The sequence below is a fragment of the Deinococcus arcticus genome (assembly GCF_003028415.1).
Classification (GTDB): domain Bacteria; phylum Deinococcota; class Deinococci; order Deinococcales; family Deinococcaceae; genus Deinococcus; species Deinococcus arcticus.
The window spans coordinates 1-56,990 of the sequence record NZ_PYSV01000013.1 but is presented as its reverse complement, the minus strand read 5'-3'; the positions used below and the strand labels follow the sequence as shown (position 1 = coordinate 56,990).

The 56,990-nt window shown below is 69.0% G+C and carries 51 protein-coding genes (1 of these 51 running past the window's edge); 26 read left to right on the top strand and 25 right to left on the bottom strand.

Translation table 11 applies throughout. The annotated features are described in order from the left end of the window. Positions 1-1,636, top strand: partial view of a tetratricopeptide repeat protein gene (locus C8263_RS13350; RefSeq protein ID WP_107138630.1) — the 3' portion only. Its footprint begins 806 nt before the window's first position; the window shows 1,636 of its 2,442 coding nt (coding positions 807-2,442); the start codon falls outside the window, past its left edge; its stop codon occupies positions 1,634-1,636. Positions 1,637-1,944: 308 nt separating this feature from the next. Here C8263_RS13350 and C8263_RS13345 read toward each other — a convergent pair whose 3' ends face one another. From C8263_RS13345 to rpmE, 8 genes are all read right to left on the bottom strand, one after another. Next, on the bottom strand, positions 1,945-2,682 hold the full coding sequence (locus C8263_RS13345; protein ID WP_107138629.1) for a heme exporter protein CcmB: 738 nt from the start codon (positions 2,680-2,682) through the stop codon (positions 1,945-1,947). Further along, positions 2,679-3,368: a heme ABC exporter ATP-binding protein CcmA gene (ccmA, locus tag C8263_RS13340; protein WP_107138628.1), complete on the bottom strand. Its 690-nt coding sequence runs from the start codon at positions 3,366-3,368 to the stop codon at positions 2,679-2,681. The genes C8263_RS13345 and ccmA overlap by 4 nt, the downstream gene beginning before the upstream one ends. Further along, positions 3,353-4,027 (bottom strand): cytochrome c biogenesis CcdA family protein, encoded by a 675-nt coding sequence (locus C8263_RS13335; RefSeq protein ID WP_107138627.1) that lies wholly within the window; start codon positions 4,025-4,027, stop codon positions 3,353-3,355. The genes ccmA and C8263_RS13335 overlap by 16 nt, the downstream gene beginning before the upstream one ends. Positions 4,028-4,090: 63 nt before the next feature. Beyond that, positions 4,091-4,474 carry a penicillin-binding protein gene (locus C8263_RS13330; protein WP_107138703.1) on the bottom strand — a complete coding sequence of 128 codons (384 nt, stop codon included), beginning with the start codon at positions 4,472-4,474 and terminating at the stop codon, positions 4,091-4,093. A 283-nt stretch (positions 4,475-4,757) separates the two neighbouring features. Beyond that, positions 4,758-7,118, bottom strand: coding sequence for a transglycosylase domain-containing protein (locus C8263_RS13325; protein ID WP_107138626.1), 2,361 nt, complete (start codon positions 7,116-7,118; stop codon positions 4,758-4,760). 25 nt (positions 7,119-7,143) lie between these two features. Beyond that, a complete protein-coding gene (locus C8263_RS13320) occupies positions 7,144-7,530 on the bottom strand; it encodes a response regulator (RefSeq protein ID WP_107138625.1) in 387 nt (128 codons plus the stop codon). A 145-nt stretch (positions 7,531-7,675) separates the two neighbouring features. Further along, positions 7,676-8,290, bottom strand: coding sequence for a thymidine kinase (locus C8263_RS13315; RefSeq protein ID WP_107138624.1), 615 nt, complete (start codon positions 8,288-8,290; stop codon positions 7,676-7,678). A 173-nt stretch (positions 8,291-8,463) separates the two neighbouring features. Continuing rightward, positions 8,464-8,682: a 50S ribosomal protein L31 gene (gene rpmE, locus C8263_RS13310; RefSeq protein ID WP_107138623.1), complete on the bottom strand. Its 219-nt coding sequence runs from the start codon at positions 8,680-8,682 to the stop codon at positions 8,464-8,466. 212 nt (positions 8,683-8,894) lie between these two features. Here rpmE and C8263_RS13305 point away from each other — a divergent pair, with 212 nt between their 5' ends. The 7 genes from C8263_RS13305 to C8263_RS13275 all read left to right on the top strand — a co-directional run bounded on the left by C8263_RS13305 (position 8,895) and on the right by C8263_RS13275 (position 16,031). Further along, positions 8,895-9,842 carry an iron-siderophore ABC transporter substrate-binding protein gene (locus C8263_RS13305; RefSeq protein ID WP_107138622.1) on the top strand — a complete coding sequence of 316 codons (948 nt, stop codon included), beginning with the start codon at positions 8,895-8,897 and terminating at the stop codon, positions 9,840-9,842. Beyond that, positions 9,839-10,762, top strand: coding sequence for an ABC transporter substrate-binding protein (locus C8263_RS13300; RefSeq protein WP_107138621.1), 924 nt, complete (start codon positions 9,839-9,841; stop codon positions 10,760-10,762). Before C8263_RS13305 ends, C8263_RS13300 begins: the two co-directional genes overlap by 4 nt. Further along, complete coding sequence (locus C8263_RS13295) at positions 10,763-11,671, top strand: sucrase ferredoxin (protein WP_107138620.1); 909 nt, start codon at positions 10,763-10,765, stop codon at positions 11,669-11,671. Beyond that, positions 11,665-12,684, top strand: a complete 1,020-nt coding sequence (locus C8263_RS13290; RefSeq protein ID WP_233218814.1) for a FecCD family ABC transporter permease — start codon at positions 11,665-11,667, stop codon at positions 12,682-12,684. Before C8263_RS13295 ends, C8263_RS13290 begins: the two co-directional genes overlap by 7 nt. 293 nt (positions 12,685-12,977) lie before the next feature. Beyond that, the gene (locus tag C8263_RS13285) at positions 12,978-13,904 is read left to right on the top strand and encodes an ABC transporter substrate-binding protein (RefSeq protein WP_199188400.1); all 927 of its coding nucleotides are present in this window, start codon (positions 12,978-12,980) and stop codon (positions 13,902-13,904) included. Further along, a complete protein-coding gene (locus C8263_RS13280; RefSeq protein ID WP_107138619.1) occupies positions 13,901-14,929 on the top strand; it encodes a FecCD family ABC transporter permease in 1,029 nt (342 codons plus the stop codon). Before C8263_RS13285 ends, C8263_RS13280 begins: the two co-directional genes overlap by 4 nt. Before the next feature lie 310 nt (positions 14,930-15,239). Beyond that, complete coding sequence (locus C8263_RS13275) at positions 15,240-16,031, top strand: ABC transporter ATP-binding protein (RefSeq protein WP_107138618.1); 792 nt, start codon at positions 15,240-15,242, stop codon at positions 16,029-16,031. A gap of 47 nt (positions 16,032-16,078) precedes the next feature. On the opposite strand, the gene C8263_RS13270 is transcribed toward C8263_RS13275, so the two are convergent. Then, the gene (locus C8263_RS13270; RefSeq protein WP_107138617.1) at positions 16,079-17,092 is read right to left on the bottom strand and encodes an ADP-ribosylglycohydrolase family protein; all 1,014 of its coding nucleotides are present in this window, start codon (positions 17,090-17,092) and stop codon (positions 16,079-16,081) included. Positions 17,093-17,232: 140 nt separating this feature from the next. Here C8263_RS13270 and C8263_RS13265 point away from each other — a divergent pair, with 140 nt between their 5' ends. After that, complete coding sequence (locus C8263_RS13265) at positions 17,233-17,754, top strand: DUF4388 domain-containing protein (protein ID WP_107138616.1); 522 nt, start codon at positions 17,233-17,235, stop codon at positions 17,752-17,754. 208 nt (positions 17,755-17,962) lie between these two features. Continuing rightward, positions 17,963-18,694, top strand: a complete 732-nt coding sequence (locus C8263_RS13260) for a hypothetical protein (protein ID WP_233218812.1) — start codon at positions 17,963-17,965, stop codon at positions 18,692-18,694. Between the two features lie 58 nt (positions 18,695-18,752). Here the strand turns inward: C8263_RS13260 and C8263_RS13255 are convergent, their stop codons facing one another. Then, positions 18,753-19,319, bottom strand: a complete 567-nt coding sequence (locus C8263_RS13255) for a hypothetical protein (RefSeq protein WP_107138615.1) — start codon at positions 19,317-19,319, stop codon at positions 18,753-18,755. A gap of 372 nt (positions 19,320-19,691) precedes the next feature. Between C8263_RS13255 and C8263_RS13250 the strand changes: the two genes are divergently transcribed. The 3 genes from C8263_RS13250 to C8263_RS13240 are packed head-to-tail and all read left to right on the top strand — an operon-like array spanning position 19,692 to position 24,288. Beyond that, complete coding sequence (locus C8263_RS13250) at positions 19,692-20,207, top strand: NUDIX hydrolase (protein WP_107138614.1); 516 nt, start codon at positions 19,692-19,694, stop codon at positions 20,205-20,207. Positions 20,208-20,249: 42 nt separating this feature from the next. Next, positions 20,250-23,036: a valine--tRNA ligase gene (locus C8263_RS13245; RefSeq protein ID WP_107138613.1), complete on the top strand. Its 2,787-nt coding sequence runs from the start codon at positions 20,250-20,252 to the stop codon at positions 23,034-23,036. Between the two features lie 49 nt (positions 23,037-23,085). Continuing rightward, positions 23,086-24,288 (top strand): sugar ABC transporter substrate-binding protein, encoded by a 1,203-nt coding sequence (locus C8263_RS13240; protein WP_146160686.1) that lies wholly within the window; start codon positions 23,086-23,088, stop codon positions 24,286-24,288. A 9-nt stretch (positions 24,289-24,297) separates the two neighbouring features. On the opposite strand, the gene C8263_RS13235 is transcribed toward C8263_RS13240, so the two are convergent. Next, positions 24,298-24,999 (bottom strand): hypothetical protein, encoded by a 702-nt coding sequence (locus tag C8263_RS13235; RefSeq protein WP_107138611.1) that lies wholly within the window; start codon positions 24,997-24,999, stop codon positions 24,298-24,300. Between the two features lie 72 nt (positions 25,000-25,071). On the opposite strand from C8263_RS13235, the gene C8263_RS13230 reads away from it, so the two are divergent. The 6 genes from C8263_RS13230 (at position 25,072) to C8263_RS13205 (ending at position 33,744) form a co-directional block, all read left to right on the top strand. Beyond that, positions 25,072-25,572, top strand: a complete 501-nt coding sequence (locus C8263_RS13230) for a P-loop nucleotide/nucleoside kinase family protein (protein ID WP_107138610.1) — start codon at positions 25,072-25,074, stop codon at positions 25,570-25,572. After that, positions 25,569-26,279 (top strand): Nif3-like dinuclear metal center hexameric protein, encoded by a 711-nt coding sequence (locus tag C8263_RS13225; protein ID WP_107138609.1) that lies wholly within the window; start codon positions 25,569-25,571, stop codon positions 26,277-26,279. The genes C8263_RS13230 and C8263_RS13225 overlap by 4 nt, the downstream gene beginning before the upstream one ends. A gap of 38 nt (positions 26,280-26,317) precedes the next feature. Next, complete coding sequence (locus C8263_RS13220) at positions 26,318-30,226, top strand: hypothetical protein (RefSeq protein ID WP_146160685.1); 3,909 nt, start codon at positions 26,318-26,320, stop codon at positions 30,224-30,226. 119 nt (positions 30,227-30,345) lie between these two features. Then, positions 30,346-31,077, top strand: coding sequence for an immunity 49 family protein (locus C8263_RS13215; protein WP_146160684.1), 732 nt, complete (start codon positions 30,346-30,348; stop codon positions 31,075-31,077). A 169-nt stretch (positions 31,078-31,246) separates the two neighbouring features. After that, complete coding sequence (locus C8263_RS13210) at positions 31,247-33,388, top strand: heavy metal translocating P-type ATPase (RefSeq protein ID WP_107138606.1); 2,142 nt, start codon at positions 31,247-31,249, stop codon at positions 33,386-33,388. Continuing rightward, the gene (locus tag C8263_RS13205; protein WP_107138605.1) at positions 33,385-33,744 is read left to right on the top strand and encodes an ArsR/SmtB family transcription factor; all 360 of its coding nucleotides are present in this window, start codon (positions 33,385-33,387) and stop codon (positions 33,742-33,744) included. The genes C8263_RS13210 and C8263_RS13205 overlap by 4 nt, the downstream gene beginning before the upstream one ends. 385 nt (positions 33,745-34,129) lie before the next feature. On the opposite strand, the gene C8263_RS13200 is transcribed toward C8263_RS13205, so the two are convergent. From C8263_RS13200 to C8263_RS13180, 5 genes are all read right to left on the bottom strand, one after another. Further along, the gene (locus C8263_RS13200) at positions 34,130-35,266 is read right to left on the bottom strand and encodes a cysteine desulfurase family protein (protein WP_107138604.1); all 1,137 of its coding nucleotides are present in this window, start codon (positions 35,264-35,266) and stop codon (positions 34,130-34,132) included. 25 nt (positions 35,267-35,291) lie between these two features. Next, positions 35,292-36,920: a PASTA domain-containing protein gene (locus tag C8263_RS13195; RefSeq protein ID WP_107138603.1), complete on the bottom strand. Its 1,629-nt coding sequence runs from the start codon at positions 36,918-36,920 to the stop codon at positions 35,292-35,294. A 79-nt stretch (positions 36,921-36,999) separates the two neighbouring features. Next, entirely contained in the window at positions 37,000-37,296 is a 297-nt protein-coding gene (locus C8263_RS13190; protein WP_107138602.1) for an AzlD domain-containing protein, read from the bottom strand. Continuing rightward, on the bottom strand, positions 37,293-37,994 hold the full coding sequence (locus C8263_RS13185) for an AzlC family ABC transporter permease (protein WP_107138601.1): 702 nt from the start codon (positions 37,992-37,994) through the stop codon (positions 37,293-37,295). Before C8263_RS13185 ends, C8263_RS13190 begins: the two co-directional genes overlap by 4 nt. A 190-nt stretch (positions 37,995-38,184) precedes the next feature. Next, positions 38,185-39,048, bottom strand: coding sequence for an MDR/zinc-dependent alcohol dehydrogenase-like family protein (locus tag C8263_RS13180; protein WP_107138600.1), 864 nt, complete (start codon positions 39,046-39,048; stop codon positions 38,185-38,187). 76 nt (positions 39,049-39,124) lie between these two features. Here C8263_RS13180 and C8263_RS13175 point away from each other — a divergent pair, with 76 nt between their 5' ends. Continuing rightward, the gene (locus C8263_RS13175) at positions 39,125-39,916 is read left to right on the top strand and encodes a MerR family transcriptional regulator (RefSeq protein WP_233218811.1); all 792 of its coding nucleotides are present in this window, start codon (positions 39,125-39,127) and stop codon (positions 39,914-39,916) included. 58 nt (positions 39,917-39,974) lie between these two features. Here C8263_RS13175 and C8263_RS13170 read toward each other — a convergent pair whose 3' ends face one another. Both C8263_RS13170 and C8263_RS13165 read right to left on the bottom strand, forming a co-directional pair. After that, complete coding sequence (locus C8263_RS13170; RefSeq protein ID WP_158263804.1) at positions 39,975-40,931, bottom strand: helix-turn-helix transcriptional regulator; 957 nt, start codon at positions 40,929-40,931, stop codon at positions 39,975-39,977. 67 nt (positions 40,932-40,998) lie between these two features. Then, on the bottom strand, positions 40,999-41,706 hold the full coding sequence (locus tag C8263_RS13165) for an AfsR/SARP family transcriptional regulator (protein ID WP_146160683.1): 708 nt from the start codon (positions 41,704-41,706) through the stop codon (positions 40,999-41,001). A gap of 1,430 nt (positions 41,707-43,136) precedes the next feature. Here C8263_RS13165 and C8263_RS13160 point away from each other — a divergent pair. Beyond that, complete coding sequence (locus tag C8263_RS13160) at positions 43,137-43,589, top strand: TlpA family protein disulfide reductase (RefSeq protein WP_107138596.1); 453 nt, start codon at positions 43,137-43,139, stop codon at positions 43,587-43,589. Here the strand turns inward: C8263_RS13160 and C8263_RS13155 are convergent. Further along, positions 43,586-44,752, bottom strand: coding sequence for a permease prefix domain 1-containing protein (locus C8263_RS13155; RefSeq protein WP_107138595.1), 1,167 nt, complete (start codon positions 44,750-44,752; stop codon positions 43,586-43,588). The genes C8263_RS13160 and C8263_RS13155 overlap by 4 nt on opposite strands. Beyond that, positions 44,749-45,078 (bottom strand): PadR family transcriptional regulator, encoded by a 330-nt coding sequence (locus C8263_RS13150; RefSeq protein ID WP_107138594.1) that lies wholly within the window; start codon positions 45,076-45,078, stop codon positions 44,749-44,751. Before C8263_RS13150 ends, C8263_RS13155 begins: the two co-directional genes overlap by 4 nt. A 288-nt stretch (positions 45,079-45,366) precedes the next feature. Between C8263_RS13150 and C8263_RS13145 the strand changes: the two genes are divergently transcribed. After that, a complete protein-coding gene (locus tag C8263_RS13145) occupies positions 45,367-46,053 on the top strand; it encodes a hypothetical protein (protein WP_146160681.1) in 687 nt (228 codons plus the stop codon). 176 nt (positions 46,054-46,229) lie between these two features. Here C8263_RS13145 and C8263_RS13140 read toward each other — a convergent pair whose 3' ends face one another. The 3 genes from C8263_RS13140 to C8263_RS13125 all read right to left on the bottom strand — a co-directional run bounded on the left by C8263_RS13140 (position 46,230) and on the right by C8263_RS13125 (position 49,745). Beyond that, positions 46,230-46,703: a hypothetical protein gene (locus C8263_RS13140; RefSeq protein ID WP_146160680.1), complete on the bottom strand. Its 474-nt coding sequence runs from the start codon at positions 46,701-46,703 to the stop codon at positions 46,230-46,232. 133 nt (positions 46,704-46,836) lie between these two features. Further along, a complete protein-coding gene (locus tag C8263_RS13135; protein ID WP_107138591.1) occupies positions 46,837-47,976 on the bottom strand; it encodes an NAD(P)/FAD-dependent oxidoreductase in 1,140 nt (379 codons plus the stop codon). Positions 47,977-48,938: 962 nt separating this feature from the next. Further along, entirely contained in the window at positions 48,939-49,745 is an 807-nt protein-coding gene (locus C8263_RS13125) for a hypothetical protein (protein ID WP_146160679.1), read from the bottom strand. Between the two features lie 82 nt (positions 49,746-49,827). Between C8263_RS13125 and C8263_RS13120 the strand changes: the two genes are divergently transcribed. From C8263_RS13120 to C8263_RS13110, 3 genes are all read left to right on the top strand, one after another. Next, positions 49,828-52,956: a DEAD/DEAH box helicase gene (locus C8263_RS13120; RefSeq protein ID WP_107138588.1), complete on the top strand. Its 3,129-nt coding sequence runs from the start codon at positions 49,828-49,830 to the stop codon at positions 52,954-52,956. 75 nt (positions 52,957-53,031) lie between these two features. Continuing rightward, complete coding sequence (locus C8263_RS13115) at positions 53,032-53,838, top strand: class I SAM-dependent methyltransferase (protein WP_107138699.1); 807 nt, start codon at positions 53,032-53,034, stop codon at positions 53,836-53,838. Between the two features lie 186 nt (positions 53,839-54,024). Then, positions 54,025-55,074 (top strand): hypothetical protein, encoded by a 1,050-nt coding sequence (locus C8263_RS13110; RefSeq protein WP_107138587.1) that lies wholly within the window; start codon positions 54,025-54,027, stop codon positions 55,072-55,074. Positions 55,075-55,081: 7 nt separating this feature from the next. Here C8263_RS13110 and C8263_RS13105 read toward each other — a convergent pair whose 3' ends face one another. Together C8263_RS13105 and trhO are read right to left on the bottom strand one after the other, a co-directional pair. Then, positions 55,082-55,675, bottom strand: coding sequence for a DUF305 domain-containing protein (locus C8263_RS13105; protein WP_107138586.1), 594 nt, complete (start codon positions 55,673-55,675; stop codon positions 55,082-55,084). Further along, positions 55,672-56,565: an oxygen-dependent tRNA uridine(34) hydroxylase TrhO gene (gene trhO / locus C8263_RS13100; protein WP_107138698.1), complete on the bottom strand. Its 894-nt coding sequence runs from the start codon at positions 56,563-56,565 to the stop codon at positions 55,672-55,674. Before trhO ends, C8263_RS13105 begins: the two co-directional genes overlap by 4 nt. A gap of 74 nt (positions 56,566-56,639) precedes the next feature. On the opposite strand from trhO, the gene C8263_RS13095 reads away from it, so the two are divergent. Then, complete coding sequence (locus C8263_RS13095; RefSeq protein ID WP_146160678.1) at positions 56,640-56,888, top strand: hypothetical protein; 249 nt, start codon at positions 56,640-56,642, stop codon at positions 56,886-56,888. The last annotated feature ends 102 nt before the right edge of the window (positions 56,889-56,990 follow it).

Genomic DNA, 56,990 nt, shown 5'->3' with positions numbered 1-56,990 from the left:
CTCCCAGGCCCTGTATGTGGCGGGGCTGCTGGCCCGAGCGGCGCACGATCTGGGCGGCGCTCACACCCTGTATACCCGCGCCCTGGAAGGTCTGCCGGGCAGCGCCGCCGGGCTGGCCCACAATGCCCGGGGCGTGGTGCGCGCCATGACCGGCGACGTGCCCGGCGCCCTGGAGGACTTTGCCCAGGCCGCCACGTGGCCGGGCCTGACGGCCGGGGAAGCGAACCACAACCGGGGCACCCTGCTGGTGCAGCAGGGCCGCCACGCCGAGGCCGAGCGCAGCCTGAACGCGGCAGTGGCGGCCTTCCGTGCAGCGGGCGACCCGGGGCGGGAAGCCCGCAGCCTGGAAACGCTGGGCACGCTGCAGTTTGGGCGTGGGCTGCTGCGGGAAGCCCTGGGGCCCTACCGCGCCGCCCTGATCCTGCTGCGAGAGACCCACCCGGCCGAGGCCGCCCTGGCCCTGCTGAATCTGGCCGAGTGTCACCTGCTGCTGGGCGAACTGGGCGAGGCCCAGGCGCGGCTGCATGAGGCGGCCGCACAGGCCCACCTGCCCGGGGTGCGGGGCTGGACGGCTCGCCTGCAGGCTCTGGTGGCGCTGCAGGGCGGTGACCCCACCGGGGCCCTGGAGGTGCTGGGGCGCATTGAAACCCCGGACCGCAGCCTGCAGGCCGAGGTGGCGCTGCTGCAGGCGCGGGCGCAGCGCGAGCAGGGGCAACCCGAGGCCGCGCGCGCCGCGCTGACCCGGGCCCGTCCCCTGGGGCTGCGCGCCGATCTGGAAGCCGCGCTGCTGGGTGAGGCCGACCTGGACCGCGTGATTGAAGACGCCCGCGCCGAGGAAGCCCGGCTGGAACTGGCCAGCGCCCTGCTGGAACGCGGCGGGCCCGACGATCTGCGCGCGGCCCTGGCGCTGATTCAGGAACACGGGTATCTGCCGCTGCTCAGGACGCGCGCCGCCGCGCCCCTGGCGGCCCTGGCGGGCGACGAGGCCACCCGCGCCCTGTTTCCACTGCACCTGCAGGCGCTGGGGCCACTGCGCCTGACCCACGCCGGGCGCCAGCTGGGCCTGGGCGACTTTCCCACCCGCAAAAGCGCGGCGCTGCTGGTGGCCCTGGCCCTGGCCGAGCACCCGCAACCACGCGAGGTGCTGGCCGAGCGCTTCTGGCCCGGCGCCAAGAACCCGCTGGCCAGCCTGCAAACGGCCGTGTATCACCTGCGCAGCGTCTTTTCGGTGCCCATGATTGCCAGCGAGCGCGGGCTGCTGTCGCTGCTGTTTCCGGTGCGCAGCGATCTGGGCGAGCTGCGCGGCGCCGTGAGTGCCGGGGACCACCGCCGCCTGACCGATCTGCTGCGGCCCCTGACCGCCTCCCTGAACGTGCTGAGTGACCTGCCCACCGAACTCACCGAGGAACGCACCCAGGCCGAGCGCGTGCTGCACGACGCCCTGCGCCTGCACGCCGAGGCCCAGCCCGAGGGCGACGTGCGCCGCCGCGACGCCCTGCGCGCGCTGGTGGCCGCCGATCCCTTCGACACCGCCAGCCGCGAGGACCTGATCGCGTGGCACGAGCGCCGGGGCGAGGCTGCCCAGGCCGACCAGGAGCGCGAGGCCCTGCGCGGGGTGCTGGCCGCGCTGGAATAGGGGGGATGAGGGGGAGAGGGCAGAGAGGCGAAGTGCCGTCCAGTGCCGGAAGAGCCAGAGAAGAACAGGATGTTCCTCTTCTGCAGCAGTGCGGGCGGTTCTCAAGTTTGTTGAGCAGGCGATCACAGAAACGTCGGCTGGAACGCTGGCGCTGCTTACCCTTTTGCTGCGCCGCTCTGCGAGCCCCACGCAAGGGGAGAGGGGCAGATGTGCCGTGTTGCTCGCTGCTCGTGGCCCTGAAGGCTGAACCTGTCCGCACCAGTGCTCTTTCCCACATCTCTTCAGGGAGAATAATTTTGGAACCTGTCTTACCCCTCCGCCGCCGCTGGAAACAGCAGGGTTGCCAGAATGATGGTCCCCAGGTCAAAGGCCGCCAGGAAGGTCAGCCACGTCCCCACCTCGGCACTCCAGCCGCCGGTCAGCAGCAACGCCGTGGCCTTCACCGTGGCAATGACCGCCGGCACCAGAATGGGAAAGGCCAGCGCGGGCAGCAGCGCCTCACGCGCGCGCAGGTTCACCGTGATGCTGCCGTAAAAGGTGGTGCCCGCCGCGAAGCCCAGCACGCCCAGCCCTGTGGTCAGGGCCAGGGCCGCCCAGGGCAGGGGGCCGCTCATGGGGGCCGGGCGGCCAGGCAGGGCCGTGCCTTCCAGGGCGCCAAACAGCACCAGTCCCGCAGGCACCGTGAGGGCGGCCACCAGCAGCAGCGGTGGCAGAACGCCCAGCAGCTTGCCCAGGTACAGCGCGCCGTGCGGGCCGGGGTAGGCCAGCAACTGTTCCAGCGCGCCGGCCTCCTGTTCCTGGGCAAAGGCCCGCTGCGCGCCCACGGCGGCGGCCAGGGCCAGCGCCGTCCAGATGGCGCCGGCCGCCAGCGCCGCGCGCTGCTCGGGTTCGCGGCCACTGCCACTGAGGGCCAGCCCCAGCACCAGCAGCACCAGCCCGGCAAAAAAAGCGGTGGACAGCAGGGTGTCGCGCGTGCGTCCGGCCACCCGCAGGTCCTTGGCGGCCACGGTGGCGGCCCGCCGCGCCGCGCCGTGCAGGGCGCTCACGCCCCGTCCTCCTCGCGCAGCACGCCGCCGTGCAGCCGCAGCGCGCGGGGCGCCACCGCGCGCGCCAGCGCCGGTTCATGCGCCGCCACGATCAGGGTCACGCCCTGGGCCCGCAACTCGCCCAGCAGGCCCTGCACCAGCGCACGCCCGGCGTCGTCCAGGTTGGCAAAGGGTTCATCCACCAGGGTCAGGGGCCGGGCCAGCAGCCACGCGCGGGCCAGGGCCAGCCGCTTGCGCATGCCGGCCGAGAGAAAGCGGGCCCGGCGCCCGGCCGCGCCCTCCAGGCCCACGCGCCGCAGGGCCGCCCCCACGTCGCCGCGCTGCCCGTGCATCTGCAGGGCAAACGCCAGATTTTCCAGACAGGTCAGGTCCGGGTACAGGCCGCCGTCCACCGGCATCAGGTGGGCGTGGTCACGCACGGCGCGGCTGTCGCGCAGATCGTAGCCGAACACGCGCCCCTCGCCCCGGGTGGGCCGCAGCCCCGCCGACAGCAGGCGCAGCAGGGTGGTCTTGCCCGCGCCGTTTTCGCCCAGCAGGGTCACGCCCTCGCCGGCCGGCACATCCAGGTCCAGGCCGCGCAGGATGACCTCTCGGCCCAGGCGCAGCCACAGCCCGCGCAGTTGCAGCGCCGGGGAAGCGGTGGAGAGGCCCAGGGGTGCCCGCGCCGGCCCTACAGCTTCAGCCACTCGGGCATCACCTCAGAGAAGAAGGTGGCCAGCCGGGTGAACTGCCCCGTGAGCATCAGGGTGCCGGACACCACCAGCAGCACGCCGCCCAGCTTTTCAAAGCCCCCGGCGTAGCGGTTCAGGCGCCGCAGGTTCACCCGGTGCCACAGCAGCGCCGCCAGCAGAAAGGGCACACTCAGGCCCAGGGTGTAGGCGGCCAGCAGCGCCACGCCGCTGCCCAGACTGGCGGTGCTGGCGGCCAGCCCCAGCACGCTGCCCAGGGTGGGCCCCAGGCAGGGGCTCCAGCCAAAGGCAAAGGCGGCTCCCAGCGCCACCGGGCCGTAGCCCCCGGCGTTGGCCAGGGCGCGCGTATCGCGCATCAGAAAGGGCAGCCGAATCAGCCCCAGCATCACCAGCCCAAAAAAGATGATCAGCACGGCCGACACCTGGGCCAGCAGCGCCTTGTGCGGCGCAATCAGGGCGCCCAGGCTGCTGGCCGTGGCCCCCAGCGCCATGAACACCAGCCCGAACCCCAGAATGAAGCCCAGCGCCCGGCCCCACGGCGCGCGCTCGCCGCCCAGCGCGCCCAGGTAGCTGGGCACCAGCGGCAGCACGCAGGGGCTCAGGAACGAGACCAGGCCCGCCAGAAACGCCACAGCAAAGGTGGGGGAAGGCGTCATGGCGGGCAGTCTAGCGGCTTCAGGGCAGGCCGCCTGTCCCGGTGCGTGCCCCGGCGCTGCCGCTTACTCCAGCGCGCCGGTGAATGTGCCTTCCCAGGCATTCAGAATCCGCCCGTCCTGCACCAGCAGCACCGTGGGGTAGGCGCCCACCCGCAGCTTGCGTGCAAAGGCGTTGGCGGCCTCGCCCCGCCAGGGCTGAAGACCCGCTGGGGCCGGAGAGGGCGTGCCCTCGGCGTTCACGGCCCGCACGGGCAGCCCGGACGAGAGCACCGCCTGCCACAGGTCACCCAGATCGCCGCAGTCGTGACTGTAGACAACCACCACCTCGCGCCCAGCTGCCTGCCAGGGGTGGGCAGGCAGAAGCTCACCCAGGCGCACCCGCGCTTCGGCGGTGGACACACCCAGGGTCAGCAGCAGGGTCAGCAGGGGCGCGCGGCGGGGTCGCATGGCGCCCATGATGCCAGAGAGCCGGGGCGGCAGGGATGACGCGGGGGTGAGAGGGGCACTGGGCCATGGGCCAGGGGCTATGAGCCATGAGCTGTGGGGGCTAGGGCGCTTGGGCGGGGGGGGGGACGTCAGGGCACAGCGCCAACGGGGCCGGCGCCCTGCATGACAGCGGGCGCCGACTGGAAGAACAGTGCGTTGGGTGGGTGGGGGCTCAGCCGGAGCGGCTGAGCGTCAAGAGGCGCTGTCCCTCATGGCTCACAGCTCATGGGCCAGTGCCCAGAACTCACGGCGCCGCCTGCCCGCCTGGCACCGCCTGATTTCCGGGCGTACGGGTGGCCTTCAGGGCCGCCGGGTCGGGGGTCTCGTCCTTGAGGGGCTGGGGCGCGGGGTCCGGGGCGTAGGCGGGCAGGGCCTCGATCTCCACGCGGCGCTGCACGATGTTCTCGGGCGGGGTGAATTCGGTAGCCAGACGGTTGGTCACCCGGTCCAGGCTGACCAGCACGGTGTCGGGGTCCTGGCTGGGGGCGTAGCCGGTTTCGCGGTACTGCACGGGTGGGGGGGCGTCTTCCTGCACATCGGTGTTCGCGGCGCCCCGGAAACTGGGGTCCAGCACGGCCACCTTCACGCTGGGCAGAAACTGCGCGTCCGGCGCGTCCACGTACTGAATGCCCGGGGGCTCGCTGAACTGGCGCACAGCCTGCCCCTCGTGGGCCAGTTCCATCATGCGGCGCCAGATGGGCGCGGCCACGTAGCCCGAGTAGTAGTAGGTGGGCATGTCGCCGCCCTGCTGGCGCCCCACCCAGGCCGCGCCGGTGTACAGCGGCGTGGTGCCCACGAACCACAGGTCCTTGGGGCCGTTACTCGTGCCGGTCTTGCCCGCCACCGGCCACTCGCCAAACTTGGCGCGGCCCGCCAGTCCGCCCTGGGGCTCGGTCAGGTCGTTCACCACGCCCCGGATCATGTCCAGGCCCAGCCACGCGATCTGCGGGGTCCACACGCGCGCCGGGCGCACGGGTTCGCTGCCTGCGTCGTACAGCACCTCGCCCCGGGCGGTGGTCACCCGCGTCAGGTAGCGTGGCGCGCGGTACAGCCCGCCATTCACAAAGGGCGCGTAGGCCGCCGCCATTTTCACCGGCGTGGTTTCCACGGCGCCCAGCGCGGCGGCCAGCCCGGTGCCGTCGTTGGTTTGCAGGCCCAGCTGGCGCAGCTTGCCGAAGAAGGTCTGCAGGCCAATGCGGTCGGCCAGGCGCACGGTGACCAGGTTCAGCGAGCGGTCCAGCGCCTCGCGGATGGTCATGTCGCGGTAGGTGGTGGCTCCTTCAAAGTTCTGCGGCGCGTACACGCCGTTTTTACAGCCAGTGCAGGGAAAGGTGATGGGCCGGTCGGCCTCGCGGTGCGCCTGGGTCAGCCCGGTGGACAGCGCCGTGGTGTACAGCAGCGGCTTGATGGTCGAGCCGATCTGGCGCTGGCCCTGCGCCGCGTTGTTCCAGGCGTCCGGCGGCTCGGTGCCGCGCAGCTTCTGCCCGATCATGCCCAGCACCTCGCCGGTATAGGGGTTGATGATGGTGGCGCCCAGCGTGGCCCCGGGCGGCAGATAGGTGGTTTCGCGGCTGGCGGTTTCCACAGCGGTCTGCACCCTGGGGTCCAGCGTGGTGTACACGCGCAGGCCCCCCGACCCGTACACCTTCTCACGGCCAAAGCGGCGCACAAGTTCCTGTTCCACCTGCCGCACAAAATGCTCGGCGCGGGTGGTGGTCACCGCCTTCAGTTCCTTCTGGCTGGGGTCCACGTTCCGGGCGCTCAGCACGTTGCCCTGCGCGTCGTAGGTGATTTTCCAGCCCCTGGGCTGCACCTTCTCGCGCCACGCCGCGTCCATCTGCGCCTGGGTGATCCAGCCGTCTTCCACCATGCGCGCCATCAGGGTTTTCATCAGGGGGCGCACCGCCTGGTAGTTGGGATAGAAGCGGCCTGGGCTGGGCACCAGCACGGTCAGGTAGGCGCTCTGGGCCAGGGTCAGCGCCTTGGGGGTGGTGCCAAAGTAGGCCAGCGCCGCCGAGTGAATGCCGTACAGCTCCACCGGGCCGCCGTCGCCCCAGTAGATGGCGTTCAGGTAGTTCTGAAGAATCTCTTCCTTGGTAAAGGAGCGCTCCACCTGCACGCTCAGCATCCATTCCTTGAACTTGCGGTCCGGGCTGCGCGCCTGCTGGTATTCGTCCAGCAGCAGGGTGTTTTTAATCAGCTGGTTGGTCAGCGTGGAGCCGCCCTGCACGTTGTCGCCGCGCGCCAGCCGCTGAAACTGCCGCCCGATGCCGTAGGGGTCCAGGCCGTAGTGCTCGAAAAAGCGCCGGTCCTCGTTGGCAATCAGCGCCGCGACCATGAACGGGCTGATCTCGTTGAGGTTGACAATCGTGCGGCTGATGGCCTGATCGCCCACCCTGGGAATCAGGCTGCCCAGCGGCGTGTTGTCGCGGGCATACACGCGGGTCTCGGCGCCCAGTGAGCGGGTGAGATTGTCCAGCTCGCGGTAATCGGGCAGTTCGCGGCCCCACTTGACCGCGTAGGTGGCCGCCACGCCCACCCCCGCCACCAGGGCGGCGAGCAGCAGCGAGGTCAGAAATTTGAAAAAGCGCAGCACGTAGATCACGCCGGGCTCCGGAACAGGGCGCCCATCAGCGGCGCCGGGCCTCGATGAGCTGGTTGACGCGGGTGCGCAGGTTCTTGCCGGACAGCGGCTTATACACGATGTCGTCGGCGCCCACGAGTTTGGCGTGGTCGCGCGTCTGGTCGTCGTCGAAGCCGGTCAGCAGCAGCACTGGGGTGTCGCGCAGCCGCTTGATGCGCTTGACCCGGGAACAGATTTCAAAGCCGTCCATGTGCGGCATCTTCACGTCCAGCAGCATGGCGTCCGGGGTGTGATCCCGGAGGTAATCCAGCGCCAGCTTGCCGTCCTGCACCGCCACAATTTCGTGCCCGTCCGCCGACAGAATGACCTCCAGCATGGTCCGGATGGCCGGTTCGTCGTCTGCGACGAGAATGGTATACGCCATGAAGCCCATGATAGTGCAGGCGCCGCCCAGGGGCGGCGGGTTGATGGGTCACGGTTGATAGGTGATGGAAATGGCGGTGTGAAGCGGAACGCTCCAGGCCTGGAGAGACGGGAGTCACCGCTCTCTTTGTCCATCAACCATCACCCTTGAACCGTCATCGCCTGAGCTCATGGTGCACCCGGCAGCGCGCCTCGTAGCTTTCCTGGGCGCCCACGAGGACCACAGGGTCACTCAGGCGCGCGGGCTCGCCGCCGATCAGGCGCTGCGAGCGCGTGGCGGGAGCGCCGCAGACTGTGCAGATGGCGGTCAGCTTCTCCACGCTCTCGGCGCGGGCCAGCAGGTCGGGCATGCAGCCAAACGGCTCGGCGCGGAAATCCAGGTCCAGCCCGGCCAGAATGACGCGCACGCCCGCCGCCGCGAGGTCCAGGGCCAGCGGCACCACGTCCTCGCCCAGAAACTGCACCTCGTCAATACCCACCAGGTCGGGCAGGGGCGTTTCACCGGGTCCTTGCAGCAGCGCGCCCTCGCCCGTCAGATGCGCGCGGATGTCGGCGGCCCCGCGCACCGCCACCGCCTGCACCTGCCGCCCCGCGTGGCTGGCCACGGCCGAGACGTGGTAACGGTCGTCCATGGCCGGTTTGAACACCTGCACACGCTGCCGGGCAATCACAGCGCGCGTGACGCGCCGAATCAGCTCCTCGCTTTTGCCGCTGAACATGGGCCCGACGATGACTTCCAGGTGACCGCCGTGGTAGGGGGACTTGAGCACGGGGGGGAGTATGCCACGGCGTGGTTGATGGTTGATTGTTGATGGGGGATGGAGGAGAGCAGAGGGCTGTCAGCAGATGCCCTGCCGGGTTTTGCCCATGGCTCAGCGCCCAGAGCCCAACGCAACAGAAACACCCCGCTGGAGGGCGGGGCGCGAAGAGCCGGCGGGCGGCCTTACTTCTTCTTGGTGCGGTAGCTGTCGCCGAAGCGCTTGTTGAACTTGTCCACACGGCCCTCGGTGTCCACGAAGCGCTCTTCGCCGGTCCAGAAGGGGTGAACGCCGCTCCAGACATCCACGTGGATCTCGGGCTTGGTGCTCAGGGTTTCCATCACGACCTGGCCCTGGTAGATGATCTTGCAAGGAACGGTTTTGGGGTGGATGTCTTTCTTCATGGAGTGCCTCCTCCGCCACGTCTGCGCCCTGGATGACCGGGGCATGTGCGTAGCGGGCAACCCTGACAGTGTACACCATGAGCCCCCGGCCTGCACAGGTACGTGCAGGTACAGAGCAGACGGCCCTCACCAGAACGTCCCCGGCGCCCGGCTGACTCACCTCAACTTCTAAACTTGACTAATTTACTCGGTTTAGTTCAGTATGCCGGGGCATGTTGAAGCTGCTGACTCCCCTGACCCTGGTGCTGGCCGCCACCGCTGTGGCCCAGACCCTGACCCTCACCCACGACGACGGAAAGACGACCATTGCCAGGGACCCGAAGCGGGTGGTGGCGCTGGACGAGGAAGCCCTGGGGTGGCTGGCTGCGCTGGGCGTGAGTGACCGGGTGGTGGGCCTGGGCAGCACCTACTTCACCCCAGACGACCTGAGCGGCGGCCGGATCAAGCCCGAGGTGCTCAAGCAGGGCTTTTACGGGCGCGTGCCGTTGAACAGCCCGGCCTACATCGGCTCGTGGACGGCGCCCAACCTGGAAGTCATCACGGCGCTGAGGCCGGACCTGATCGTGCGCCTGACGTGGCAGGGCAATCAGAACTACGACAGGCTGAGCAAGATTGCCCCCACCGTGGGCTACGCCGAGGCGGGGGCTGGCTTCTGGCAGCGCGGCCTGCGCGATCTGGCGAAGGTGTTCGGCAAGCAGGTGGAGGCCGAGCGCGTGATCAAGCAGGTGGCCGACACCCACCGGGCCAACGCAGGCAGGTTGCGGGCGGCCGGCGTGTTCCGCAAGTACCCCAAGGTGGTGGTGGTGGCCCCCTTCGCGGGCGGCACCAACTGGCTGTACACCGACGTGCGCCTGATGCCCGACCTGCGGGCGCTGGGCTTTGAGGATGGCCTGCGGGGCGCCAGGACCACCCTGGGTGTGGGCTCGGCGCTCAGCGATGAAGCGCTGCTGGGCCTGGACCGGCAGACGCTGGTGGTGCTGTTTCCCCCGGGCGGCAAATACAATGGCGCGGGCGCTTTCCTGAATACGCCCGTGGGCCAGCGCCTGAAGGCCCAGAGCGTGGTGTACGTGCCGGAAGACTTCAGCCCCTACAGCGGGCCCCTGACCAGCCTGCGCCATAGCGCGGCCCTGACGAAACTGATTCTGGAGAAGGTCAAGTGAAGGCCCTGCTGGCCGTGCTGGCGCTGGCGGCCGGCGGCTCGGCGGGTGCCGCCTGTGCGGGGCGGGAAGTCACCCACGCCCTGGGCACCGCCTGCGTGCCAAAGGCCCCCAAGCGCGTGGTCGTGCTGGAATGGGCCTACGCGGAAAATGTGCTGGCCCTGGGGGGACAGCCTGTGGGCATGGCGGACATGGCCGGCTACCGCGAGTGGGTGAACATTCCAGTGCCCCTGGGTGCAGGGGTGCAGGACGTGGGCACCCGGCAGCAGCCCAGCCTGGAAAAGATCCGCGCCCTGAAGCCCGACCTGATTCTGACGGCCAGACTGCGCTCGGTCCAGAACTACGCGGCGCTCTCGGCCATAGCGCCCACAGTGGCCTTTGACGCCTACGCTGGCCCCTCGCAGTACGGCGAGATGCGCTCGACGTTCAGCACCACCGGCACGCTGCTGGGCCGCCAGAACACTGCCCGTCAGGTACTCAGCAACCTCGACGCCCGGCTGGCGCGGGTGGGCCAGGACCTCAAGAAAGCGGGCCGGGCCGGGGAGAGCTTCGTGTTTGCCCAGGCGTTCACGGCGCGGGGCGGCGCGCCCACCACGCGGCTGTTGACCAGCAACAGCATGGTCAGCGAGGTCATGGCAAAGGTGGGTCTGGTCAACGCCTGGGCGGCCCCGGCGCAGCCCTACGGCTTTTCCGAGGTCAGTCTGGAAGCGCTGGCCACCCTGAACACCACGAACTTTCTGTACGTGGCCCAGAAGGAGGACAACGTGTTCGCCGCCCCCAGCGTGCGCCCACTGTGGCAGGGGCTGCCCTTTGTCAAGTCGGGGCGGGCCTATCCCCTGAACGAGAAAACGTGGATCTTCGGCGGCCCCCTGAGCGCCCTGACCCTGGCGAACGAGATCAGCCGCCAGCTGCTGGGGCGCTGAATGACTGCTGCCCCCCGCCTGCCCCTGTGCGCGGACGTGTCGCGCGCGCTGAACGAGGATCCCATCGGCACGGCGCCCCACTGGCAGGAAGTCACAGTGCTGGAACTGGACGTGCCGATGTGGGCCCGCGTGCGCGACGTGGCGAACTGGACCCCCGGGCAGGGTGAAGTGTTCGAGCGGCTGCGCGGCAAGGTGGAGGTATCGGGCGCGGGCTTTGGGCTGCTGATGAGTGCGCCGCAGACCCAGGGCCAGCCGCTGCGGGTGAGGCACTACGCGCTGGGCGCGGGCGGCTATGTCCGGCGCGACTATCAGTCTGAGCTGCCCCAGAGCGAGTGGGCACGCGGCCTGAGAGACACCCTGCTGGAACCGGAGAACCTGCGCGGCTGGCAGGAAGAGGCGGTGCCGGACGGCCCCGACCTGCATGTGTGTACCCACGGCACCGTGGACGCGGCCTGCGGGCGCTACGGGGTGCCGGTGTTTCAGGGCCTGGGCGCGGCGGGCCTGCGCGTGTGGCGCACCGGACACTTTGGGGGCCACCGCTTTGCTGCCACAGCGGCCGAACTGCCCAGCGGGCTGCTGTGGGCCCACCTGACCCCGGAACTCGCCGTGCGCCTCGCCCGCCGGGCGGTGGCCCCCACGGCGGTGGCCCGGCACCTGCGCGGCTTTGCGGGCCTGCCCCCCCTGGCCCAGGTGCTGGACCGCGAACTGCTCCTCCGGCACGGCTGGGCCTGGTTAACGGCCCAGCGGCAGGCCACCATCAGCGGCGACGACGTGACCCTGACCTACACCTGGAACGGCGAGAGCGGCGCCGTGCGCGCCCGCGTGGAACACGACCTGCTGCGGGTGCCCGGCTCCAGCCACAAACCCGAGTGGTCAGAGGTCAAGCAGTACCGGGTGACGTGGTGCTGAGCTCTGCCGTGGCCCGCGCCGCCCGGCCGCGCCGGGTCTGGCCCCTGTGGCTGGGCCTGGGCGCCGGCGCGCTGGTCCTGGCACTGCTGGCCTCGCTGGCCTGTGGGGCCAGTGACCTGACGGTGCCCCAGGTGCTGCGCCTGCTCCTGGCCCCGGACGACTCCACCGGGAGCCTGGTGGTGCATACCCTGCGCCTGCCGCGCACCGTGGTGGCGGCCCTGGCCGGTGCGGGCCTGGGCGTGTCGGGGCTGATGCTGCAGGCCGTGACCCGCAACCCGCTGGCCGATCCCGGCATTCTGGGTGTGGAGGCCGGCGGCGCCCTGGCCATTCTGGTGATGGTGGTGTTCTTTCCGGCGGCCCCGGGCGGGCTGTTCGTGCCCGCCGCCTTTCTGGGCGGCGCCCTCACGGCGTCTGTGGCCTACAGCGCCGCGCGCCGCGTGGGGGTGACGCCGCTGCGGCTGGCCCTGGCCGGGGTGGCGGTGGCCAGCTTGGTGGGGGCGGCCACACGGGTGATTCAGCTGCTGTGGGAGCAGCGGGCCCAGGGCGCGCTGTTTGCCCTGTCCGGCAGTGTGGCGGGCCGCACCTGGGAACACGCCGCCCAGGTGGCGCCGTGGGTGGGTCTGGGGCTGGTGCTGAGCGCCCTGCTGACCCCCAGGCTGAACCTGCTGGCCCTGGGCGAGGACGTGGCCCGGGGCCTGGGCGCCCGCCTGAAACGCGACTCGGGGGTGGTGACGGGGCTGGGTGTGCTGCTGGCGGCGGCCTCGGTGAGCGTGGTGGGCCCGGTGGGCTTCGTGGGATTGATCGTGCCGCACGCCGCGCGCCGCTTCATGGGCCCGGACCACCGCCTCAGCCTGCCGCTGGCCGCGCTGCTGGGCGCCGCGTTGCTGGTCCTGGCCGATACGGCGGCCCGGCTGGTGGATAAACCCGCCGAAACCCCGGTGGGGATTCTGGTGGCGGCGGCGGGCGCGCCCTTCTTCGTGCTGCTGGCCCGCCGTGTGGGGCGCCGGGGGTAACGTGCGCCGCTGTCCATCCGCTTCCCGCGCCGCGTGTGCAGTCCCCGGGTTCATCCGGACGGCTGTCCAGTTCTGGAACATCCGGAAAGAAGGGCAGGCTCCCCGCCGTCGGCGCTGTTCCAGCTCTCTTCCCGGACATCCATCCCTGTTCCCTCGCTGCTGCGCAGCGCTGCAAGTCCCCCGCAAGGGGCAAAAACGGCCTGTTGATCGCCCTTGATCACTCCAGGTTCTGCCCCTGTCCGCACTGTTGATTCCCCCCTGCTGCTCAGGAGCCTTTCCCAATGAAAATACCCATGAAACATCCCCTGCTGACCCTGGCCCTGTTCACCCTGGCGGCCACGGCTGCCGCCGTCACGGTCCGCCATGAGGGCGGCACCCTCACCCTGGACAGCCCCGCCCGGCGCGTGGTGGCGCTGGAATACTCCTTTCTGGACACGCTGGTGGCCCTGGGGGTCAAGCCCGTGGGCGGGGCCCTGGGCACCCAGGGCGGTGACCGGGGCGCGCCGCCCTACCTTGCCCCGCGCGTGGCGGGCGTGTCTGCCACCGGCAGCCGCGCCCAGCCCAGCCTGGAGGCCATCACGGCCCTGCGCCCGGACCTGATTCTGGCCGACGCCTTTGTGCACAAGGCCACCCTGCCGCAACTGGGCCGCCTGGCGCCCACCGCCGCTTTGCAAAGCCGCCGGGGCAGTCTGGACGACCTGAACGCCCAGACCCTCCTGATTGGGCAGCTGGTGGGCCGCGAGACGGCGGCCAAACGCCTGCTGGCCGACCAGGCCAGCCTGATGAGCAAGGCCCGCGCCTTTGCGAAAAAGGGTGCGCCTGCTTTTGTGGCGGCGGTGGCCACGCCGCAGTCTCTGACCGCGCACACGAACCAGAGTTTCGTGGGCAGCTTCCTGGAAGACCTGGGCCGCAAGAACCTCTTGCCGGTCAAGGGCGACCAGACCCAGTACGAGCTTTCTCTGGAAGGACTGGTGGCCCTGCAGCCGCAGACGCTGGTGCTGTTCACGGCCCCCGACGAAACGCCCATCACCGAGACCTGGAAGAAAAACCCCCTGTGGCAGAAGCTGCCCGCTGTGGCGCGCGGGCGCGTGTACGTGTTCAACCGGGACAACTGGACGCGCGGCCGGGGCCCGCTGGCCCTGAAGCTGATGGTGGCCGAGGCCATTGAAAGTCGCCTGCTGCAGGACGCCGCGCCGGCTGCCCGCTTCCGGGCCCCATGACCGTTCAGTCTGGTCCCGGGCGCCGGTTCGGCACCGGCCGCGCCGTGTCGCTGGGCCTGGGGCTGGGTGCCCTGACCCTGCTGCTGGCGGTCCTGGCGCTGGGCCTGGGCGCGGTGCGTACTCCAGCGGGCGACGTCCTGCGCGTGCTGCTGGGCGGCGGCGACGACCTGACCCGGCAACTGGTCCTGGAGCTGCGCGCCCCGCGCATCGTGGTGGCGCTGCTGGCTGGCGCCATGTTCGCGGCCTCTGGCAGCATGTTGCAGGGCGTGATTCGTAACCCCCTGGCCTCACCGGACCTGATCGGGGTGGGGGCGGGGGCGGGGCTGGCGGCCACGGTCTTTCTGCTGGCGTGGCCGGGGGCCCCGGCGGGCGGGCTGCCCTGGGCGGCCCTGCTGGGGGCCTGGGGCGGGTTCGCCCTGGTGCTGGCCCTGGCCCGCGACTGGGCCGGGCCGGGGGCCGGCAGCCTGCACCCGGTGCGGCTGGCGCTGGTGGGCGTGGCGGTGGCGGCTGCCCTGGGCGCCGCGCAGCAACTGGTGCTGGTGCGCGCCCCGGACGGGTTAGGGTCAGCCCTGGGCTTTCTGACCGGCACGGTGTACGGCGCCGACGCCCTGCGCGCCGCCGCCCTTCTGCCCTGGGCGCTGGTGCTGCTGCCCGCCGCGCTGCTGCTGGCCCGCTCCCTGGACCTGCTGAACCTGGGCGAGGACCTGGCCACCTCGCTGGGCACGCGCGTGAACGCGGCCCGCCTGCTGTGCCTGACGGTGGCGGTGGCCCTGGCCGGGGCGGCCGTCACGGGTGCGGGCATCCTGGGCTTCGTAGGCCTGCTGGCCCCGCACCTGGCCCGACTGCTGGTGGGCGCCCGGCACGCCCGGCTGCTGCCTGTATCCATGCTGATCGGCGCGGCGCTGGTGCTGGCCGCCGACACCCTGGGCCGCGCCCTGCTGCCGCCCATTGAAGTGCCGGCCGGGGTTTTCACCACGCTGGTGGGGGCGCCGTATTTTCTGTATCTGCTGAGGAGAGCGGGGTGAGTGGGCAGTGCTCAGGAGCGATACGGACTTCCGTCCATGTCCGTCACATCCGGGAAGAAGGGGAATGTTCCCCGCCTTCGGCTGGGGGCAGTCCACTTCCCGGACATCCGTCTCTTTTTCTGCTCCGCTCCGCAGCGCGTCCCTCCGGTCGGAAACATTCCGTCATGGGTCACGGCATTGTTCGGAACTCGTCTGAGTGGAGGGAACTGCACTCCTGGGTGCCTGCTGTCCTCCACGCCGCCAAACCCTTCTTCCCGGTGCCGGCGCCCACGCCCTGCCTCTTCCACTGCCCACTCCCCACTGACCCCCTATGACCCATCCCCCCCTGTCCACCACCAACCTCCGCCTTGGCTATGGCCAGACTGTCATCGTGCCGGGCCTGAGCCTTCGCCTCAGGGGCGGCGCGGTTACCTCGATCATCGGCCCCAACGGCTGCGGCAAGAGTACGCTGCTGCGCGCGCTGGCGCGGCTCCTCCCTGCCGGGCGCGGCCATATTGAACTGTATGGGCAGGCGCTGCACACCCTGCCCAGCCGCGAGGTGGCCCGTCGCCTGGCCATGCTGCCCCAGGGCCCCACGGCCCCCGAGGGCCTGAGCGTGGAAGAACTCGTGTGGTTTGGCCGCCATCCCCACCAGGGGCGCTTTCCGGTGCGCCGCGAGGAAGACCGCGAGGCCGTGTCCTGGGCGCTGGACCAGACCGGCATGCGCATCTTTGCGGGCCGCCCCCTGGAAGCCCTGAGCGGCGGGCAGCGCCAGCGCGCCTGGATTGCCATGAGCCTCGCGCAGCAGACTGACATCCTGCTGCTGGACGAGCCCACCACCTATCTGGACCCGTCCCATCAGCTGGAGGTGCTGCACCTCGCGCAGCGCCTGAACGCCGAACAGGGCAAGACGGTGGTGATGGTGCTGCACGACCTGAATCAGGCGGCGCGCTACAGCGACGAACTGATTGCCATGAAGGGCGGCGAGGTCTACGCCCAGGGTCCGGCCGGCGAGGTGCTGACCCACGAGCTGCTGCGCGACGTGTTCGGGCTGCGCGGCCACCTTATCCCGGACCCGGACACCGGCCGGCCGCATGTGATTCCGTATGCGCTGACGAGGTAAGAGGCCATGAACTCTGGGCCATGGGGAGAAGCCTCATGGCCCAGAGTTCATGGCCCGTGGCTCAGCGCCCCTCTGGCCGCTGCCAGGACGCCGGGTAACTCCTCTGTACACCGCCACGCCCGCTCCCAGCCCGGCCAGCTGTGGCCCAGACGCAGGGGGGGCAGAAGGTCAGCGGGGACCGGCAGGCCCCGGGCGCCGGCAATGGCCCCGGTCACGCAGGCCACGGTGTCGCTGTCGTCGCCCAGGCGCGCGGCGGGTTCAATGCACGCCAGCCAGTCGCCCCGGCGACCGTGGGCCAGGGCCGCCTCCAGGGTGTCCAGCACGTAGCCGCTTTGCGAGGTCAGCCCACCCTCTACCCCCGAGCGCACGCGGGCGCGGACCGCCGCGCGGGCCTCGCGGTCGCGCTCGCGCAGGGCCCGCCACGCCGCCTGGGTCTCCAGCCCCAGCAGGCCGGCGTCCACCAGGGCCGCGTGGGCGTCAAAGCGGTCCATCACAGTCAGTGCCGAGCGGGCGGCCTCGGCGTAGGGCCCGCCTGTTTCCAGCGCTTCCAGAAACGCCGTCAAGAAGACTGAAGCGTGCACGCAGCGCGGGTCCGCGTGGGTCAGGGCGGTCAGCACCGCCGCCTCACGGGCCAGCGCCGCGCCCCGGAAACCGGCCAGCCAGGGCGCGGCGATGCGCATCAGGCCGCCGTTGCCGGCCGCGTCAAAGCCGCTCTCGGTCCAGGCGCGCACGCCGCCGTCCAGGGTGCCCAGCCCCAGGGCCCGGCGCGTCAGGCCGCCCACATCCGGCGGGGCGGTGCCCAGCCACTCGCGCAGCGCCGCCAGCACACCCGCCGGGCCCTCGCCGCGCGCGTAGCCCAGCAAGGTGGCCACCACCATCTGGCTGTCATCGGTGGCCTCGCCCGGGGCAAAGCCGAACACGCTGCCCGGCTGGTAGGTGCGCAGCTCCGGGCCGTAGTGGGCGGCAATCGCCTCCGGGGTCTTGAACTCGGTGGCCGCGCCCAGCGCGTCGGCGGCGCACAGGGACAGCAGGGCACGCAGGGGCAGGGCAGGCTCTGTCACAGGGCCGATCTTCGCACAGGGCCTGGGGGGGGGCAGGGCGCGGCGCCGGGTGCGCCCATTGCCCCCACAGGGGGCGTGCACGGGCCCCCCGCTGTGCGGACTGGTGTACCCCCGGACGGGGGCACTACACTACGGGACATATGGTGCGAGGCGACCTGGCGGTCTTTCCGTTTCTGTCCGTGATGCAGATGTTCCTGACCAGCGGGCGGGCCGGGCGGCTCATCGTGGAGCACATTCGCGGCGGCCAGCTGTGGCTGGAACGCGGCGAGATCGTGCACGCCGAGGCCGGGCGGCTGCGCGGCGAGCACGCGCTGCAGTGCATGGCCAGTCTGGACGGCGGCATCTTTACTTTCGAGGTGGGCCAGGAACCCCCCAACCGCACCCTGGCCCTGCGCCGGGACATGGCGCTGCGCCGATTGCTGGACGACTCTGAAGGCTGGACCGCGCTGTCGCGCACCTTTCCCGACTGGAACCAGCGCCTGCGCTTCAGCGCCAAGTGGAACGATGCGCAGCCGGTCACGCGCGCCCAGTACCGCGTGCTCAGCCTCGTGGGCGACAGCCAGAACATCCGCATGTTGCTGGAACGCTCCCCGGACGCGCCGCGCGTGACCCTGGAAACCCTGCGCCCCTTCCTGATGGCCGGCCTGATCGAACTGGGCTGAGCCGGCTTCCGGTTCAACTTGAGCCCAGCAAGCAGAGAAGAACGGCGGATTTGGCAGTATGGCGGCGCAGACGGTACTTTCCCGGCGGCGCCGTCATGAAGCGCAGTGCGTCAGGCCGCGCCCACAGGCCCCGCCACCTTAGGCGCTCGTGAAGTCTCCGTGCACAAGGTCGGCCGGTTCAGGCATCATGGGCGGCAGCGGAGGACCCATGAGCGCCATCACCCGGAACGACACCCGCACCCCCGAAACGACCCGCGACGAGTTTGGCCGGGACAGCCAGGTGCGCCCAGCCAGCGCCGTGCAGGCGCACCCCAGCTGGCGCGAGCAGGAGCATTACGACCTGTGGGTTGAGTGGCAGCAGCGCGACTCGGCCGGGCGCTGGCACCCCCACCAGCCGGTGACGCACCGCACCTTCCGCACCCGTGAAGACACCCTGCTGCACGCCGAGCGCCTGATTAACCGGGGCGACTTTCCCATGCAGGGCGGCAGCTCGGCCGCGCCCGTGACCCTGCTGCGTAACCGCCGCGCCGCGCTGCTCTCGGCCTTCCGGGAGGCCGAGGGCGACGGCGTGACCCTGATCCGTGAGGCGCTGTTTCCGGTGGGCGAGTACGCCCTGAGCCTGCGCGTGACCTGTGAGCGCGTGGCCGACCCGGTGCGCGCCACCTTTGCCAGCGCCGCCAATCCCCTGCGCAGTCTGGCCGGGCAGCGTGTGAAGCTGACCGTCCTGATTGAACACCCGTACGACGTTCTGACCCGCGCCGAGGGCCTGCTGGAACTGGGCGAACGCACCGCGCGCATCGTGACCGAGGTGCAGACCTACGCGGCGGGAGCGGCGGTGCAGGGCGTGCCTTACCGCAACGCCACCGTGACCGTGCCACGCGGCTTTCTGAAAAAACCGCTGCTGTACCGCTACGAACTGGCCGCCGAGGAGAGCCGCTAAGCTGGTTGCCTCGCAAGGGAAACGGTTCTGACGTTTCGGAAACGTGTGGGCGACCTTCTTAGAACCTCGCCTCGCTCAGCGCATCCAGAGGCACGTCGCCGCGGTACAACACATGTGGCACGTCCATCCACAGGATCATGGGGGCGCCTGGTGACACCTGACTTAGCCGGGCCAGCGTGTCTGGGGGCGGGACCGAGACTGCGCGCAGAACGTTGGGCGTAAAGGGCAGCTCATCGCTAGGGTCGGGCGGCGGCTTGACGCCGTTCGGCCAGGGCCGCACCAGCCGTACGCACGCCCGCGCGGGGTCCAGCGCCGAAGCTGGCAGGGTCCAGAAGCGCATTGGCGGCACCGCGTGCCCGCTGTCACGCAGCGCGTTCAGCAGCGGCCCCGGCGAGACCGGGGAGAAGAACAGCACGTCGTTCCACAGGCAGTCCAGGCGCTCCACCCGCTCGGCCAGCAGGCCCTCGCGCCCCTGATATTTGGCGACCTCGCGGGCGTACACCTCCGGGTGAAGGTCGCGCAGGCGGTTCAGGGGCCACAGGCGGTCGCCGCGCACGTCCCTTACCGCGCGGTGGTACAGGGTCAGACCGGCCCAGTCGGGTGCGGTTCCGTCGTCATTCGGCATCCGCCCAGAGTGCCTGCAATGGGGGCCCGGCGCCTATGGGCCAGTTCGCCAATTGAAAATGCCCCTGCGCGGCGCGTACACTCCCGGAGCAGTGACCGGGAAGAGTACCCGGGTTCAGCCCCCACAGGAAGCCCGCCCCGAGACTGAGAGGGCAGGCGGAACGGCACCCGGCGAACGTCGCCCGCGAGCATGACGGCAGAGCCCCACCCCGCGTGGGAGGTAGAGCCGTCCGGGTGCGCCCGGCACAGCGCGCAGAGTGCCCCCGCCGTCAGTGGGGGAAGAGCGGTGGTACCACGGGACCCTTTCTCGTCTCGTCCGCATCCGGCATACGCCGGCGGACGGGACGTTTTTTCGTTTCTGGAGGGCAGTGGAATGAACACACCAACCGAAATGACCGGGTACGACCTGCCTCTGGCCGAGGCCATTGCCCTGGCTCAGGCGCGTGGCTGGCGGCAGCGGGTGCTGGCCTACATCACCCGCGCGCCTCACGAGCTGCTGGTCTTTGAGCACCCACCCCTGTACCCCGACGCCGGGATTCAGGTGCCCGCAGGCGGCGTGGACCCCGGCGAAACACCTGCCGAGGCGGCCGTCCGCGAAACCTATGAAGAAACCGGCCTGCGCCTGCATTCGCCGGTTCATCTGGCCTCCTACCACTGGACGCGCGGTGAGACCTCGCAGGTCTGGCATTACTTCTGGCTGGCCGCGCCGGTGGCCACCCCCAACGACTGGCCCCACTGGGTGACGGGCGGCGAGACCGACGCGGGCATGACCTTTCACTGCCGGTTCGTGTCTCAGCAGGCCCACGGCCTGATTCCCAGGTTTGGCTACGAAACCGCCCTGCCCGCGCTTCAGGCCCACCTCACCCGCGCTGCCCCAGCCACCCTCTGACCGTTTTTCGCGCCCATGCGCGCCCCCTCCCAGGAGCTCCCCATGACCGACCTCACCCAGACCCCCGACGCCCCCGAGAACGACGCCTCTACCCTGGCCAAGCAGTTTGACCCGCAAGCCGTGGAGCCCGGGTGGGCCGCCAAGTGGCGCACCGAGCCCTTCCGGGCCGACGCCACCAGCGGCCGTGAGCCGTTTACCATCGTGATTCCGCCGCCCAACGTGACGGGCAATTTGCACCTGGGCCACGCGCTGGACAACACCCTGATTGACACCCTGATCCGCTATAAGCGCATGCAGGGCTTTGAGGCGCTGTACCTGCCGGGCATGGACCACGCGGGCATTTCCACGCAGGTGGTGGTGGAGCGGCAGCTGCGTGACGGGGGCACCTCGCGCCACGACCTGGGCCGCGAAGGCTTCCTGGAACGGGTCTGGAACTGGAAGGCCGAGTCCGGCGGGATGATTCTGAACCAGCTTTCGCGCCTGGGGGTCAGCGCCGACTGGACCCGAGAGCGCTTCACCATGGACGAGGGCCTGAGCCGTGCGGTGCGTCACCAGTTCGTGAAGCTGTACCACGAGGGCTACGCCTACCGGGGCGAGCGCATCGTGAACTGGGACCCGGCGGCGCAGACCACGCTGTCTGAACTGGAGATTGACCGCGAGGTGCGCAGAGGGAAGATGTCCACCCTGTCGTACAAATTGCGCGACCCAGGGGCGGCGCCCAGCAACGGCGAGGCCGGTGAAATCCGCATCGCCACCGTGCGCCCGGAGACCATCTTTGCCGATCAGGCGATTGCCGTTCACCCCACGGACCCCCGCTTTGCCCATCTGATTGGTCAGGAAGCGCGCATTCCCCTCACGGACCGCTACGTGCCCATCATTGCCGACGAGGCCGTGGAAATGGAATTTGGCGTGGGCGCTCTGAAGATCACGCCCGCGCACGACCCCACCGACTTCGAGATTGGCGAGCGGCACGGCCTGGCGCGACCCAGCGTGATTGACCTTCAGGGCAACCTAACGGGCGAACTGGTGCCCGCCGAGTTCCGGGGCATGGAGCGCTTTGCCGCCCGCAAAGCCGTGGTGAAGGCCCTGACGGAGAGCGGCGACCTGCTGGAGGAAAAGGACCACGACACCGCCATCGGCCTGTCCGAGCGCACGAAGGTGCCCGTGGAGCCCATCGTGAGCGAGCAGTGGTTTGTGCGCATGAAGCCGTTTGCCGATCAGGTCCTGGCCGGGCTGGACGCGGGCGATATCAAGCTGACGCCCGAGCGCTACACGAAGGTCAACCGCGACTGGCTGGAGAACATCCGTGACTGGAACATCAGTCGCCAGCTGTGGTGGGGGCACCAGATTCCCGCGTGGTACGACGAGCAGGGCAACCTGTACGTGCCTGACCCCGAGACCCCCGATCTGGACTGCGATCAGGACCCCCGCTACGCGCACCTGAGCCTGCGCCGCGACCCCGACGTGTTCGACACGTGGTTTAGCAGCAACCTCTGGCCCTTTTCCACGCTGGGCTGGCCCGACACGGACAGCGAGGACTTCCGCAAGTTCTACCCCACGCAGGTGCTGGTGACCGGCTACGACATCCTGTTTTTCTGGGTGGCCCGCATGCAGATGGCGGCCTACGGCCTGACTGGTCAGGCGCCCTTCCATACCGTGATGCTGCACGGCCTGTACCTGGACGCCAAGGGCCAGAAGATGTCCAAGAGCAAGGGCAACGGCATTGACCCGCTGGAGCTGTTTGACAGCTACGGGGTGGACGCGTGCCGCTTTGCCTTCTCGTACCTGTCCACGGGTGGGCAGGACATCAAGCACGACCCCCGGCGCTTTGAGCAGGGCCGCAACTTTGCCAACAAGCTGTGGAATGCGGCGCGCTTTGCGCTGCTGCGCCTGGGCGAGGCGCTGCCCAACCTGCAAACGCTGGGCAGTGAGGAAGACGAGGCGCTGATTCAGTACGTGCAGAGCGCCCTGGACGATTCGGTGGGCGAAGCCATGCGCAGCCGTGACGCCATTGCGGCGGTGCGGGCGCGCGCAGACCTCTCGCTGGCCGACCGCTGGATTCTGTCGCGCCTGAACGCCGTGACCGCCGAGGCCAGCGCGCATCTGGACGACTTTGACATTGGCGCCGCCATTCGCACCCTGTACGCCTTTACCTGGGACGAGTTCTGCGACTGGTACATCGAGGCCGCCAAGCCGGCGCTGAGCGAGGGCAAACTGACCACGCTGGTCACCCTGAAGGCCACGCTGGAGCACATCCTGAAGCTGCTGCATCCCTTCATGCCGTTTATCACCAGTGAGTTGTATGCGGGCCTGGGCCACCGCCGTCAGCTGGCGCTGCACTCCTGGCCGCGCCCGGACGACGCCCTGCGTGATCTGGAGGCCGAGGGGGCCTTTGACGCCTTGCGCGCCGCTGTGGCCGCTGCCCGCAGCCTGAAAAGCGAGCTGGGCCTCTCACCGCAGGACCGCCTGAATGTGGTGGTGGAGGGCGACCTGGCCGCCACCGTGCAGGACAACGCCCGCGTGGTGGAAGGCATGGCCCGTGTGGCGCTGGTGCCCAGCCTGGACGGCCGCACCCTGTCACTGGTGGAACGTGGCGTGACGGTCCGGGCGCCTCTGGAAGGCACGGTGGATATTGCCGACTGGCTGGGCAAGCAGAAAAAGCGTCTGGCCGAGTTTGACAAGCAGATTGGGCAGGCGCAGGGCAAACTGGCGAACGAGGGCTTTGTGGCCCGCGCCCCCGCTGAGGTGATTGAGGAAGAAAAGCGCCGCGTGGCTGACTTTGGCGCGCAAAAAGAGCGGCTGGAGCAGGTGCTGGCGCAGTTCGCATAAGACCTGGGGTTCAGAGGCCGCATCCCGAGGGTTGGGGGCGGCCTTTTTCGTGTCTGGTCTTCGTGTCTGGGCCATGTGCTATCTCAGGAAAGTGCGGCGTTGTCTGTCCACCCTTCTTTTCCTGCTGGTCGGCACCGGGCAGGCCGTCACGCTGACCGTCTGGACCCATTATGTGAAAGGAGACCGGGACTGGTTGAACACCCAGGCCCACGACTTCACCGCGCGTACTGGACACCGAGTCCAGATTCGGACGGTGGCTTTCGGTGACCTCTGGCGCCGCTGGTCCTCGGCGGACCGTGCCGGCCCCGATGTGGTGGTGGGTGTGCCCGACGAGTGGTTGACAGGGGTGGCCCCTCTGGCCGCGCCGCTGCCCGCCCGCGCCCTGGGTGACGAGGCAGGTCAGCAGGCCTTCACGCTGGCTGGCCGCGTGCTGGGCCTGCCCCTGATGGCCGAGGCTGTGGCGCTGGTGTACAACCCGCGTCTGGTGCCCCGGCCCCCCACGACCTGGGCCGAACTGGAGGAAGTGGTGGCGGCCGAGGCGAAGGCCGCTCGGCTGGGACTGGCGCTGGATCTGACCGATCCCTACACGCAGGCGGGGGTCTTTCATGCCTACGGCGCGCCGATGTTTGGTCAGAAGGGCGGCGAAGCAGATCTCGCGGCGCTGGGGCTGGCCACGCCGGGCGCCGCGCAGGCGGCCACCTTCCTGCGGGAGCTGGGTGGGCGGCCGGGGATTCGGTCTGGCCTGAACGACGCCTCAGCGCTGGCGGCGTTTGGGCACGGGCGCCTGGCGCTGTGGGTGACCGGCCCCTGGAACGTGGAGCACCTGTTCCGCACCGGGCAGGATCTGCGCTCGGTCCCCCTGCCGCCGCCGCCGGGTGCGGCCCAGTCCTGGCAGCCCTACGTGGGGCGGCAGGGCGTGATGGTGGCGGCGCGTAGCCCTGACCAGCCCGCCGCGCTGGCGCTGGCCCAGGCCCTCACCACCCAGGGCGCGCAGATCATGCTCTACAAGGCGGGGGGACGCCTCCCGTCCCACCCGGCGGCGCGGGCTCAGCTGGCCAACGAGGACCGCACGCTGGGCGGCTTCGATCAGGCCATCCGGGCCGGTGTGCCGATTCCATCCAGCCCCGCCGTCTTCAGCGTCTGGGCCCCCTGGCGCGAGGCGCTGCGCCGCCTTCAGACCGAGCCTCGCCAGCCCGCGCGCGCCCTTCTGGATGAGGCGGTTCGCCAGATTCGCGCGGCCTTGAAGCTCTGAGCGGCCTGGTCAGGTGGGCGGCGCCGGGGCCACGGTTGCGCCTGCCCCTGGCCCCAGCTCAAAACGCTGTGTGAACACGGTGGCGAAGCTGAACCCCGCCACCTGCCAGAACCACACGCTGCTGACCAGAAAACCCACGCCCCCCGCCAGCAGGCCCAGAAACGAACAGGCCAGCGCACACAGCGCAATCCCCCAGGCGTGCCAGTACGCCCGGCCGCCCTCCTGGACCCGGCGCAGCGCCCGCCAGGGGTCAAAGATCTCGCGCGGGTCCAGGGTGCGGCAGTAATGGGTCATGTAGCCCGGCACGGCGGCGGTGGCCAGTACCCACAGCAGCGCGGCCACGGCGTGCAGGGCGGGGCTGTGCAGGTGCCATGCCAGCACCTCCAGGGCCACGGCAGGGGTGTGGTACTGCACCATGCCCAAAAAGGTCAGCCCGCCGTGGCGCAGCAGTGCGCGCCAGCCGACCCAGTCCCAGCCCTGCCGCCCCCAGGCGGGCCACGCCGGCCACGCGGGCTGGCCGCAGTGCATACGGTGAACCAGCACGATGCGGTGACCCATATTCAGCAGCCAGCCCAGTGGAAAGACCAGCAGCAGGGCCGCACCCAGCAGCACTTCCTGGCGGGCCTGGGCATGCTGCACAGGAAACCGGAAGGAAGTGCGCAGGCTCAGGGGCGTGGCCAGCGTGATGGGCGGCGGGGGCTGGGGGAACACCCAGCCAGTCTGCCCAGAAATCCCCCGGCGCGCGACCGCTGTTGCGGCGCCCCCGCCCGCTATGCTGCCCCCATGCCCGCCACCCTGATATTGCTGGTCGGCCTGCCCGGCGCCGGCAAGACCACACTGGCCCGGCAACTGGAAACCGGGCGCGCCGCGCTGCGCCTGACACCAGACGAATGGATGGCGCTGCTGTTCGGCGCAGGCGAATCGGACGAGAAGCGCTGGCTACTGGAGAGCGAGCTGCTGTGGGCGGTGGCGGCGCGGGCCCTGACGCTGGGCGTGAATGTGGTGCTGGACTACGGCTGCTGGGCCCGCCAGGAGCGCGACCTGTTCCGGGGGCGGGCGGCGGCACTGGGGGCCGCGTTCGAGCTGCATGTGCTGGACGCACCGCTGGAGGTGCTGTGGGCCCGTCTGAATGCCCGCAACGCCGCGCTGCCGCCCCACACCTTCCCCGTCACCCGCGACGAACTGAACACCTGGGCTGGGTGGTATCAGGCGCCAGACGCCGCCGAACTGGCCTCCACCACCCAGCCGCCCTTCACTGCCTTCCTTCACCGGCCCCCCGCATGAGCCCGGCCACCCTCTCCGCCCTGGCGGCGTGGCTTCAGACCCACCTGGACGAGCCGCAGCCCCTCAAACGCCCCGGCCCCGAAGAGGTGACGCACCTCGCGCTGGCGCTGGAACCGCGTGACCTGCCCGCACACCTGACGGCCGACGCGCTGTTTGTTCACCGCTCGCGCGGGGTGGGGGAGGGCTGGCCGGGGCTGGGGGTGCTGGGCGCCCACGACGGCTTTGACCTGCACCTGACCACCGGACCAAACCGCGTGCTGGCGGCGCGGCTGGGCTGGCAGGAGGTCCGCCCGCTGCACTGGGAGGGCCAGCCCGCCGGGCTGCTGGCCACAGTGCCGCAGCCCACCTGGGAGGCGCTGCGGGCCGCCCTGCACGCCGAACTGGGCGGCGAGGACGATTCTGTGGCCCCCACCCTCCCCATCACCGGTCCCCTGCGCGTGGCCCTGATGAACCGCCTGAATCCGGGCACGGCAGCGATGGCCGCTGAACAGGGCGCGCACGTCTACCTGACCGGGCAGCTGCGTCCCTCGGCCCTGGGGGCCGTGCGGGCGGCGGGCTTGGGCGTGGTGGCGCTGGGGCACCGCCGCACCGAATGGTGGGGGCTGGGGCAACTGGCCGATCAGCTGCGCGCGGCGTTTCCGGGCCTGCAGGCCACGCTGCACCCTGGCTCACAGGGCTCTGGCCCCCAGGGCCCGGCAGAACTGTAGCCGCCCCCCCAGTCTGGTCCGGAAGTGTACAGTGAGTCATGTTCGATCAGCGCAAGCGTGCCGCCCCCAAACCAGGGCAGGCGCCGCCCCCCGGGCCGTCGTCCCCCGAACAGCACCTGCCCCCGGCCCGGTCCCCGCAGGTGGCGGCCCAGGCCCGCCGGGTGCCCGCGCCGCCTCGTCCCGCCCCCGATCTGGCCGGGCATGCCCAGGCGTTTGCCGCCGCGCAGAAAGGAGTCACGCAGGCTCTCAAACCACCAGTGGTGCCCAGGAGCGTGCCGCTGGCCGCGCCCAGACCTGCCTCCGTCGCCGCCCTGCCCCAGCCGCAGCCTGCACCCCCGCCCCCGACCAGTGCCCCGCTGAATATCGCTGCGCCCCGGCCACTCCCTGCCCGGGCGGCCGGCCCCGCAACCGTGCAGTTTGCGCCGCCCCAGCTGGACAAGGCCCGGCTGCGGGCGGCCGGGGTGTCGCACACAGCGGCCCTGAAGAAGCTGGCCGCGCGCCGCAAGGCGGCCAGCGCCCTGGCGACCGCCTTCGTGAAGCGTGGCCGCGCGCAGGTCACCGGGGTGCAGCGCCGCGCGAACAGTGCCCAGGGGCAGGTACGCGCCCAGGCCACACGCGCCGCCGCCCGGGTGTCTGGCGCCGCTGCCGCGCAGCAGGCGGCCGTGCGCAGCGGCATGGCCGTTCAGAAAGCCCGGGCCCGCGCCCGCGCGGCCACTGCCACTGCCCAGCTGGGTGCCCGCAAGGCCGCCGCCCTGACTGCCCTGCCGGTGGCCACCCAGGCGGCCAGGGCGCTGCTGCAGGCCGAACACACCCAGGCGCTGCAGGGAGCGCGCACCGCCGCCGAAACCCAGAAGAGTGCCGTGCGCGCCGAGTACGAACGCTTGAAGCCGCAGTACGGCCAGGCCGGCGCCGAGGTGGGCGAACAGGCCCGCGCCCGCGCCGAGGACCAGGCCCGCGCTTTTGAAGCGAATGTGACCGGCCAGGACGACAGCCTGCTGGACGGGCCCCTCACCGACAACCGCTGGAAGGCCCGTGCGGGCGCGGCGCGGGAAGTGGGCGCTGCCTACGCCCCAGGGTTCCGCGAGCAGGCCGAGGAAGAAGCCGAGAAGCTCACCGCCCCGGGCGGCGGCCTGGACCGGGACCTGAAGAACATTGACCTGGCCCTGACCGACACCGAAAAGCTCCTGAAAGCGCACCTGGACGCGGGCGAGCGCCGCCTGAGCGCCCGCGAGCGGCAGGCCCGGCAACAGGCCCTGAGTGCCTATGCCAGCCTGAGCGCCGCCCTGCGCACGCAGCTGGCCGGCACCCTGAGCGGCCTGGACGCCACCCAGGGCGCGCAGATCGCTGCGATTGCCGCGCAGGCTCAGGCGCAGCGCGCGGCCCTGGGGCAGCAGGCCAGCGGGGCCAGTGCCGCCCTGGGGCGCAGCGTGACGGCGCTGGCCGGGGCGCTGGAGGACCAGCTGTGCGCCTTTGGCCAGCAGGTGGGCCACCTCCAGTCCCCCGATCCGGCCGAACTGAAGCGCACGCTGGCCCGGGCCCAGAGCGGTATCACGACCGGGGTGCGCCGCGCGCAGCTGAGCTTTACCCAGGGCACAGCCCGGGTCACGGCGGGGCTCAGTCAGGGGGCCGACCAGACAGCGCGCGCGCTGGCGGGCGCCGCTCAGGCGGGCCTGAAACAGGGCGCGGCGCAGGCGGGCGGCTTTGACCGCTCGGCGCAGGCGGTGGTCACGCAGGCGCTGTCGCTGTTTCAGGGGCTGACCAGGGCACACACGCAGGGTACCCAGCAGGACTCGAAGGGCACGGCTAGAACCCTGGGGTCGCTGGAACAGGGTCTGGAGAAGCTGTATGCCCGGGCCCTGAAGGGCCTGCCCGAGGAGCTGCGCGCCACCCTTCCGCCGCTGCGCGAGGGCCTGCGCGGCAACTTTCCCCAGGAAGACGCGGCCATCCGTGAGAACGCCGAAAAGGCGGCGGCGCAGGTGCAGCCGCGCTGGAAGGGCTGGGTCAAGATTGCCCTGATGGTCGCCGTGATTATCGTGGTGGCCGTGGTGGCGGGCCCCGCCGTGATTGGCGCGGTAGGGGCAATGGCCGGGGCCCTGGGGGCCGGGGCCGCCGCCGGGGCCATTGGCGCGGTGGTGGGCGGCGCCCTGGTGGGGGCCGCCAGCGGCGCCGTCATTCAGATGGGCAACAACGCCATTGACAACATTGGTCTGGAGGCCAGATTCCAGAAAAGCCTGTTTGACGGCGTGGGGAAAGCCGCCCTGATCGGCGCGGTGGGTGGGGCCCTGGGCGGCGCGGGCGGCCTGATTGCGGGCAAGCTGAGCACGGCCGGCCTGCTGGGCAGCGGCCTGACCCAGAAAGCGGGCGCCTTTGCCGTGGGCACCACCTTTGACCTGGGCGGCAACGTGCTGGGCGACCTGATGAGCGGCGCCTCGCTGGGAGACGCCCTGAAGAACCTCTCCAACCCCGAAACCCTGATGATGATGGCCATCGGCACGGGCGTGGGCGCGGCCACCACCCGTCTGCCGGGCCGGGCGGGGGGGCTGCAGACCCGGGCGAACGCGGCAGGCGAACAGTTCGGGGCGAATCTGGGCGACCGCGTGAACAACGTGACCGGCAACCGGCATGGCGTGGTGCCCACGGAAGTGAATCCTCAGGCACGCGGCGACCACGCCTCGGTCAAGGGGTACACCGAGGGCCGGACACGTGTAGAGATTGGGCAAGAGACGACGCCGGCCACCCGCGCCCAACATGAGTCTGTGGCCCGTGACCTGCGGGCCGAGAACAGTCTGGTCGGCCGCACCCGCACCAAACTCAAAGAGATGCTCGGGTTCGAGCCGACCAGTCCCAAACCCGGCACAGAACGCGCTCGACTGACGGCTGAGGCGGATAAGCACCTGACGGCGGCGGCTGATCTTCGCCAGCAGGCCAGACAATTCCCGGAAGGCTCCTTCAAACGCCAGCAACTGCTGAATCAGGCTGACCTGGCCGATGTCTATGCCAGGGACTATGCCCAGAAGGCCAAAGACAGTCCTGCCGCCACCCCTGACACGGTGGGTCAGGTGGACACGCGGCTCAAGCGCGGTCATGTGGCGGCCAAGGAACTGGGCTGGCCGGAAGCGCCAGATGGTTATCAGTGGGTGCTGCGTGAAGGAGACACCCGCCCTCTCCTGAATGCCAGCAAGAACAACGCCCCCATGCGCTACAACGAGACCACGCGCGCCTTTGAAGTGACGGGCGATTCCACCATCCCCGCCCGGAAGGGCGACCCCGCCAAACACGACTGGGAGAACGACCTGGTGGTGGGCCAGCGTGACAACCAGGACGTCCGGTTACAAGACGAGGTGCGTGAACGCCTGGACCGCCGCGCCCTGGCCCAACAGCAGAAGGACGAACTGGAACTCAAGGGGTTGGGTGCCACAGAGGCTGACCTGGCCCGCATGAAGGCGCTGGACCAGCAGATTCGCGACGAGAGCCGGCAGCTGGGCGAACTGGCAGGCACCAGTTACATCAAGAGCCAGTACCCCGAGTCTGACCCGATTTACCCGCCGCCCGGCGCGCCGTCCCGCTCTGGCGACTTTGATCAGGTGTGGCGGGTGAAGGATGCCAACGGTCAGCTGAAATACATCGTGATTGAGGCCAAGGGCGGCTCAAGTCCCCTGGGCCGCCGCCGCATTGAATCTGGCGAATTTGCCGAGCAGGGCAGCAAGGACTACTTCACCGATATCCTGAAAAACATGATTCAGAGCCGAAACACTGAACTCAAATCCGTCGGCCGGACACTCGACGGGGCCTACGAGCAGGGCATCGTGAACTATCTGGAGGTGCGGGCGCCCGTCGTGACCACACGAACGACCGATGGACGAACTGGCCAGGTGACCGTGAAAAATGACGTGACCCAGGTGGTGGTGCGTGAATTTCACTTGAATCCACTGGGAGGGTCGCCGTGAGTCACGTCCTGGCTGAAGAGTACGTTTTTGAAACCCTGGAAGAGGACATTGCCTGGTACCGTCAGTCGGTTCACGGGTCACTGGCGCGCGCACAGGAGCCAGGGCACGACCTGAACTGGTTGGCGACCAAGGCGTATCACCTGGCGACCCTTCTGGTCCTGGCGGGTCGCGCCTCCGACCCTGAATGCGGCGACATGATGTGGTTGGCCGGGAATGCTGAAGCCTATGCGCTTTACCTCGCACTGTTTCCCAAAGGTGCAAAAGAGCTGGAAGTTCTGATTCCCAGGCCTCCCGGCGACGTGATGAGCATTGGCCGCACCACCACCGGCCCCACGAGTTCCTCCTCGCCCGGGCATTGGTTAAAAGCCTTTTACCTCACGCTTCTTTGGGAAGAGCCGTTCCTCAAGGAAGAAGTTCTTATGCGGTCCTTTACCTCCACTTTTGCGGCGTCCTCAACCAGAGCACCCGCTTACCGGACCCTGCAAGTCCAGGCCGCGCAAGCCATGTACACCCGCTCGCCAGATGCCATAACAAAAATCCTGGCCGCTTTTGACGCCATGCAGGCGCCGGGTCTGGACCCGGAGGATCAGACCTTTTCAGTGGAGGTCGCCCAGTGCGAGGCCGGCATGATGGCCCGCCTTGTGTCAGGCGACGAGGCCGGGTTCAACGAAGAAGTTCGTCTGGCGCTGGAGCGGCACGTCAAGTATTACCGCCAGGACGAGGAGTTCCGAAATAGGCCCGTGGCCTGGGTCTGCCTGCCTGCTCTTGGGTTGTGTGCCCTGGCCCGGCGGCGCGGCCTGAACGTCTCGGTGCAGTCGCCCCTGTTGCCCCTGGAACTGATCTCGAGCTGAGGAACCACGCAAGACTTCCAGACGCTCTGACGCTGGCCGGTCTGCCCAGCCTGGGGTCTTGCAGCCTGCCCCGGGAGATTCAGGAGGACGGGGAGCCTCCGGCCGTCACCGCACATCTCCCTGGGCTCACCCACAAACATCTGAGCAGATATTCAGATAAAGTAGGGCCATGAGCCGCCCTGCCTCTGCCGCTCCCCCCACGGCGCTGGATTACTTCGTGGAGGGTATGGACTGCCCCAACTGCGTGCGCAAAATTGAGGGCGCGCTGGCCCGCCTGCCCGGCGCCGCCCAGGCCCAGACCAACCTCACACGCCAGTCGCTGACCTTAACGCTGGACGAAACCCAGACCCCGCGCGCCACGCTGGAAAAGACCCTGCGCGAGCTGGGGCACCCCCTGCGGCCCCGGGGAAGCGGCTTCCCGGTCTACGGCCCCGAGGCGGCGCCGTGGTGGGCTGCCGCCCAGGGCCGCCTGGTGCTGCTGAGCGGTAGCCTGCTGGCGCTGGCGTTTGTGGCGGGGCGCCTGGCCCCGGGCCTGGGTGCCTGGGGCTACGTGGCCGCCACCCTACTGGGCACCTGGCCCCTGGCCAGAAAGGCGGTGGCGGCGGCGCGCGCGGGCGAGCCTTTCAGCATCAACACGCTGGTCACGCTGGCTGCCGTGGGCGCCCTGGTGATTGGCGAGGCGGCCGAGGCGGCAGTGGTCGTGTTCTTCTTCGCTGTGGGGGAACTGCTCGAAGGCGTGGCAGTGGGCCGGGCCCGCAGCGGCATTCAGGCCCTGACCCGGCTGACCCCCAGAACGGCGCGCGTGCTGAACAGGGGCCAGGTGGTTGAGTGGCCAGTGGACACCCTGACCGTGGGCACCCTGATTCAGATTCAGCCCGGCGACCGCGTGCCCGCCGACGGCACCATCACTGCCGGTCACAGCCACCTGGACGATTCGCCCGTGACCGGCGAGAGTGTGCCGGTGGGCAAGGGCGCGGGCGAGCACGTGTTCGCCGGGTCCATCAACACCGACGGCGTACTGACCGTGCGGGTAGACCGCGAAGCGCACGACAACACCATTGCCCGCATCATCCACCTCGTGGAGCAGGCCGAGGCCAGCAAGGCGCCCATCAGCCGCTTTATTGACCGTTTTAGCCGGGTGTACACGCCCATCGTGGTGCTGGTGGCGGCCCTGACCGCGCTGGTGCCCATGCTGCTGGCGGGGCAGTACTTGCCGGAGGCGCTGTACCGGGGCGTGGCCCTGCTGCTGATTGGCTGCCCCTGCGCGCTGGTGCTCAGCGTGCCTGCCGCCATCACCAGTGGGCTGTCGGCGGGGGCCCGGCACGGCCTGCTGATCAAGGGCGGCGCGCCCCTGGAAACCATGGGCACAGCCCGGGTGGTGGCCTTTGACAAGACGGGCACCCTCACGCTGGGCCGGCCCCACGTGACGGATGTTGTGCCGCTGGCCGGGCTGCCGGAACCAGAGGTGCTGAGGCTGGCGGCCGCCGTGGAAGCGGGGTCCAGCCATCCGCTGGCCCGCGCCATCATAGGGCGCGCCGCCCCCCTGGGCGTGCCAGCTGCCACCGGGGCCCGCGCCCTGGCCGGCCGGGGCGTGACCGCCACGGTGGACGGGCGGCCCTATGCCGTGGGCTCGCCCCGCTTTGCCCAGGAGACAGTGGGGCTGCCGGGCAATGTGCCGGCCCAGGTGCAGGCGCTGGAAGCCCAGGGCAAGACGGTGGTGGTCCTGACCGGCGAGGACCGGCCCCTGGCCCTGATGGCCCTGCGCGACGAACCTCGCCCCGACGCGCGGGACACGGTGGCGCAGCTGCGGGCGCTGGGGGTGCAACCGGTGATGCTGACCGGCGACAACGCCCGCGCGGGTCAGGCCATGGCGCGCGACCTGGGGCTGGAGGTGCATGCCGGGCTATTGCCGGGGGACAAGTTGCGCCTGATTGAAGGGCTCAGGCGCACGGGCAGGGTGGTGATGGTGGGCGACGGCATCAACGACGCCCCCGCCCTGGCCGCCAGCGATGTGGGCGTGGCGATGGGCGGCGGCACCGACGTGGCCCTGGACACTGCCGACGCCGCGCTGCTGCACCACCGCGTGGCGGGCGTGGCCGATCTGGTGCGGCTGTCCAGGGCCACCATGCGCAACATCCGGCAGAATGTGGCCTTTGCCCTTGGGCTGAAACTGGTGTTTCTGGTGACCACCCTGCTGGGCATCACGGGGCTGTGGCCCGCCATTCTCAGCGACACCGGGGCCACCGCGCTGGTGACCGCCAACGCCCTGCGCCTGCTGCGCTTCAGGCCCACACAGGCCAGGGCCGCATGAGCGCGCGCGTTCCCGACCCCTGCGCCGCCTGCACCCACCCGGACGCCGCCGCCCAGGCGCGGCAGGCCCTCCCGGACGACACCTGTGTCGCTGACGCCACCGCCCTGCTCAAGGCGGTGGCTGATCCCACCCGGCTGCGCCTCCTGTCGGCCCTGGCCGCCGCAGAGTTGTGCGTGCATGACCTGGCCCTGGTGGTGGGCGCCAGCGAGTCGGCCACCAGCCACCAGCTGCGCCTGCTGCGCGCCCACCGCCTCGTGGCCCCACGCAAGGTGGGCCGAACGGTGTATTACCGCCTGGCCGACCAGCACGTGACCCTGCTCATCCGCAACGCACTGGAGCACGCCCAGGAGCGCTGAACCCAGGGAGGTTGGGGAAGGTTGGAGTTGGGGCGTGGCCATGCCCGCCTACGGACTCCGATGGAATCGTTGGCAGAAACGATTCCATTCGAGCGGACTCGGAGAGCGGCTTCGCAGAGCGAGGGGGAGAAACACGTTCCTCCGGGCGTGGCGCGAGCACTCCGGTTCTGTTCCAGAGTGTGGGCGTTACAGACGGCAGTCCGTCTCATACGGATTCCGAAAAATTCCGTCATGTGTTACGGAATTTTTTCGACCGGAGGGACTCGAAGAGCTGCGGAGCAGAGAAGGAACAAATGCGGTTTCCGGGAATTGGGCTGGAACAGCGCCGAAGGCGGGGAACATCCGGCTCTTTCCCGGAGGTGACGGAAATGGACGGCAGTCCGTCTCAGCCCACCCGGCTCCAGGCGGCGGCCTGCACCAGCGCGGCGGCGGCGGCGTCCACCTCGGCGAGGGTGGTGGCCGCCCCAAAGCTGAAGCGCACCGAGGCGCGGGCGTCGGCTTCACTCAGGCCAGTGGCCGTGAGCACGTGGCTGGGCTGCATGGTCCCCGCGCTGCAGGCGCTGCCCGCGCTGGCACACACGCCCTGCATGTCCAGGTTCATCAGCAGGGCCTCGCCGTCGGCGCCGGGGATGGTCACGCTGGCCACCTTGGGGCTGCCGTCCGGGGGGTGGTTCACGCGCAGCCCCGGAATGGCGGCAATGGCCCCCAGAAAGCGGGTGCGCAGGGCCAGCAGGTGGGCGTGGGTGGCCTCGCGCCTCGCCTCGGCGTGGGTGAGGGCCACGCCCGCCGCATACACCCCGGCCGTGTCCTGGGTGCCGGGGCGCAGGCCGCCTTCCTGCCCACCGCCCAGGGTCACGGGCGCCAGCGCCGCGCCCCGGCGCAGGTACAGGAACCCCACACCCCGGGGCCCGCCCCATTTGTGCGCGCTGAAGGTGGCGAAAGTCACGCCCCAGCCGCCCAGGTCCAGCGGCAGCACCCCGGGGGCCTGCACCGCGTCGGTGTGGTAGGGCACACCCCGCGCCGCTGCCGCCGCCGACAGGGCCGCCGTGTCCTGCACGGTGCCCAGTTCGTTGTTGGCGTGGTGGATAGACACCAGCGCGGTGTCGCCGCGCAGCGAGGCCCCCAGTTCGGCCGGGTCGTAGCGCCCGAAGCGGTCCGGGGTCAGGAAGGTCACGGCCCAGCCCTGCGCCGCCAGAGCCCGCGCCGGGGCCAGCACAGCCGAGTGCTCGGTGGGGGTGGTGATCAGGTGGCCGGGGCGCCCGTGGGCGTCCTGCCACGCGCGCGCGGTGCCCAGCAGCACCTGGTTGTCGCCCTCGGTGCCGCCGCTGTTGGCGGTCAGGGTGCGGGGGTCCACGCCCAGCGCGGCCGCCACCCGCGCCCGGCCCTCTTCCAGCCGCTCGCGCGCCGCCTGCCCGGCCGCATGCACGCTGGCGGGGTTGCCGGGCAGCGCCGCCGCCCCGGCGTAGGCCGCCAGCGCTTCCGGGGTCATGGGGTGGGTGGCGGCGTAATCGAGATAAATCATGACGCCGTGCTCATTGGCCCTGTGCTCACGGCGCGCCCGGCGTGACGGTAATGAAATCCTGGCCGTCGCGCTGCACCACGAACACCGCGTCGCCCGTGACGGTCACGGCCGCGCTGGCTGGCTGCCCGGCCAGACTGGCCGCGTCGTACTGGAAGTCCAGCGGGCGCTCGCCAGTGTCGTCGCGCACCACCAGCGTGTAGGTGCCCTCGGGCAGGTCGGCGGGGAAGGTGTAGGCAAAATTCACGGTACGCGGGGCGGCCACCGGCTCGGCGGGAATCTCCTCGGGGGTGGGCGGCGGAACCGCCGCGCCTTCGGGGGTGCCGGGCTCCTCGCCGGGGGCGGGTTCGGGTTCGGCAGGTACCACAGGCGCCTCGGGCAGCGGGGCGGGCGGCAGGGGCAGGGCGTCAGCCGGGCGGCTGGGGGCGCTGTAGCGCGGCGCAGCCACTGTCAGCTTGACTGGACTGCCCACCTTCACCCGCGCAAACGGTGCGGGCGACTGTTCCAGCACGGTGCCCTCGCGGGCGTCGCTGGGCTGCGGGGTCACGGTGGTGACCACCAGTCCGGCGGCGCGGGCGTACTCGCGCGCCTGCTCGAAGGTCATGCCGCTGACGTTGGGCAGAAAGGTGTCCTTGCCCCGGATGCCGGTGCTGACCATCAGCTGCACCGACTGGCCCTGCTGCGCACTGGAGCCCGCTTCGGGCAACTGCGCCACGATGCGGCCTTCCGGGGTGCTCGTCAGGGTGCCGTCCACCTTGACCACCTTGCCCACTGTCATGGCGCGGTCTTTCAGGGCGTCGCGCGCCTGGGCCAGATTCATCTCTTCCAGGCGCGGCACTTCAATGGCGGGGGGATTGTTCACGGTCAGCGTGACCAGGCGCCCCACCGGCAGGTTGGTGCCGGCTGGCGGCTCCTGCCGGATGATGGACCCGATGGCCCGCCCGCCGGCCTGCCCCTCGGTAAAGTTCACGCGGAAGCCCGCGCCCACCAGCACCCGGGCCGCCGCCCGCGCCTCCTGTCCGCCCACCCCCAGCACCTCGCGCACAGGGGGGTTGAGGTAGATCTGGGTGGCCTGGGCCCCCAGATATACGGCGCCGCCCAGCAGCAGCAGCCCCGGTACGAAGGTCAGCCAGCCTCCGGGCTCGCGCGGGCGCTTGACGCGCACGCCCTTGAGAGGGGCCAGGGTGCGGGCGTTGCGCGCGGCGATGTCCTCGGGGGTGCGGGGGGCGGGCAGCGGGGTCAGGTAGGCCACGCGCGCCTCGGTGCCCTCCACGACCACGGCCGCGTCGTCCAGGGCGTACCCCTGCGCGGCCAGGGCAGTGGCCAGCGCCTGCACGCCCTCGGCCAGTTCGGGCGCCCGGCCCTTCTGGGACAGCGCCGTGTCCAGGGGCTGCCCGGCCACCGGCTGCCACACCGCGTAATAGGCCCCGGGCCGCGCCACCACGTCGGTCAGCCCGGCCGGGGCCAGGGCGCGCAGGGCAGCGCGGTACGTATGAAACGCCTGGCGGTCGGCGGGCGAGGCCACCGTGAACCACGCCACCTGCCGCGTGACCCCCTCGGCGGCGCGCACCTCAGACAGCGTGACCGGCCCCTGCACGGACAGTTCGCGCAGCACCTCGTATTTGCCATCAATGACCTTGCCGTCCTGAGCCGTCATGCGCTGCCCAGCATAGCGCGGGCGCCGCAACAGGCGGGGGCGCGGGGGTCTGGGTCTGGCGAGGAAAACCGCTGGCGCCCTACAGCCCGGCCAGCCGCGCGGCCCAGTAGGCGGCAAAGCCGGCCAGCAGGCCCGGGGCCAGGGCCACCCCACGTGCATACAGCAGCCCCGCTGTGCCCACCCCCACCAGCCGCCGCGCCCACTCGGGGCTGCCCAGCACCTCGGGCACGATCAGGGCAGCAAATACGCTGACCGGCACAAAGCGCAGGAAGGCCTGCCAGAAGGGCGGCAACTGCACCCGGCCCAGCATGAGGCCCAGCAGGCGCGGCGGGTAGGTGACCGCCCACATCAGCCCAATCACGGCCCAGGCGCTCATGCGGCGCCCCCGACCGCACGGCGGGTGGTCAGCCACGCGCCCAGCAGCGCGCCGCCCACACCCACGGCCAGAATCAGCACGCCCCCCGGCACCCGCCCCGCCAGTGCCCAGGCCCCCAGCCCGGCGGCCAGCGCCACCACGCCCGAGCGCCGATCGCCCAGCAGCGGGACCAGCAGGCCCAGAAAGGCCAGCGGGAAAATCACCCCCACCCCCAGCGCTGCCGGCGAGGGCAGCACCTGACCTGCCAGCGCGCCCAGCAGGGTCGAGGCGTTCCAGACCACGTACAGGCTCAGCTCGGCGCCCAGCAGGAAGGCAAAGCCCAGGGCCGCGCCGCCCTGCCCGGCCACCGTGACCATGCCAAACGCTTCATCGGTCAGAAACTGGGCGGCCAGGGCGCGCTGGGCGCCGCGCAGGGGCAGGGCGCGCGACAGGCTCAGGCCATAGAGCAGGTGACGCATATTCAGCAGAAAGGTGGTGCCCACCAGCGCCAGGGCTGGCGCCAGCGGCAGCTGCCCGCCCACGAATTGCCCGGCCGCGGCAAACTGGCTGGCCCCGGCAAACACGGTCAGGCTCATGAGGCAGGTTTCCCACAGGCTCAGGCCCGCGCCGCGCGCGGTGACGGCGTAGGCCACCGCAAAGGGCACCATCCCCGGCCACAGGGGAATCAGGAGGCGAAAACCCTGCCAGAACGCGTTCATGGCGTCAAGCCTAGCGGGTGGCAGAAGCGGGTGCGCTCAGTGCCAGTTCACCAGCACACTCACTGGCCGCTCATACGGGTTTCGTCTCTTCCGCCGACAAATCGGAACAGAGCCGATTTGCTGACTCCACGCCCGGAACCCGTGTTTCTCCTGCTCGCTCCGCTCGGATTGAAGCGCTGACAAAAGCGATTCAATCGGAGTTCGTATCAGAGGTCAGCAGGCGAGGGTACAGCGCGGGCAACTGGGCCGGGTGCACCGTGACAGGGAACAGCCCCGCCAGCAGTGACTCTGGGTGGTGCCACAGCCAGCGGGCGTAGGCCGCGTAATCTTCGCCGTCGCTGGACGTCACAAGCTGAAGTTCCCGGGTATGAAAGGCCGGCGGCAAGGTGAGTGCGCCCCAGTTGCCATCGGCCAGCACGGCGCAGCGGCCCCTGGGGCGCAGGTGGCCCATCAGCTCGGCAAAGCCGGCGGGCGAAGCGCTACAGTCCACGCCCACATCGAAGGCGTCATGGGGCAGGGTCCCGGGGGCGCACGCCTGCGCGGCTCCAAAGGTCAGGGCCAGCCGGCGCCGCTCAGCCTGCGGCTCCAGCACGGTGACGCCTTCGAACCCCCGGCGCGTGAGGTTGAACACCGTCAGCAGTCCCAGCAGCCCTGCGCCGGCCACCAACACCTGCTCCCCGGGGTGCGGGGCCACCTTGCGCAGCCCCTTGTGGGTTTCCTCGCCCAGCACAGCGCACAGCGCCACCGGGTCTGGCACATGGGCCGGTATGGGGATCACTCGTCCTTCAGGGTGAAGGCCCCAGGCGGCGTGGCCCAGGGTGGTGATCACCCGGGTGCCCGGCTGCAGCGCAGTATTGGCACCCGCCTCATCCACCACCCCCAGGGTCTGGTCTCCCAGAGCAGCGGGGAAAGGACCGCGCTGGGCCACCGCCAGTTCGGAACTGACACTCAGCGCGCTCAGATGTGTGCGAACCCGGACCTCGCCGGGCCCGGGGGCCACAGCCGCAAGGTCCTCCCAGGCAAACGTCATGGGCGCGGTGACGGTCAGACGCATGCACCTCACTGTGCCATCTTCTGGCCTCCCCCTTGACCCTCACGCGGCGTCAGGGCCTACGCTGCCCGGCAAGGAGGTGAAGGCCGCTCTGGACCCCACACACGAACCCCGCTGGACTGTGGGCGAGGTCTCGCAGCTGACCCGGCTCAGCGTGCGCACCCTGCACCACTACGACGAGATTGGACTGCTGCGGCCCAGTGAGCGCAGCGAAGGCAACTACCGCCTGTACACCCCCGGCGATCTGGTCCGGCTGCGCGCCGCGCTGACCTACCGCCAGCTGGGCTTTGGGCTGGCCGAGGTTGCGCGCCTGCTGGACGCCCCGCCCCCAGAGCAGCGCCGGGCGCTGGAAACGCAACTGCTGTTGCTGCGGGAAAGCCAGCGCAAGACCCAGGCCACCATTGACGCGGTGCAGGCCATGCTGAGCACCCAGGGAGAACCCATGAACAACGAAGACGTGAGGGCCGTGTTTGACGGCTTTGACCCCGAACAGTACGAGGCCGAGGTGCAGGAGCGCTGGGGCGAGACGGATGCCTATCGCCAGAGCAAGGCCCGCACCAGCCGCTATACCAGGGCCGACTGGGAAGCGGTCAAGGCGGAGATGCAGGGCATTGGCGAGGCGTACATTGCCCTGATGGACGCGGGTGTGGCGCCCCAGAGCCCGCAGGCGCAGGCCGTGGCCGCCCGGCATCGCGCGCACATTCACGCCCGCTATTACGACGCCCCGCCCGCCATGATGCGGGGCCTGGCCCAGATGTGGGTGGGGGACGAGCGCTTCACCCGCAGCATTGATGAGGCCCGCCCCGGTCTGGCGGCCTACCAGAGCGCGGCCGTGACCGCCTGGGCCGACGCGCAGGGCGAACAGGGTTAGGCGCCGCTGGACCCGGCCGAGCCTTACAGCCGGGTCCAGCGGTGCTGACCGTTCCTGTTCAGGCGGCCCCAGCGCCGCTTGGCCGCGACGCACCGGCCAGGGCCGCGCGCAGTTCGGCCTGCCACTGTTCGCGCAGGGGAGCGGGGCCCAGCACCTGCACCCCTGCTCCCCAGCTCAGCAGCCAGGGCAGGACGCTGCAGCTGCCCGCCGGGGCGTTCAGGGTGACTTCCACGCTGCCGTCCGGGTGAATCAGGGGCTCGCTCAGGTGGGCAAAGCGGCCCTCCAGCACCTGCAGGCGCGCCCGGCCCACGAAACGTAGCTGCGCGCAGATGCCGGTCCCCTGGGGTGCGGGCGGGGGCGCCACGGGCGCAGCAGAGGGCCCCTGCTCCAGCACCCTGACCCCCAGCATGCGGCCCAGCCGGAAGGTGCGCTGCGCCCGGCGCCCTGTGGTTTCGCGGCCCGTCAGCAGCGGTTCAAGCGTGACCGGGTGGGCGTGCACCAGCAGCGGCTGCACCGTGACCCGTCGCCGCGACTGGGCCCGCCCGGGGCGCAGATAGTCAAAGCTCAGGGTCCGGCCCTCCAGCCACGCCTGCGTGACCAGCGGCAGCACTCCGCCCAGGTGCAGGGGCTGCTGTGCGGGTGTGGCCAGCGGCGGCAGAGCGGCCTGCACATGGGCAGGCAGCCCCGCACCCAGGCGCGCAGCGAGTTCCCGCAGCGGCGCCCCCGGTTCCGCGCCCCGCTCGGCCAGAACGGCGAGGCCCCGGCGCAGGGTCAGGCACTCGGCCGGGGTCCACGCGCCGGGCAACAGGTACAGCGGCGGCGTGGTGGCCTGCATCTGCAGGGCCGGCTCCAGGCGCTGCACCAGCGTCAGCTGGGCCTGCGTGGCTTCGGGTGATTGCCCGGTGGCCGCTGCCAGGGCGTCAAGCGACATGGGCCCGGCGCGCAGCAGCTGGCACAGCCGGAACAGTTGTTCGGTCAGAACAAGGGCATCCTGCGGGGGCAGAGGCACAGACATGGCCTCACTGTGCCCAGCGGGCGTCCTCAAAACGTCCATGTTATTGAGAACCATTTCTCCTGTCAGATCAGTTGAGGACAGCGCGCTCAGATCGCCAGTCGACCACCCAGGGGTCGTAGCGGCCCTCGCAGAACAGGTCCTCGCGGCCCGGGCCCGGGTACTCGGGTTCCAGCCATGTGGGCTCCTCGCTCAGCGCCAGCACGCCCCCCCGCACCACCACCGAGTCTGGCCAGCCCAGCACCTCGCGCAGTTCCGCCACGGCGGCGCTCAGGGCCTTGCGCCGGGCGTCTGGGGTGCGGCCCGGCAGGTCCAGGGCGTCCAGAGCCCGCTCACGCGAGACCCGGCCTCCGTGGGTGACCAGCAGGGCCAGCAGTCCGGCGGCGGGCCGGGTGGAGCGCAGCTGCAGTTCTATGTCGTACATCCAGAGGCGCACGGGGCCCGCCAGACTGCAGCGCACGGTCCAGGGCGGCGTTTCAATCGTGACCCCCCGCAGGGCGTACACCTCGGGAAAGAGGCGACCCAGGGTACGCATGTGGCGGAGCAGGCTGGGGTCAAAGGGGTTCATCGCCTGTTGGGCGGCTTCCATCTTGCCTGCGCGGCGGTCGAGTTCGGCCCGGACCAGATGCCACCGCAGGCGGTCGTTATCGTTGCGGATGGGGGCCTGCGCCAACGCTTCTTCTGCTCCCGTGACATCGTTATTCAAGAGCCGCGCGGCCGCCAGAATTGAGAGACATGGTTGCGGTTCGGTGGCCATTTCGGCCACTTCAGTCGCCATCAACGTGGCTTCCTCCAACGCCTCAACGCGCCGGCCCATAGCGGCAAGGGCCAGAACACTTGAAACGCGAATTTCGTAGTGCTGACTGGTGCTGCTGGTCTGCCCAAACCCTTTCTTGTACTGGTGAAGTGCTCTTGGATAAGCGCCCAGAGCGCTAAAGACAGCGCCCAGGCCCACGTAGACCATTCCGTCTGAACGCTTGTAATTCTGCTTCGACGCTGCATCCAGTGCCCGGTCAAATGCGCGTGACGCCTCTCTGAATTGCCCCGCTTTTAAGTCAATATGCGCAACATGTATCCAGACTTCACAGGTAAAGTAAGGGTCTATCCTTAAATCGTTTAGGGATTTTATGTATTCTGATCTGGAGCGTGATGGAAAATCCCTGAGGGCGTAAGCATATCGACATCTCGCCATTCCTTTATCTCTTCCCGTCGAGTGGTCAATGGCTTGCTGAAAGGATTGCTCCCAGCTCTCGTCGTTTCTCTCCCTGGCGGCAAGAGCAATGATTTGCAAAGCGAGCCCGCGTAGGACATCGTCGGATTCCACGAGACTCGCGTTGGCGAGACTGGAGGCTTTCTGAAGCTCTAACTTGTACCACGCTATAGCCGCAGCAAAAAAATTCGTGTGCTCCTGCAAACCATAGGAGAAGGCCTCGTGAATAAGGGGCACATCTGCCGAGCGCACTCCAACCCACGCAAGCGCCAGATGCCACTCCCTGTGAAGCCGCCAATGCTGAGGAACTTCAGCCAAAAAGTCTCTCAGCAGAAAAGCTTCTCCCCTCGATGAGATGTGGCGCGCCGCCTGGGTCACTTGATATGCCAGTGCTTCTCTTTGATCGTTGGCAAGTAAACTGCGAAGAGCTGGAAGAGCGAGAGGGGCCACATCGTCACGATAAGGCATCGTTCTCAGGGCTTCTCCGTCGCCTGACATTGCTACGAAAATCCAGGATCGCCATGATCATTCTCAGCCACCCAATCTGGGCAGATAAAGTGACCAAAAAACCTAATATACGTAAATAACATAATCACCTCTGCGGCTGAAGAGGCTGCCTGTGCGTTGGGCAGAGCAAAGGAGGTCGTCGCGTCAGCACATGGAACGCCCACGCCGATCAGGACAGACCGGGCGCCAAAGAGTGCTGCAACGCTGTTTCTGAATTGGGCCGTTCAAAACTGCAGAGGGGAAAGAGGCTGCCTCTGGAATGCGGCACAAACCCGCCGATCCGCAGATCGGGGATATGTAGATTATAGAACAATGTCATTTATTACGCAAATGACAGAATAAGCTTAGTTGCGGGGTGGCCATCTGTACAGGGGCCTACGCCGGAAGGAGCAGGCGGCGGCGGCGCGCCATGCGCCGAGTGGCTCAGCCGGAGGTCCGCGGGATGCCAGCGCGTTCACCCCCGGCCAGCGCCAGCGCGGTACGGTTCAGGTATGCAATGGCCCGCTTCCGCTGACTTTGTGCAGGGTCCCGCTGTGCCGCCGCCCAGCGGGTGGGCCCAGCCGGGTCTGGTCATGACCTTCAACCTGGAATGCCCGGGCTGCGTTTCCCGTGGCATTCCGTTCCTGAAGCGCCTACACGCTGAATTTGGGGACCACGTGCAGCTGCTGGCCCTGCACACCAGTTTTGGCCACCGCCTGCTGCCGCGCGAGCAGGTCGAGCCCACCCTGCTCAAGTTCACACGGGACTTTGCCAAATTGCCCTTTCCCGTGGCGCTGGACCTGAGCGGCGACATTGCCCGGTCGTGGCAGACAGAAGGCACGCCGCACTGGCTGGCCTTCGCGCCGGGCGGCGAACTGCTGCGCAGTGTGTACGGTAGCCAGCAGGGCGCCCAGACCAGACTCCAGTACCTGCTGGAAGAATGGTCTGGGCGCCAGGGGGCTTAGCGGGCGGTGCTGGTCGCCTGTCTGGGCAGAAAGATGGCCGAGGGCAGGTTGTTCAGCGGCGTGTTGCTGAGGCGCACCAGTAAGGCATTGATCTGACCACCACTGGCGTAGGGGCCCAGTTGATCCGGATCTGTTACAAAGCGCAGATTTGCAGCTTCGCTCTTCAGACTGACGCTGCCCCCAGCCTTGACCTCAGCGGTGTCCGCCATGAAGGTATTTCCGGCCCGCTTGGTCACGAGCATCACCACTTCGCCTTCGGGAAGTTCCGTCAGGACGGTGTGGGCAGGGCCCTTCAGGGTTTCTCCCGGTGCCGCCGCGAACCACCCACCTGAAACTGTCCTGAGTGGTGTCGCCTGGTCCCGAGGAAGCAACCGGCTGATCAGATGAAGCGCCAGCGGGTTGTAAAACGCACGGCCCACGTTGGTACCGGGCTGTCCCAGTTGCAGCTTGAGGTTACCAATCTGAACCTGCGGCGCTTTGAAGCCTCTCAGCGTGACCGACAGGGGTGTGCTGAGGGTTCCGACGACCGTGGCCGCGTCGTAATAGGGCCTGCCGTCCTTGGCGAACGTGGCATTGAGATCGCCGCCGCCCGTGGTGAGGCCCGGCAGGTCGATAGACAGGCGCGCGCCCCGCAGGGTCGCTTTGCCGCCCTGAGCGTTGATGGCTTGCTGCAGATCGTTACCGCTCAGAAACACGCCTTTATAGGCGTTGGCGTCATTAAAGGTGTAGCACGTCACCCCACCCTGTTGGCTGACGATGGTGAGGCCCGTCGCTGTGGGGACCGTTCCCCGAATACAGGAGGGTTTTACCGGCTGCTGGGTGAGCACGGGCAGTGTGAATGTCACATCGCGTCCGCCTGCCAGCGCATACAGCGCGGCGCTCAGGCCCAGGGCGGCGGCAGCAGCGGCAAGAAATAGTTTGGGCATGGAATACACCTTGGCCATGCCCAGGGTCACGCGGCTGGGGGGGCCCAGTTCGCGCAGCGCCTGGGTCAGGGCGTCTTGGGGAGAAAGGCCAGAAAGGAGAAGGTGGTCGGTGCGGGTGAGCACATGCTCTGCGAGTTCGTCCCACAGTTCCTGGCGCCGCCCTTCCGGCAGGCCCCAGCTGGCGCGGCGCAGAAAGGCGTTCAGAGCGGGGGCATGGTCGTGCAGGGCCACCGTCATGCGCCGCTCCGGCCCAGGCGGGCCACGGCGCCAGTAAAGGCGCTGAATTCCTGGCGCTTGGCCTCCAGCACCTGCCGCCCCCGGTCCGTGATGGCGTAGTACTTGCGCGGCTTGCCGTTGCGCCCCACCTCGCCGGGCTGCGCGGCCAGCAGGCCCTCGGCTTCCAGGCGGTGCAGGGCCGGGTAGAGGCTGCCTTCCTTGAATTCAAAGTACCCCTGGGTGCGCTCCCGGGCCGTCTGGATAATGGCAAAGCCGTACAGGGGCCGGGGTTCGAGTAGGGTCAGCAGAATCAGGTCCAGGTTGCCGCGCAGCAGATCGGGGTTCATGGGGGCTCCGGGAAAAGGGGAGGATGGGGAAGAGGTGGACGTTGACCGCGTGGCGTCCCGCACAGCTGCCGTCCCAACAAAGCCTTGTCTGCCTACATAGCCGGCCTGGGTATAAAGATTGTTAAGCCCAGTCTGCCTATGGAGTGATGCGGATTCCGTCCATTTCCGGAAATCCGCATTTATTCCTGCGCCCTCCGGTTGAAAAAATTCCGTAATGTGTTACGGAATTTTTCGGAAGCCGTAGGAGTGGCTGATGCCAGCTGGGTGATGGCGTGGCAGGCTGGGCCCATGCTGCCTGCGTTGTCCTTCGCCCCAGAGACGTGCTGGCCTGCCTCGGCGCAGATGGCGTTCGAGGCTGCCTGGGCCACCCACGATCTGCGCCTGCTGCCTGCCGGGCTTCCGCGCTGGCTGCTCCTGCACTGGCTGGGCGAACAGGGCTGGCTGGTGCATGGCTCGGCGCAGCCGCACCTCACCCTCTTCGAGCCCCGCTCTCCCCACGACCTCAGCGCCGATGAGTTCAGCAAGCGTACCGGGGTTTTTGCCACCTCGGATAGCCTGTGGGCCATGATGTATGCCCTGCGCGACCGGGTGCGCACGGCGCGCATGCTGAACACGGCGGTGCAGGTGCAGCGGGGCGGTCACTGGTCACGGACCCAGTATTTTCTGTCGCTGGCGCCGCGCCGGCCCCTGCAGATCAGCGGGCCCGAGCTGTTGGCCCCGGGTTGGGTTTACGTGCTGCCCCGCACCAGCTTTGAGCCCATGCCGCCCTACGACTGGCCGGGTCTGGGGCATGTGCGCGAACCGCACTGGGTGAGCCCGCACGCCACGGCGCCCCTGCTGCGGGTGCTAAGTAGCTCGCTGTTGATCTTTAGATCAACCGAGCGGAGCGAGTATCGAAAAAAGTACGTTGCACCTCACGTTACGACTTTGCAGGAGAGCACCGCAAAGTCTCCACTCCCGGTGCAACGTACTTAGTGGCGCCGGCAGATTTTCCCCTACCGGTTTATACACACGACGCCGCCACGGTGGATGCCCGCGCCCAGGCCGATCCCTGGGGCTTTCCGTGGGGCGTGGGGGAGGGGCACTGAGGCGGGAATACCTTCTGGAACCGCAGGCCAGAGCAGCGGGCGCAGACCGGGTGCCGCTTCTGCTTAGGGACTCGTTTCGTCCACGGTGGGCTCGCTGGCCTCGCCGGATTCGGCGGGGGTGACCACATCCGGGGGGGTGGCCTCGAAGGTACCGGCCTGCTCAGCCTGGGCCTCGGCGTCGCCCCGGTCCACGTAATCGTAGGTCTGGCCGTTCAGCCCCGTCACCACCAGGGTGTAGTCGCTCAGCCGCCCGGGGTCCAGGGTAATCACGCTGGTCTTGACCGTGCCGGCCAGGTCGGCGCGCAGGGCGTAGTCGCCCAGCGCCGGCGACTGGCAGCTCTGGCCGCTGAGGGCGGCGGGCAGTTCCTGGCGCGCACTGACGGCGCGGGCGCGTTCCAGGGCCTCGATACACTGGGTGCGGTAGTACAGCGCATTGTCATGCTTGAGCTGCGCGGCGCGTCGTTCGTTGTGGGCGGTAAAGGTGCCCTGACAGCTGCACAGCAGCGCGCTCAGGGTCAGGATCATCCACGGGTTCATGTTCCCCGAGTGTAGGGATCGCCGCCGCAGCAGGATGCCCCACGTGCCCGGGCTAGGTCATTCGGCGCATAAGGACCAGCCGCCATGAAAAAGCCCCCCGCTGTTCGCAGGGGGCAGGACCACGGGGGAGGGTTCAGTCAATGCTCGCGCGCCAGCGCCACTCGCTGGCCCGTTTCATCACGTGGGCAATGCCGCCTGTGATCGCCAGTTTCTGGTTCCAGGGCAGCTTCATCCAGCCCACGGCCATCAGGCCGCCCAGGCTCACGAACTCGCCCAGGGTGGTGGGCTCGTAGGGCTCCAGCTCCTCGCCCTTGGCCAGGCGCAGCAGGTTCTTGCCCGTCAGGCGGCCCTGCTGGCCGGCATGCTGCGCGGTGGTGGGCACCGGCTTGCCGTCCTGGTTCAGGGCCAGGCCCATGTCACCAATCACGAACACCTCGGGGTAGCCCTTGGCGCGCAGGCGGTCATCTACGGCGATGCGCCCGCCGGGCCCCTTTTCCAGCTTGCTGCCACTCACGATGTCGCGCGCCTGAATCCCGCCGGTCCAGATGATCTTGCCGGCCTCAATCACCTTCTGCTCGCCGCTGGCGGTCTGCACGGTCACGGTGTCGGCGGTGGCCTGCATCAGGCGGTGGCCCACCAGAATGTGAATGCCGTATTCCTCCAGCGTGCGCTGCGCCTTGGCGCGCAGGCCCTCGTCCAGAATGGGCAGAATCTTGGGCCCGGCTTCCACGAGGTAAATGTTGAAGGGCGGCAGGCCGCGCTCCTTGCTCAGCAGCTGGGCGCGCTGGGCCAGTTCGGTCACCAGCTCCACGCCGGTCAGGCCCGCGCCGCCCACCACGATGTCGCGGTTGCCCTGGTACTCGGTGGTGTAGGCGCGGTTGACGAAATTAAAAATCTCGTCGGCGTCGCTGAGCTGCTTGAGTTCAGCGGCGTTCTCGGCCAGACCGGGAATGCGGTAGAAGTTCGTGACCGAGCCCAGCGCCACCACCAGGGTGTCGTAGGTCAGCACGCGCCCGTCTTTGAGTTTGACTTCCTGGTCGTCCAGCGCCACATGCTCCACCTGCGCCTGTTCCAGCGCCACGCCCGTGCCGCGCAGCAGGGGCGAGAGGGGCAGGGTCACGCGGGTGTTGTGGGCGGCCGCCTCATGCAGGCGGGTCTCAAAGGTGTGATAGGCATTTTGCTCCACCATCAGGGCCTCCAGGCCAGGGGTGGGCTTCAGTTTTGTGGCGACGGCCAGGCCGGCGTAACCAGCACCGAGGATGAGGGTCTTCATGTCTTTGCTCCTGTGAACGAATTCACGAGTTCTGTGGCAGTCATGGGCCACGCCCCCGCAAACGCCGCTGGAAGCTTGCTGGCCTCCAAACGGCAACAGTGTCCATGGTACACCAAACCGGCCTTTTGCGCTGCGCCCACCAACAGCTGGTCTAGAGCAATGCTTCACCTCCACAGGGCTGCCCAGGCCGCTGGCCGGTACGGGGCCGGCGGCCTCTGGGGGGCTGCGCGGCGCTGTGTCTGGGCGTGGGTGCAGACATTGGGTCTCCCGGGGGGTGGGCGTGGGCCGTTCCAGACCGCCCGGCGGGCGCGTCCGGTGCCTTCACGCTACCACTGCGGCCTGCGCCGGCTCTGTGAGAGGGGATGAGGTCTGCCCCTGAGTCTGTGGGGCCGCGCGTTCTCGCTCGGCCCTCACACGGCCTGTCCAGGCTGCGCGGCATGAAGCGCGTGCCAGTAATCGCCCTGGCTCTGAGGCGGCCCGCCCTCGCCCTGGCCGCCACGCTCCCGGTGCAGGTGCCCTGCTGCGTGGTGCACTGCACCTGCACCGGGCAAAACCTCAGCGTGTCGTACGCGAAGTTTGGCACTCAGTCCCTGTTCGCCGTGCTGGAACAGAGCGCACCACGGCCTGGCACAGGGCCTGAGTGCCAGTGGGGCGCGCTCCACCAGTCTGTCAGGGCGGGCGCGCGGGGCAGGCTGCGGTGGTGGGAACACCAGGGTCAGGCCACCCTGAACGCCTTCACCGGCAACAGCACCGTCAACACTGATACGGACTGCCGTCCATTTCCGTAACATCCGGGAAGGAGCCGGATGTTCCTCCAATTCCCGGAAATCCGCATTTGTTCCTTCTTCCTCCGGTCGGAAAAATTCCGTAATATGTTACGGAATTTTTCGGAATCCGTATGAAACCTCGTTGACCGGCTGCGGGGCGTCACGTCAGGCCGCAATCTTAAGCTGTCTGGCGGCCTAGCGATACGTCAGCTCACGCATGATCATTGTCAGGGGTCCATAGTTCCGCACGTTGTCGTAAGCCGCCTGGGGTGAGGTGTCGAACTGGTAAAAGCCAAGCTCAGAGAGCAGAAACCAGTTGCCCCGGGCGTCTACACCGGGCCTGAAGGTCGTGGTCTCGCCAGTGGAGGCCACGACCTTCAGCAGATGGCCGAACGCATCGTAGGTCCGGCGCTCGGTCTCCCCATTGCCGAACGTGACCACGGCGCTGCGGCCTTTCCAGCCCCAGCCGTAGCGCGATGATTGGTGGCCCCGCTCGCCACTGACTTCCCGGGTCAGCAGGCGGCCCTGGGCGTCGCAGGTCTGGTGCAGCTTGACCTGGAACAGCAACTCCTCGGCCCGGCGCAGGCACAGACCGTCAAAGGTGTAGCGCTCGTACACCTTGGTGCCGTCCAGCACCAGCACGGTGTGGCCGGATACCCGCAGGGTGCGCACCTTTGTTTCGCCTGCCACGGTCATGGTCATCCGGGCGCTCTGACCGTCCGGGGCCACGTCAATGATCCTTGTGGCGAAGGGCTGCGGCCCATCCAGGTCAAACGAGCTGGTCTCTCTGGTGTAGCGCAGGCTCAGACGCTTGACGGGGCCGCGATACCCCAGCACCTCGCCCAGCAGGGTGCGCTGTTCGTCCTGGGCCGGTGCATAGGCCGGGGCCCAGGGCATCAGGGGCCTCTTGACCAGCACCAAGGCGCCCACCATCAGCAGCAGCCCCACCATCAACCTCTTTACCAGGGGCCACCTTGCCTGCATAGAATTGTTGCCTTGCATTCAATTGAGTGTACCTGGACCCCGCCTTCCGTAAGTCTTTTGGCTCGCGTTCGCCGCTGTCTGGGCCGCGTACACTCTTCCGGTGACTGTTGCTGCACCCAATCTGGCCAAACTGCTGCCCGCCGCCCCGCCTGGAAACCTGCTGCTGTTGCCGCAGGTGGCGCGGGCGGCGCTGTTTGCAGCGTTTCCTGGCCCGGCAGTGCTGCTGACCACGCCCGACCGTCTGGGTAGCTACGCCACGGCGGGTGTGCTGGGCGCCCCGGTGACGGTGAACCCCGGCCTGCGCGACTGGGACGCGCGGCACGAGCACGTGGTGCTGGACGTGAACACCGCGCTGGACCTGTTTCCGTCGCGCCCCGAGGACCACGCGCTGACGCTGAAGGTGGGCAGCAGCTACCCGCGCGACAGCCTGCTGACCCGCCTGGAACGCCTGGGCTACGAGCGTGGCGAAGAGCCGGGGTACGAAATCAAGGGCGATACCCTGGAACTGCGCCTGAACGCTGGTTCTGGCCTGCCCGCCGAGGCCGAAGAGGGCCTGTGGGTGCGCGCCGAGTTCTTTGGTGATGAGCTGGACACCCTGCGCCTGATGAAGCCGGGCGACCTGACGGGCGAAAAGGCCCAGAGCTTTACGCTGGAACCCACCGCCGACTACCTGACCGAAGTGAAATGGGACGCCACCCGCCTGGAACTGCTGCCGGGGCGCGTGTTTCTGGATTCGCCAGAGTTCTATGCCTCGGCACTGGGCGTGCTGACCGACACGCTGTGGCCCAAACTGGCCGGGCGCGAGGTGACCAGCTTTGGCCGCTCGCCGCTGGTGCTGCCAGACCTGGACACGGGCCTGACCACCCTGCCCTTCTACCGCGCCCGCCTGAAGGACCTGGAGCGCGATGTGGACGAGTGGCGCGCGGCGGACTACCGCGTGCTGATTCTGGTGCGCCATGACCGCACGGCCTCTTACCTGGCCGACAAGCTGCTGAACACCCACGAGATTCCCTGGCTGAAGATTGCGCGCCTTTCCGGGGGCGGCCTGGGCTTTCTGCGCGCGGCGGGTGAGGGCGGCTTTGTCATTCCCGAGCACAAGACGGTGGTGCTGACCGAGGACCTGATTTACGGCTTCCAGGGCGGCAGCGCGCTGCGCGGCAAGCGCCTGAGCGGCAAGCCGGTCACCGACGCGCTGGGCCTGCATGTGGGTGACTATCTGATTCACCCCGAACACGGCATCGGGCAGTTCGAAGGCCTGGAAACGCGCAAGGTGCTGGGGGTCACGCGCGACTATCTGAACCTCGCCTACCGGGGCGGCGCCCGCCTGAGCGTGCCGATTGAGCAGCTGCCCGTGCTGCGCCGCCACCCCGGCACCACCGACGACCCGCCTTCCTTAAGCTCCTTTGACAAGAAAGACTGGGCCAGAGCGAAAGAAAAAGCGCGCAAGAACGCCGAGGACGTGGCCGCAAAGCTGCTGGTGCAGTACGCCGCCCGGCAGGTCACGCCGGGGAACGCTTTCCCTGCCCAGCCCGAGTGGGACAGTCAGGTGGAGGCCAACTTCAAGTTCGAACTGACGCCGGATCAGAAAACCGCGCTGAGAGACACCATGCGCGACCTGGAAAAGGCCAACCCCGCCGACCGCCTGATTTCCGGCGACGTGGGTTTCGGCAAGACCGAGGTGGCCCTGCGCGCTGCCCACCGCGTGGTGGGGCACGGCAAGCAGGTGGCGGTGCTGGTGCCCACGACCCTGCTGGCCGAGCAGCACACCTCCACCTTCGTGGAGCGCTTTAAGGGGCTGCCCGTGCGCGTGGAGGGCCTGTCGCGCTTTACCACGCCCCAGCAGGCGCGCGGCATCCTGGCAGATACGGCGAAAGGCAAGGTGGACATCCTGATTGGCACCCACCGCCTGCTGAGCGGCGACGTGGGGTTCCGCGACCTGGGCCTGATTATCGTGGACGAGGAACACCGTTTTGGCGTGGGCCAGAAGGAGAAACTGCGCGCGCTGCGCGGTCTGCCGGAGACCGCCAAGGACGGGAAAATAGAGATTCCCGAGGACGTGAAGGCCGTGGACACCCTGGCGCTGTCCGCCACGCCCATTCCGCGCACCCTCTACATGAGCATGGTGGGCCTGCGCGACATGAGTTCCATTCAGACGCCGCCCAAGGGCCGCAAGCCCATTCAGACGGTGCTGGCGCCCTTTGACCCCATCACGGTGCGCGACGCCATCCTCAGCGAAATCGAGCGCGGCGGCAAGGTCTTTTACATCCACGACCGTATTGCCAGCATTGGCGCCCGCAGCCTGTATCTGCGCAACCTCGTGCCCGAGGCGCGCATTGGCGTGGCGCACGGCCGCATGAACGAGGAAGAACTGGAAGAAATCATGCTGGGCTTCGAGCAGGGCGCGTTTGACGTGCTGCTGGCGACGACCATCGTGGAAACCGGCCTGGATATCCCTGAGGCCAACACGATTCTGATTGAGCGCAGTGACCGGCTGGGTCTGGCCCAGCTGTACCAGCTGCGTGGGCGCGTGGGCCGCCGCGCCCAGACCGCCTACGCTTACCTGTTCTACCCGCCCCGCATGACCGAAAATGCCCAGCGCCGTCTGTGGGCGATTGCTGACCTGCAAGACCTGGGCAGCGGGCACCTGCTGGCCGAAAAGGACATGGAAATTCGCGGGGTGGGCAACATTCTGGGCGAGGAGCAGCACGGGCATGTACAGGCCGTCTCCATTGACGTCTACACCGAACTGCTGGCCGAAGCGGTAGCGAAACTGAAGGGCGAGAAGATGGAAGCGCCCGTCAACATCGCCATTGACCTGCCTATAGACGCCCGCCTGAGCCCCGAGTATTTCGACGGCGACGAGGAAGCGCGTATTGCCACCTATGGCCGCCTGAGCGAGAGCCGTACCCTCCAGGCCATTTCCCGCGTGGAGCGTGACCTGCGCAAGAAATACGGCCCGCCCAGCCCCGAGGTCCAGAACTTTATTGACCTTGCCAAGCTGCGCCTGACCGCCGCCGCCAAGCGCGTGCTGACCATCGGCGGCACCATGACGCATCTGCAGGTGACCTTTGCCTACAAGAGCCTGGACTACGACGCCCCGGGCCTGCGGCGCTTTCCCCACAAGACCGAGGTGCAGACCTTCCCACCGTCAGTCAAATTGGAAAAGCGGGGCATTAAGCCGGACGATTACGCAAGGACCTTGATTGACCTGCTCGGGTACTTTGGGTAACGAGCTTCAGCGCAGATTCATCTCAGGAGACTGTTTCCTTCTGGCCTCTTGCTGGCCGGGTTCAGGGAGGCGCGCATGGACACGGAACCACAGGAGAGCTGGGGCGGCGCGGCGGCCTATGAACGGTTTGTGGGTCGGTGGAGTCGCCGGGTAGCTCCGGTTTTCCTGGCTCAGCTGCCGCTCGCCCCCGGCCTGATCTGGGCTGATGTTGGGTGCGGCACTGGCGCGCTGACGCAGAGCATCCTGGCGCGCTGTGCGCCTGGGCAGGTGGTGGGAATTGATCAGGCTGAAGGGTTTGTGGCGGCGGCGAGGGATGAGATCAGCGACCCCCGTGCCGTGTTCCAGCAGGGCAACGCGCTTGCCCTGCCTCTGCGGGACGCCGCAGTGGACGCCACTGTTTCTGGCCTGGTCCTGAACTTCGTGCCTGACCACGCCGGTATGGTGCGGGAAATGAAGCGGGTGACGCGGCCAGGAGGCACCGTGGCCGCCTACGTCTGGGATTACGCCGGGGGCATGGAGCTTCTGCGCCTGTTCTGGGACGCGGCGGTTCGGCTCAGGCCGCAGGACGCCTCGCTGGACGAGGCCCAGCGCTTTCCTGTGTGTGAACCACAGGCCCTCCGAGCCCTCTGGCTCGCCCAGGGGCTGGAGTGGGTACAGACGCAGCCGCTGGAGATAGACACCATTTTTCAGAACTTTGATGACTTCTGGACGCCGTTTCTGGGCCGCATGGGGCCGGCGCCCACCTATCTGGCACTGTTGGGCGAAGCAGAGCAGGCCAGCATTCGGGAGGCCCTGCGTGACCGCCTGCGTGCTTATGACGGCGGACCAATTATGTTGCGGGCCCGCGCCTGGGCCGTTCAGGGCCGCGTGCCCCTGAGCTGACACCTAAGGACGTTGCCCCTCACGTTGCGATTTTTCAGGAGAGCACCGAACAGTCTCCACTCCCGGTGCAACGTCCTTTTTGCGAGACTCGCTTCGCTCGGTTGATCTAAAGATCAACAGCGAGTGACTTAAGCGCAGGTATCAGCTCCCGGCCGCTCTGAACCTCCAGCCCCTTACACTCCTCCTATGACCACCGTCCCTCCCTCTGTGCCGGTGACGGCAGCGGCCCCTGCTCCCGCCGTGTACCGCGCCACCACGCCGCAGAACCTGCTGACCATCGCGCTGGGGTGGTGGCTGCTGGGCGGGGTGTTTATAGACGGCTGGGCGCACAACAACTACGGCGAGTCGCTGGAAACCTTCTTCACGCCCTGGCACGCGGCGTTTTACAGCGGGTTTGCGGCGGTGGCCGGGTGGTGCCTGTGGCTGGCCTCGCGCGGGTGGCGCCAGGGGCGGCGCGGTCTGGCGGCGTTCCCCGACGGCTACCACCTGGCGGCGCTGGGCGTGCCGATTTTCGCGCTGGGCGGCGCAGGCGACCTGACGTGGCACACCGTCTTTGGCATTGAAGTGGGCATTGAAGCGCTGCTCTCGCCCACACACCTGCTGCTCTTTTTAGGCGCCATGCTGATTGTGGCCTCGCCCCTGAACGCGGCTTGGCGTTCACCCGCGCGGCGCACCGAGGGCGGTGGGGTGCGCTGGGTGGCGGCCATGTCGGCCACCTCGCTGCTGGCCATGACCGCCTTTATGCACATGTACATGTGGGGCCTGCTGACCGTGCCGCAGGGCCTGGGCTACGTGCAGACGCGCGGCGAACTCAGTGCGGTGCTGCTCACCGCCGTCATCATGGCGGCGCCCGTGCTGCTGGTGCTGCGGCGCTTTGCCCTGCCGTTTGGCGCGGTGGGCCTCATGTACGGCCTGACGAATGTGGGCATGAGCTTCATGCTGACGCCCGGCGAGTGGCGCATGCCGCTGCTGGCGCTGGGGTGCGGGCTGGTCGTGGACGCCCTGCACGCCCTGTTGCGGCCCTCGGCGGCGCGGGTGTGGGCGCTGCGGGCCTTCGCCTTTCTGCTGCCGTTTGTCGTGTGGGGGCCGTATCTGGGCGAGGGGGTGCGCCAGGGCGCCAGCAACCTCAGCCTGGAACTGTGGCTGGGTGTGGCGGTCATGGCGGGCCTGGGCGGCGTGGCCCTGAGCGCCCTGATGTTTCCGGCGCCGTTGCCACCAGAGGCAGCGGAAGGCTGAGCCGCCTTCAGTGCTGATGCCCCGGTGCAGCCTGCGCCGGGGCCATTTTCTCGACCTCGCCCCGTGCCCGGAGCAGACCCTCCATCGTCGCTATTTCACCCTTTTGCGTGGTCATCACCTGCCGGGCCAGACGGCGCACGTTGGGCTGCAGGCTGCCTTGCAGGGCTTCACTCATGCCCACCGCGCCCTGGTGGTGGCGAATCATCAGCCGCAGGAACGAGACTTCGGCTTGGGGTAGGGGCAGGGAAGACAGCGCCTCAATGTCCTCCACCGAGGCCATGCCCATGCCGCGCGCCTGCGCTGGAGTGGGGCGCGGCCGGGGGGAGAGGCCCCAGCCCGCCAGCCACGCCCGCATCTGGCGCAGCTGTTCTTCCTGCCCCAGCGTGATATCCAGCGCCACCGAGCGGAGCGAACGGTCCCCCGAGCGCCTGAGCATCGGCGCGCTCAGCCCCAGCGCCTGCTCGTGGTGGACAATCATGTGGCGCACAAACTGGGCTTCCGCGCTGTCGGTGGTGGGGGCGGCGGGTCTGGGCTGGGCCAGCAGCAGGCCGCCGCCTCCCAGCAGCAGTGCCAGCAGGCCAGCCGCCGCGCGCCGCCTCATGTGGCCTGGGCGTCGTACAGGCGCTGACGGTCACGGAAGGCCGCCTTCTGAGCGGCGGTGGTCTGCTCAAAGCAGTGCCCGCAGCTCACGCCTTCCTCGTAGTGGGCATGCTCGCGTTCCTCAGGCGTCAGGGGCCAGCCGCAGGAATGGCACATGGTGGTGTCGCCTTCCTTCAGGCCGTGGCCGACCGTCACGCGGCCATCAAAGACAAAGCATTCCCCCTGCCATCGGCTGTCGGTTTCCGGCACGTCTTCCAGATACTTCAGGATGCCGCCTTGCAGGTGAAACACGTCGCTGTAGCCGCGCGCCCGCAAAAGGCTGGTGCTTTTCTCGCAGCGAATGCCACCCGTGCAGAACATCGCCACGCGCTTGCCCGCCAGTTCGTGCTCGTGGGCGTCCAGCCACGCCGGAAACTCCCGGAAAGAGTCAATGTCAGGGTTTACCGCGCCTTCAAAGGTGCCCGCCTTCACCTCGTAGCGGTTGCGGGTGTCAATGACCACCACATCAGGCGCGGTGATGAGGTCGTTCCAGTCCTGCGGCGCCACGTACTGCCCGGCCTGCGAGGTCGGCTCCACCGGCACGCCCATCGTCACGATTTCCGTTTTCAGCCGCACCTTGAAGCGTTTAAACGGCGCCTCTATGGCGCTCGATTCTTTGTCTTCCAGCCGGTCAAACCCCTCGGCGTGGAGAAAGGTGCGCAGGCGGTCAATGCCTTCACGGCTGCCTGCCACCGTGCCGTTCAGGCCCTCGTGGGCCACAATCAGCGTGCCGCAGAGCCCTTCCTCCTGGCCCAGCGCCAGCAGCCGTGCGCGCAGCCCGGCGGGGTCGCTCAGGGCGCGGAACTGGTACAGGGCGGCAACGACAAAGGGCGGGGCGGGCACAGCAGACATCTGGCCCATGATAGCGGCGCCGTTCTGCCTGAACCCTGACGCTGAGCTGATACAGCCTGCCCATGCTCGGGGGTGTGACCCGACTTGCCGCGCTGCCTGCCGCCCTTGCCCTTACGGCCCTGCTGTCCGCCTGCGTGCCGCCCGCCGCGCCCGCGCTGCCGCTGCTGACCACCCTGAACTTCACGGCGTTTGACGCCCAGCAAGCGGCATTGGGGCTGCGCGCGGGCAAGAGCCAGAAACTCTCACTGGACGCCGAACCCGAATACATTGCAGTGAGTGCCGACAGCCGTCGACCTAATGGTAGTCCGTTGACTCGGACATAATTTGCCGTTCTGAGCGGCATTTAGGCCACATAAAGTGGGAGTGGTCTACCTCGTCCAACCTGCTCCAGCAACAGGAAGAGTCGCCGAGGTGGTCGCTCCGTG

Coding starts and splice junctions, on each gene's coding strand:
- C8263_RS13190 (WP_107138602.1), bottom strand. CDS start 37,296: ATGAGCGCCTGGGCCGTGATTGGGCTGATGTGGGCGGTCACCTACCCG.
- C8263_RS13110 (WP_107138587.1), top strand. CDS start 54,025: ATGACCACCGTCCCTCCCTCTGTGCCGGTGACGGCAGCGGCCCCTGCT.
- C8263_RS13170 (WP_158263804.1), bottom strand. CDS start 40,931: ATGTCTGTGCCTCTGCCCCCGCAGGATGCCCTTGTTCTGACCGAACAA.
- C8263_RS13145 (WP_146160681.1), top strand. CDS start 45,367: ATGCTGCCTGCGTTGTCCTTCGCCCCAGAGACGTGCTGGCCTGCCTCG.
- C8263_RS13245 (WP_107138613.1), top strand. CDS start 20,250: ATGACCGACCTCACCCAGACCCCCGACGCCCCCGAGAACGACGCCTCT.
- C8263_RS13285 (WP_199188400.1), top strand. CDS start 12,978: ATGAAACATCCCCTGCTGACCCTGGCCCTGTTCACCCTGGCGGCCACG.
- C8263_RS13220 (WP_146160685.1), top strand. CDS start 26,318: ATGTTCGATCAGCGCAAGCGTGCCGCCCCCAAACCAGGGCAGGCGCCG.
- C8263_RS13275 (WP_107138618.1), top strand. CDS start 15,240: ATGACCCATCCCCCCCTGTCCACCACCAACCTCCGCCTTGGCTATGGC.
- C8263_RS13295 (WP_107138620.1), top strand. CDS start 10,763: ATGACTGCTGCCCCCCGCCTGCCCCTGTGCGCGGACGTGTCGCGCGCG.
- C8263_RS13195 (WP_107138603.1), bottom strand. CDS start 36,920: ATGACGGCTCAGGACGGCAAGGTCATTGATGGCAAATACGAGGTGCTG.
- C8263_RS13150 (WP_107138594.1), bottom strand. CDS start 45,078: ATGAACCCCGATCTGCTGCGCGGCAACCTGGACCTGATTCTGCTGACC.
- C8263_RS13140 (WP_146160680.1), bottom strand. CDS start 46,703: ATGAACCCGTGGATGATCCTGACCCTGAGCGCGCTGCTGTGCAGCTGT.
- C8263_RS13115 (WP_107138699.1), top strand. CDS start 53,032: ATGGACACGGAACCACAGGAGAGCTGGGGCGGCGCGGCGGCCTATGAA.
- C8263_RS13250 (WP_107138614.1), top strand. CDS start 19,692: ATGAACACACCAACCGAAATGACCGGGTACGACCTGCCTCTGGCCGAG.
- C8263_RS13225 (WP_107138609.1), top strand. CDS start 25,569: ATGAGCCCGGCCACCCTCTCCGCCCTGGCGGCGTGGCTTCAGACCCAC.
- C8263_RS13125 (WP_146160679.1), bottom strand. CDS start 49,745: ATGCAAGGCAACAATTCTATGCAGGCAAGGTGGCCCCTGGTAAAGAGG.
- trhO (WP_107138698.1), bottom strand. CDS start 56,565: ATGTCTGCTGTGCCCGCCCCGCCCTTTGTCGTTGCCGCCCTGTACCAG.
- C8263_RS13160 (WP_107138596.1), top strand. CDS start 43,137: ATGCAATGGCCCGCTTCCGCTGACTTTGTGCAGGGTCCCGCTGTGCCG.
- C8263_RS13265 (WP_107138616.1), top strand. CDS start 17,233: ATGGTGCGAGGCGACCTGGCGGTCTTTCCGTTTCTGTCCGTGATGCAG.
- C8263_RS13255 (WP_107138615.1), bottom strand. CDS start 19,319: ATGCCGAATGACGACGGAACCGCACCCGACTGGGCCGGTCTGACCCTG.
- C8263_RS13280 (WP_107138619.1), top strand. CDS start 13,901: ATGACCGTTCAGTCTGGTCCCGGGCGCCGGTTCGGCACCGGCCGCGCC.
- C8263_RS13155 (WP_107138595.1), bottom strand. CDS start 44,752: ATGACGGTGGCCCTGCACGACCATGCCCCCGCTCTGAACGCCTTTCTG.
- C8263_RS13330 (WP_107138703.1), bottom strand. CDS start 4,474: ATGCGACCCCGCCGCGCGCCCCTGCTGACCCTGCTGCTGACCCTGGGT.
- C8263_RS13305 (WP_107138622.1), top strand. CDS start 8,895: ATGTTGAAGCTGCTGACTCCCCTGACCCTGGTGCTGGCCGCCACCGCT.
- C8263_RS13180 (WP_107138600.1), bottom strand. CDS start 39,048: ATGCGTCTGACCGTCACCGCGCCCATGACGTTTGCCTGGGAGGACCTT.
- C8263_RS13185 (WP_107138601.1), bottom strand. CDS start 37,994: ATGAACGCGTTCTGGCAGGGTTTTCGCCTCCTGATTCCCCTGTGGCCG.
- C8263_RS13200 (WP_107138604.1), bottom strand. CDS start 35,266: ATGATTTATCTCGATTACGCCGCCACCCACCCCATGACCCCGGAAGCG.
- C8263_RS13105 (WP_107138586.1), bottom strand. CDS start 55,675: ATGAGGCGGCGCGCGGCGGCTGGCCTGCTGGCACTGCTGCTGGGAGGC.
- C8263_RS13260 (WP_233218812.1), top strand. CDS start 17,963: ATGAGCGCCATCACCCGGAACGACACCCGCACCCCCGAAACGACCCGC.
- C8263_RS13320 (WP_107138625.1), bottom strand. CDS start 7,530: ATGGGCTTCATGGCGTATACCATTCTCGTCGCAGACGACGAACCGGCC.
- C8263_RS13210 (WP_107138606.1), top strand. CDS start 31,247: ATGAGCCGCCCTGCCTCTGCCGCTCCCCCCACGGCGCTGGATTACTTC.
- C8263_RS13165 (WP_146160683.1), bottom strand. CDS start 41,706: ATGGCGACTGAAGTGGCCGAAATGGCCACCGAACCGCAACCATGTCTC.
- rpmE (WP_107138623.1), bottom strand. CDS start 8,682: ATGAAGAAAGACATCCACCCCAAAACCGTTCCTTGCAAGATCATCTAC.
- C8263_RS13230 (WP_107138610.1), top strand. CDS start 25,072: ATGCCCGCCACCCTGATATTGCTGGTCGGCCTGCCCGGCGCCGGCAAG.
- C8263_RS13205 (WP_107138605.1), top strand. CDS start 33,385: ATGAGCGCGCGCGTTCCCGACCCCTGCGCCGCCTGCACCCACCCGGAC.
- C8263_RS13335 (WP_107138627.1), bottom strand. CDS start 4,027: ATGACGCCTTCCCCCACCTTTGCTGTGGCGTTTCTGGCGGGCCTGGTC.
- C8263_RS13135 (WP_107138591.1), bottom strand. CDS start 47,976: ATGAAGACCCTCATCCTCGGTGCTGGTTACGCCGGCCTGGCCGTCGCC.